26 protein-coding genes (2 of these 26 cut by a window edge) are annotated in these 57,671 nt (G+C 68.0%); 7 read left to right on the top strand and 19 right to left on the bottom strand.

The window, feature by feature from the left end:
* Positions 1-38,930 carry part of the coding region annotated (locus ON34_RS03965) for a protein phosphatase 2C domain-containing protein (RefSeq protein WP_157172163.1) on the bottom strand (this coding region is incomplete at its 3' end). The annotated region extends 3,233 nt beyond the left edge of the window, so 38,930 of the 42,163 annotated nt are shown.
* A gap of 8 nt (positions 38,931-38,938) precedes the next feature.
* Positions 38,939-39,691: a hypothetical protein gene (locus tag ON34_RS35770; RefSeq protein WP_157172162.1), complete on the bottom strand. Its 753-nt coding sequence runs from the start codon at positions 39,689-39,691 to the stop codon at positions 38,939-38,941.
* A gap of 400 nt (positions 39,692-40,091) precedes the next feature.
* Here ON34_RS35770 and ON34_RS35765 point away from each other — a divergent pair, with 400 nt between their 5' ends.
* A complete protein-coding gene (locus ON34_RS35765) occupies positions 40,092-40,784 on the top strand; it encodes a hypothetical protein (RefSeq protein WP_157172161.1) in 693 nt (230 codons plus the stop codon).
* Positions 40,785-40,922: 138 nt separating this feature from the next.
* On the opposite strand, the gene ON34_RS03960 is transcribed toward ON34_RS35765, so the two are convergent.
* The 4 genes from ON34_RS03960 to dtd form a co-directional block, all read right to left on the bottom strand.
* Complete coding sequence (locus ON34_RS03960; RefSeq protein ID WP_040774357.1) at positions 40,923-41,444, bottom strand: YbaB/EbfC family nucleoid-associated protein; 522 nt, start codon at positions 41,442-41,444, stop codon at positions 40,923-40,925.
* Between the two features lie 4 nt (positions 41,445-41,448).
* Positions 41,449-41,781 carry a hypothetical protein gene (locus tag ON34_RS03955; protein WP_040774354.1) on the bottom strand — a complete coding sequence of 111 codons (333 nt, stop codon included), beginning with the start codon at positions 41,779-41,781 and terminating at the stop codon, positions 41,449-41,451.
* A 38-nt stretch (positions 41,782-41,819) separates the two neighbouring features.
* Positions 41,820-43,340 (bottom strand): hypothetical protein, encoded by a 1,521-nt coding sequence (locus ON34_RS03950; protein WP_083889125.1) that lies wholly within the window; start codon positions 43,338-43,340, stop codon positions 41,820-41,822.
* 296 nt (positions 43,341-43,636) lie between these two features.
* Entirely contained in the window at positions 43,637-44,080 is a 444-nt protein-coding gene (gene dtd / locus ON34_RS03945) for a D-aminoacyl-tRNA deacylase (RefSeq protein ID WP_040774351.1), read from the bottom strand.
* A 175-nt stretch (positions 44,081-44,255) separates the two neighbouring features.
* On the opposite strand from dtd, the gene ON34_RS03940 reads away from it, so the two are divergent.
* The 3 genes from ON34_RS03940 to ON34_RS03930 all read left to right on the top strand — a co-directional run bounded on the left by ON34_RS03940 (position 44,256) and on the right by ON34_RS03930 (position 47,012).
* A complete protein-coding gene (locus ON34_RS03940; RefSeq protein ID WP_245547872.1) occupies positions 44,256-45,779 on the top strand; it encodes a hypothetical protein in 1,524 nt (507 codons plus the stop codon).
* A gap of 358 nt (positions 45,780-46,137) precedes the next feature.
* On the top strand, positions 46,138-46,587 hold the full coding sequence (locus tag ON34_RS03935) for a DNA-directed RNA polymerase subunit beta (protein WP_245547871.1): 450 nt from the start codon (positions 46,138-46,140) through the stop codon (positions 46,585-46,587).
* The gene (locus ON34_RS03930; RefSeq protein ID WP_040774345.1) at positions 46,584-47,012 is read left to right on the top strand and encodes a DUF4254 domain-containing protein; all 429 of its coding nucleotides are present in this window, start codon (positions 46,584-46,586) and stop codon (positions 47,010-47,012) included. The genes ON34_RS03935 and ON34_RS03930 overlap by 4 nt, the downstream gene beginning before the upstream one ends.
* 493 nt (positions 47,013-47,505) lie before the next feature.
* Here ON34_RS03930 and map read toward each other — a convergent pair whose 3' ends face one another.
* The 9 genes from map to rpsH all read right to left on the bottom strand — a co-directional run bounded on the left by map (position 47,506) and on the right by rpsH (position 53,053).
* Positions 47,506-48,303, bottom strand: coding sequence for a type I methionyl aminopeptidase (gene map, locus ON34_RS03925; RefSeq protein WP_040774344.1), 798 nt, complete (start codon positions 48,301-48,303; stop codon positions 47,506-47,508).
* A 29-nt stretch (positions 48,304-48,332) separates the two neighbouring features.
* Positions 48,333-48,878, bottom strand: coding sequence for an adenylate kinase (locus tag ON34_RS03920; RefSeq protein WP_040774342.1), 546 nt, complete (start codon positions 48,876-48,878; stop codon positions 48,333-48,335).
* Positions 48,875-50,197, bottom strand: a complete 1,323-nt coding sequence (gene secY, locus ON34_RS03915) for a preprotein translocase subunit SecY (RefSeq protein WP_040774439.1) — start codon at positions 50,195-50,197, stop codon at positions 48,875-48,877. The genes ON34_RS03920 and secY overlap by 4 nt, the downstream gene beginning before the upstream one ends.
* Before the next feature lie 178 nt (positions 50,198-50,375).
* On the bottom strand, positions 50,376-50,819 hold the full coding sequence (gene rplO, locus ON34_RS03910) for a 50S ribosomal protein L15 (protein WP_040774340.1): 444 nt from the start codon (positions 50,817-50,819) through the stop codon (positions 50,376-50,378).
* A gap of 1 nt (position 50,820) precedes the next feature.
* Positions 50,821-51,000 carry a 50S ribosomal protein L30 gene (rpmD, locus tag ON34_RS03905; protein WP_039795559.1) on the bottom strand — a complete coding sequence of 60 codons (180 nt, stop codon included), beginning with the start codon at positions 50,998-51,000 and terminating at the stop codon, positions 50,821-50,823.
* Positions 51,000-51,659, bottom strand: coding sequence for a 30S ribosomal protein S5 (rpsE, locus tag ON34_RS03900; protein ID WP_040774339.1), 660 nt, complete (start codon positions 51,657-51,659; stop codon positions 51,000-51,002). The genes rpmD and rpsE overlap by 1 nt, the downstream gene beginning before the upstream one ends.
* Positions 51,660-51,693: 34 nt before the next feature.
* A complete protein-coding gene (gene rplR, locus ON34_RS03895) occupies positions 51,694-52,101 on the bottom strand; it encodes a 50S ribosomal protein L18 (protein ID WP_040774338.1) in 408 nt (135 codons plus the stop codon).
* Between the two features lie 2 nt (positions 52,102-52,103).
* Positions 52,104-52,640, bottom strand: coding sequence for a 50S ribosomal protein L6 (rplF, locus tag ON34_RS03890; protein WP_040774335.1), 537 nt, complete (start codon positions 52,638-52,640; stop codon positions 52,104-52,106).
* Positions 52,641-52,654: 14 nt separating this feature from the next.
* Positions 52,655-53,053 carry a 30S ribosomal protein S8 gene (gene rpsH, locus ON34_RS03885; RefSeq protein WP_040774332.1) on the bottom strand — a complete coding sequence of 133 codons (399 nt, stop codon included), beginning with the start codon at positions 53,051-53,053 and terminating at the stop codon, positions 52,655-52,657.
* Positions 53,054-53,337: 284 nt separating this feature from the next.
* Here rpsH and ON34_RS03880 point away from each other — a divergent pair, with 284 nt between their 5' ends.
* Positions 53,338-53,991, top strand: a complete 654-nt coding sequence (locus ON34_RS03880; protein WP_051022123.1) for a Uma2 family endonuclease — start codon at positions 53,338-53,340, stop codon at positions 53,989-53,991.
* A gap of 16 nt (positions 53,992-54,007) precedes the next feature.
* Here the strand turns inward: ON34_RS03880 and ON34_RS03875 are convergent, their stop codons facing one another.
* Positions 54,008-54,589, bottom strand: a complete 582-nt coding sequence (locus ON34_RS03875) for a Uma2 family endonuclease (protein WP_051022122.1) — start codon at positions 54,587-54,589, stop codon at positions 54,008-54,010.
* 165 nt (positions 54,590-54,754) lie between these two features.
* Between ON34_RS03875 and ON34_RS35760 the strand changes: the two genes are divergently transcribed.
* Positions 54,755-54,907, top strand: a complete 153-nt coding sequence (locus ON34_RS35760) for a ribbon-helix-helix domain-containing protein (RefSeq protein WP_157172160.1) — start codon at positions 54,755-54,757, stop codon at positions 54,905-54,907.
* 295 nt (positions 54,908-55,202) lie between these two features.
* On the opposite strand, the gene ON34_RS03870 is transcribed toward ON34_RS35760, so the two are convergent.
* Positions 55,203-55,742, bottom strand: a complete 540-nt coding sequence (locus tag ON34_RS03870; RefSeq protein WP_040774324.1) for a hypothetical protein — start codon at positions 55,740-55,742, stop codon at positions 55,203-55,205.
* Entirely contained in the window at positions 55,739-55,870 is a 132-nt protein-coding gene (locus ON34_RS38005) for a hypothetical protein (RefSeq protein WP_281032433.1), read from the bottom strand. Before ON34_RS38005 ends, ON34_RS03870 begins: the two co-directional genes overlap by 4 nt.
* 248 nt (positions 55,871-56,118) lie before the next feature.
* Between ON34_RS38005 and ON34_RS03865 the strand changes: the two genes are divergently transcribed.
* Positions 56,119-57,327: a helix-turn-helix domain-containing protein gene (locus ON34_RS03865; protein WP_040774317.1), complete on the top strand. Its 1,209-nt coding sequence runs from the start codon at positions 56,119-56,121 to the stop codon at positions 57,325-57,327.
* A gap of 40 nt (positions 57,328-57,367) precedes the next feature.
* Here ON34_RS03865 and ON34_RS03860 read toward each other — a convergent pair whose 3' ends face one another.
* A protein-coding gene (locus ON34_RS03860; protein ID WP_040774314.1) for a hypothetical protein crosses the window boundary here: on the bottom strand, positions 57,368-57,671 show its 3' portion. The gene runs 56 nt beyond the window's last position; only the last 304 of its 360 coding nucleotides appear in the window; its start codon lies off the right edge, out of view; the stop codon is at positions 57,368-57,370.

Below are 57,671 nucleotides of genomic sequence, written 5' to 3'. Positions count from 1 at the left end.
CGGTGGACGCTGCTGATCGCCACCCCGGCTTCACCGGCAACTTCCGTCAGCGTTACCTTGTGCGGCGCGGACGGGCGGGACCTGATCTCCGGGGGAACCGCAATTCCGAGCATGTCGGCCGCCGCGAATACCCGTTGTCGCAGCTGAGCGGACACCTCGTAGTCCACGTCGGCGAAGATCCGGTTGACTGTCGTGTAGGACACCTCGGCCAAGGCCGCAACATCCCGCTTGGTGGCCTTTCGTTTCGACGGATGCGGCGCTGGCGGAATCTCATCCACGAGCTCGGGGGCGATCCGTCGTATCGCGCCGATCACGCGCGCACGGGTATCAGGATCCACCCAGAGCCCCCGGCGCACCCGCTGTACCGACGCTTTGGACAACCCGGCGGCACTCGCGATCCTCCGTATCGGCCACTCGACCGGCGGTCGCGCAATCGATTCCGGAAGCTCGAACCCGATCCGCGCAGCCGCCTCGGCGATCCGCCGCCATGTCGAGTAGTTGACCCGACCACCGTTGAGCAGATTGGCGATGGTGCCGCGCCACACACCGGCCTCGCGAGCCAACCGTGCCTGAGACGGCGTTACCGGAGGCGACACCACAATGGCTTCTGGAAGCTCGAGCCCGAGCCGAACAGCCGCTTCGGCGACGTTCCGTCGAGTCTCCTCGGACACCGGACGGCCGTCGAGCATGAACCGCAAAGTGTGCCTGTCCACTCCGGCTTGCTTGGCCAAAATGGTCCACTCGAACTTCGGAGCGGATTCGTGGATGGAGACTATTTCACCGTCTCGGAACTCGTATTCGAATTCCGTCATCGCGGCCATCACTCTTTCCCGAATGGAATCGGGAACCGACTCTCCCCTGGCCACCCGCAGCACAACGCGATACGACACTCTCGCGCGATGCGCAACGCGGTGCGGCGAGACCTGATCGGGCCGACGCTGCGGCCTGGCGACATCCTCCGCCAGGACGTATCCGATCCGATTCGCGGCCCGTACCACTTGGTCGTGCACCCGTGGGCTGACCGCTTTCTTGTTCAGCACAAGAATGACCGTTCGCAGCGGCAAGTCGGCCACAACGGCCAGATCCATTTCGGTGGGCGGCCTACCTGCATCGAGGAATGCTGCGACAGCCTTGTCCTGCTTTTCCTGGGGTGTCTCCGCCTCGGCAGCATCGATACCCGGGCTCGGCGCCTGATTTTGTTGCCCCTGGGCCTGTTCCGCCATCGACGCATCGGGGTGGGATGGGGCGAACAATTCGGCCAGGTGCGTCATCGCGGCGTGTCGATGGGAAGCCGCGGTGTTCCGAGTCACCATCATTGCCCGGCTCGCCTCGAGCAACGGCTGCCCTTGCAGGATTGTCAGGTAGGTGATGGCCTTCTGCTGTGCGGGGAGAGCGGCGACGGCACGCGCCAGTTTCGTGAGGTCCCCGGCAATCGCCTGCCCGAGTGTCGGAGACACCGCCGACAGCCGCTCTATCACATCCGCAACCAGTCGACTGTAGGCCGGGCCCGGTTCCGGAAGTCCGTTCAACCATCCTTCGATATCGACAACCGGCGGCTCCGGCACGTCGAGCAACGAAATCATCAAATAATCCGTCGCGACAGTCTCATACCAACTGGGAGTGGCCTCGACTCCCATGATTCGCAAGGCCCGCTCGGGAGGAAGCCCCCGCAGGAACCTGAGGTTGAAGTACTCACGCGAGCGGGCAGGAATCTCCTCCGCCGCGCGTCGCAGCTTCTCGAGGTCGCCTCCCAAGGCCGCCACGACCTCGGCAGGAAAGCGGGCGGCCACCAACCTGTTCAACAACTCGTATTGTGGAGTGCCTGGTGGCGGCAGCTCATGCAGCGAGATCCGGTACTCAGCGAAGACGGCGTCGGCCAGCGTGCGCGCCGCGGCTTTGTCCAAGATCTCCGCGGACGAGCCCGCACCCAGTCTCATAGCCCGGGACAGCGCGGCCTTCTCGGGAGCCTCGAGACCGTAGCGCTGTCGCAGCCACTCCCGGTGTGAGTCACGGAGACTGCTGTTCAAGGCATGTTCGATCGCGACCGGCGGCGCCGAGACCAAAACCTGGGCGCGCCATTCCGATGCGGCTGCCGCGTAGCTATCGTCCCCGCCCGCATCGGCACGCACCCGCTCCAGGGCAGCCGCGCGAACACGTTCCGCAATCCTGCGATCCACCGCTTTGCGCGCGATACCGAGCAGCCAGTCGCGGACATCCTGACCTTCAGGCGGGTTCCAGTTGTAGTGCGCCGCAGTGGCGAGCACGTCGTCGACGGCGCCGCGCGCCAACGACACGGCTTCCATGCTGCCGGTCATGGCCCGCACTTCCGGGAAGATCTGTCGACCGAAAACTTCTTGCAGGCGTCTCGACGCGCTCGACGCGGCAGAGCCACCCGCGCGCGCCGCGGCCAGCAACTGCGCCACCTCACCGCGCCCCGGCTGTTGCTGTCGGCCGATCAGGGTTCCCGGCTTGTCCCGGCCCGCAACTCCGGCTTCCGGCTGGTAGCGGACCTCCGGAGTGCCGTCGGCCTTCCGGATGATGGCGTAGGTCTTGCGTACCCCCTCTTTCCGTTGACCCTCGACGTGGTCGTGGGTTTCCTCCGTGGGTTCGGGACGCTGGATGTGGTTGCGCTCCAGCGCTTTGGCCCACGTCCAGTCGCGAACTTTCACGGTGCCGTCGGCGTCGACGAACATCTCGTAGGTGTGCGAGCCGACCGCGTTCGGGTTGTTCTCGTCGAACGATTGGTATTCATCGACCACCACGGCGGTCGCGCCGGGGCCGAGGGCACGCAGGTGATCGGCGATCTTGTCGTGGGCGGTCGCATCCTGGTCGGACTCGAAACCGTTCTCGTGCCAACCAGCTCGCAGCATGTCCTGGTATTCGTCCGCCGAGCGGCCGTCCAGCGTCTGCACGTCCAATGGCTCGGGGACCAGGTGGGGCCACCTGCGGTGCTGGGAGCGGGCCACGTTCGTGGTGCAGGTCGCCGGATGGCCCTCCAGCTCGTGTTCCAGCAACGGCAGGTCGTAGGAGGTGTCCGGCACCCGGTAGGCGGCCAGGTTGGCACGATCCACCGGTTCATGTGCGTCCCAGACGATATCGACATCTTCGAAGACGTACAGCGCCCGCGACAGGTTCATCGCGGCATCCGTCAAACCTGCCGCTTCCGGCAACGCGAAGACCTCGACATACGGCGCGGACATGCCGAGCGTTCGCCGAGGCTGCACGAGGCCGGGCAAGTCTTGGATCAGCTCCAACCCAGCGCTGTCGTCCGGCAGCTGGGCGGCGAAATACACCACCGACGCGTGCTTGCGGTAGGAATCGCTGCGGGCGTTCACGTCGAAGTCGTCGGCGGCATGGCCCAAGCCCTCCGGCAGCGACCCGCCGGTCACGCGGTCGACCACGGTCACGGTGACCCGGTTGGCGGTGTCGACATCGCCGAACGCGACCATCAACCGATCGGGTCGGCCGGATCCGCGCAGGCCGAGCGACAGCACGTGCACCGGCGGATGGCCGGGCAACGAGGCGGCGCGCTGTTCGGCGGCTTCCAGCTCTCGCACCCGCTGTCGCAGCAACGCAAGCCGGTCGCGTTCGGTTGGCGTGAGCGCGTCCTGCTGCTCCAGCGCTTCCAACGCCGAAATTTCCCGTCTCAGCAGCCTGCGGTTGGCGCGGTCACGCCACCGGGCCGGAACACCGGATTGGTCGGCGATCTTCTCCGGCGCGCCTTCCACCAGGATCCAACGCTCGTCCCAGCTCAACCGCTGCCATCGCGGGGCCATGTCGGCAGCGGTGTAGCTGCCGAAGTCGCCGAACTTCCGCTCCCACAGGTGCGCTGCCCGCGGGAACGCCTCGGGGTTGGGCGGGTCTTCCGGCAATACCTGCCGCTGCGATTGTCCGGCGTCCGGCTGTGGCGGTTGAGCCTGCTCCGCCCGGGGGGCGATATCGGTCCGGGTCCGGTGGCCGCCGCCCGGTGCGTCCGGCTCGAATCCGCCACGGTAGGAAGCGAATCGGTCGTCGTCGAACGCGTCGCGCACCAAGGCGGTGTCGGCGTCGTCGACGACCACGATGCGGATCTCCGGTTCGGGCGCGAGGCCGGGACGGCGTTCGGCACGCACACGGCGGTCTTCGATCAACCCGGCCAGGTCGCGGGCCAGCCGCTGCGGATCGGTACCCTGCCACACTGCTGCGGCGCGCGATCGGCGGCCGCCGCCGCGCTGCGGCAGGCCTTCCTGTTCGGCGAGGTGGTGGTTGGCCCGGCGCAGGCCCGCGCGCAGCGCCTCCGGGCTCGGCGTGCCCGCCGTGACGAACACCGTGATCTCGTCGGCGGTGGTCAGTTCATCGATCGACACGAACGAACGGTCGTCGATCAATTCGCCCAGCGGCAACGCGATCGGCCGGATCGACGCGGATCCGCTCAACTGGCCGGTCAACCGGTCGGCCCGGTTCAGCGCCGCCACAATGGCTTTCAGGCGCCGCACCTCGGCCCAGTCGAAGTTGTCGTGCCGTGCGCGCATCATCCAGGCGAGCCTGCGCAGCACCGCCGTCGTGCGGTGCGTGTCGACAATGCCATCGGTGTTGGCGATCAGGTCCGCGGCGTGCTCGGCAAGGGCACGCTTTTCCGGCTGGCTCAAGCTATTCCACAGTCCCGCGCCCGCAGCCGGTGTGAGGCCTTCCCGCTCGAACATCCGCCGCAACGGCGCGGCCGGATGGTTTTCGGCCTGGGGGTATTCGTACTCCGTCAGGTCGAACGCGGGCACTGCCCCATCCGCGCCCACCGCGACCGGCCGTTCTTCCACGACCGCTATCGGCACGTCGAGCTCTGTCACCAGCTGCTGGTGCGCCATCTGAATCACGTCGACGCCGTCGCCGTGGCCGACCAGCGTGATCCGCGGCGGCCCGTCGGGCCGGTCGGCGATCGCCGTCACCAAGTGGCGGGTCAGCGCGGCGGCATCGAGATCGTCGATGCCGACGTTGTGCGGCGCCCGATCGTTGACCGCATCATCGTCGTCGACCGGCAGCACGGCGATCAGCGCCGTGGATGGATCCCACAGCTGTTCGGCGGCAAAGACATCGACAATCGCTCCAGCGTTGTGGACGACCCCGGCGCGACTACGCGCGGTGTGCGCCACGTGCACCTGCAGGTTCTGTGCGGTGGCCGGGTTGCCGAACTGGAGCACGATTCGTCCCCGACCACCCTCGTCGGCCTCCTCATCGAAGGACAACAACAGCGCGGGTACGGTCCCAGCACGGGCGTGCACCTCATCGAGGGTGAGCTGCACCGCTTCCAGCTCGGTTTTGCGTTGCGCATCTGCCGGATCGAGCGGGCCGCGCACGGCGTCCAGCCGCTCCAGTTCCTGCCGCAATCGTTCTCGGTTGCGCGCGTCGATTTCCCCGGGCGACGCGTTGTCGTCCGGCGCCCTGGCGCCCAGATTGCCGTGGCCGCCGAAGTCGCGGGCCCGGACCGCGGTCGGCTTCCCATCGACCCGCTTCCCGTCGGCGCCGAGCGGGTGTTCCGCGGTACCGTCGGCGTTGAAGACGATGCCGTACACGCCCAAGATGTTGCGCGGCTGTGCCCACTTCGCGAACGTGGTGTGCACGACCCGCTCGCCCAGTTGCTCGCGCACCATGACCAGGCCGGTTTTCTTGTCTTTGTAGATGACGAAGACGTGGCCGCCGACCGCGCGGCGGGCGCGCCCGGTGAACTGCACCGCGCCGAATACCGCCCCGCCATGTTCGCGCACATGGTCGGCGATGGCGTCCACCGACTCGAACCCGTCCTCGTGCCAGTCGGCGTTGGCCGCGCGCGCGAACTCGGTCCAGCCCATGCCCGCGGCTTTGATCCGGGGATCGTCCGAGGCGGGCGGGTTCACGTTCAGGCCAAGGTCGTCGCGGCCGAACCGCAATGCCGCCGGGCCGCAGATCTTCGGGTGGGATCCGTCCAGATGTTCCAGCGCCGCATCGGGTTTCGGCTTCTCGAACCGGGCCACGTCGTCAACCGTCTGGTCGCCCTGCCGCTGCCGCGGCATCCCCCAACCCGCCGGCGGCCGCATCGGTGCCCGGGGCCGATCCTGTCCGGTCACCGTGGACGTCGGGAAGACGTGGATAACGCGGTGCTCCTGGTCGATCACGATCAGCTCGCGCAACTTGCGCATGCCACGGCGGCGCAACCAATCCCGGATCTGGTCGGCGGTGACCGTGGTGTTGGACAAGTTGACCACCAACCGGTCGGCCTGCTTTTCGTCGAGCTTCTCCCAGATCCGGTACATGACATTGCGCAGCGTCTCGGTGCGCGGCGCGTAGTGATCGAAGATCCGGCCTTCGATGCGGTAATCGGGGTTCTTGTCGCCCTTGACATCCGGGTTCTGCTCGATCCGGAAGCCCAGCTTCGCCAACAGCCCGGCAGCCTCGTTCTCGAGCCGCAGCTGCTCCAAGGTGGCCTCGCCGGCCTTCGCCGGGTACGGGGTCGGCTCTCCTTCCGGCATCGCCGTCGGGTCGGGCTTCCCGGACGGCAGGGTGTGCACCGGCCCGCCGGAGGCCGCGCCGTCGCCGACCGGCGAAACCTCCTGTTGTTCCTCCTGCGCCAGCCCGATGTTCGGCAGTCTCTCCCCGGCGCTGGTCGGGGCCTTGGCTGTGGCGGCGGTGTACCGCACTGCCGGTTCGCCATTGCCGTGGCGGAAGATGACGACAGTTTCCAGGACTTCTTCCCGGAGACGGGCCGCGACCTCCGGGGTGTAGAGCTCGTCGTTCTCGGTGACGGCGGAGGGCTCGAGGGCGGCGCTATCGGTCGAATCTTCTTGGCTCCAGGAGCGGACCCGCACATCGCCGTTCCGGCCCACGTACATCTCGTAGGCGTGTGCGCCGATCCTGTTCGGGTTGTCCGGGTCGAAGTGCGCCTTCCGGTCGACAACCACGGCAGTGGCGCCGGGGCCCATCGGGTCCAGCATGTCGGCGATCCGGTCGTGCGCGGTGCGACCGTCGATCACCTCGGGGCCGACGGGCTCCGGGTGATAGCCGGCCCGCAGCAGGGCAGCGAGCTGGGTATCCCGGCGGCCGTCGGCGCCGGCGTCGGCCGGCTCGGGCAGGTCCAAACCCATCCACGTTGCCCGCTGGGAGCGGGCCACGTGGGTGGTGCAGTTGGCCGAGATGCCCTCGAGTTCCAGTTCCAGCGAGGCCAGGTCGGCGGTTTCCGGCGACATGTACGCCGTCTCGCCTTCGCCGGGAACGACCGGAGCGGATCCCCATTCCACACCGAGGACGCTCCGCTCCAGGATCGATCTGTCGTTCAGCGCGTCATCGAAAATGTCCTGGCCTGCGGGCAGCGCGTCCACTTCGAGTCCGGCGATACTCCGCCCGAGCTCGACTTTCCGATACCGGCCCTGCACCGTCATCATCTCGACGAGGTTGTGGTTGAGCGCGCGGCCCGCTGACTCGCTCGATTCGACCACGCTCGGGTCGAACGAACTCAGATAGGCGACCGAGGCTTGGCCCGGAACGAAAAGCCTTCCGGCGTGGTCCAGGGTCGACAGCAGCTGGCCTGCGTTGTCCGGCTCGATTCGCCCGCCGACAGTCAGCTTGACCCGTTCGGCGATGTCGATGTCGCCGAACGTCACGACCGCTTCCCCGGTGCTGAAGTCCAGCTCTGTGTCGGGCCTCGCACCCAGCCCCAAACTCAACACGTGCACCGGCGGGTGACCGGGCAACTGCGCGGCCATCTGCTCGGCAGCCTCGAGTTCCATCACACGGTTGTGCAGCTGTGTCCACCGGGCGCGCAGGCCGGTATCTTCCTCGCCGCCGCTTTCCTGTTCTTGGGCGGCCAGATCCCATTCCAGGGCGAACAGTTCCTGCGCCAGGATCATCCGGTTGGCACGATTGCGCCACCGCGCCGGAATTCCGGGCTGTTCGGCGATCTTCCACGGCAAACCCCGTGCCAGCAGCCAACGGTCTTCGCGGCTCAGTGTCTCCCACTTGTCCGCCAGCTCGTCGGGACGGGCAGCGGCTGCGTCGCCGAACATGCTGCGCCACAACGCCTGAGCCCGGGCCACCACATCCGGGTCGAGCATCGGTTGCGGCAGGACCTGTTCGCGCGGCATCGCCGGGGTGGCGTCACGCGGCCAGGAAGGACCTTCCGGTTCCGGACTCCTGGCGGTGGCTTCGCTCTCGCCGATCTCGAATTGCTCCCGGAAGTCGTCGAGCCGCTCATCGGCCAGGGCGGCGCCGATCAACCCCGCGTCTGCGTCGGCATCCACGGCAGCGGCCAGGCGGATCGTCACCCCGGGATGGGCCAGCGCCAGCCGGGCCAGGTCCGCGGCAAGCCGGCCGGCATCGGTTCCGTGCCACAGCCCGGCCGCATGCGGCAAATCGAGCATCTGTGCAGTCGCCCGCTCCAGGGTTCCCCGCACCTCGCTTCGCAAGATCTCCGGAGTCGGTGGCGCATCGGCGACGAACACCGTGATCTCAGTCGGCGGGTCTTCGGGGTGGTCGGCCAGCAGGAAAGTCCGGCTGTTCGAATTTTCCCGCACCGGCAGCGCCAGTGGATGCAGCCGCAAGCCGAAACCGCTGGTGACCTCTGCGGCGATGTCCAGGCCCCGCCGGAAAGCGGCCAGCCGCGACGCGTCGACCGGACCGCGCGGATCCTGCAGCGCCGCCGCGAACCACTGCCGCAGCGCCTGCTCGCGCGCGGTTTCGGGGATACCGTCGAGCTCGGCGACGAATTCGGCTGCCCCCGCCAGGAGCAGATCTGGGCGACCGGTTTCCGCCCACAGCGCCATCACGTCAAGCGGTGTGAGGCCGCGCTGCTCGAATACCCGGCGCAGCTCATCGGCTGCGGACTGCGCCGCCGTGTCGAGCGTCTGGTGCGGCGGCAGCTGGAACTCGGCGGGCCGGAAGGCCGACGGGGCGAGCTCCACGGCTGGCAGCTCCCGGATGGCCGCAACCTCCTGCGCCCATGCCCCTTGCGCAGCATGCACGACCTCGACACCGTCGCCGTAGCCGACGAGTTCGAACCGAGGCGGCGTCTCCCCACGGAGCTGCCGCACCTGGTCCAGCTCCCGGACCAGTGCTTCCGCGTCGGATGCGGCCAGGTCGACGGTGTAGGGCGCGCGGCCCCGGACAGCAGTCGTGTCATCGTGGCGGAACACCACGACCAGGGCCACCGAACCAGGCCGTTCCGCATCCGTCAGCAGGTCGAGCATCATCTCGGCCTGGTCCCACAGCATGTACAGATCGGTCGAGGTGTCCAGCACGACGCCGAGCACCGTCTCAGCGGTAGCGGTGTCGCCGTATTCGAATACGATCCGGCCGCGATCCGCGTCCCGGTCGTCCTGGTTGAACTCCAGCAGCCGCGGTGGCTCGAGCCCTCGGTTATCGGCATAGCCGCCGATAACCTCCCAGAGCCGCTCGATACTGTGCAGCTCCCGGTGTCTTTCCCATAGCCTTTGCGCGGAAAGCGATTCGATCTGCTCGCGCAGCACCGCCCGGTTGCGGGAATCACGTTCTACATTCGGGTTCGGCGGGCCGCGGTCGTCGCGCGGCAGCCCGGCCAGCAGGACGTTCGGCCGGTCGTCGCCGACCGCCATCCGGTCGTCTTTCACGAACGGGATGGCGGCGTCGCCTTTTTCGTCGATAACGATGCCGTGCACCCGCAGGATGCCCAGTTCCTTGCGTTCTCGCACCCACCGCCACACGGCGCGATCGCCGCGGATGATCTCTTCTTCGCCGTCGACCCATTCGTGGACGACCAGCTGGTTGTCTTCGTATTCGATCTCGAAGGCGTGCCCGCCGGCGCGGCCGCCGTGGCGGAACATCATGGCACCGAGCGCGGCGCCACGGATACCCCGCACATGCTCGACGAGGTGGTCCAGCGAGGCGAATTCCTGCCAGTCGGCGTCGACCGCCTCGGCCGCATCCAGTTCCGGCACCCCGGCCAGACCCGGGTCGGTGATCCGGGGCAGCTCCGGCCAGTCGTCCGGCAGTTTGCCGCGCCGCTGCCGGAAGCCCACCAATCGGTTCGCCCCGACCGGAACGCAGTTGGGCGCACCGTCGTGCAACGGACGCTGCGGCTCATGTGTGGTGGGGACGACCGGTTCGAACCTGTCGGTGATCTCGGCCAGCACGGCGTGGATCTCGGTGTCGATGTCGGCGCGCGCAGCGACGGTGGTCGCGTCGTCGCGCCGCTGGACCAACGTGTACAACCGATCGGCCTGGTCCAACAGCAGCCGGTTGCGGCGTGCGGCCTGCAGGTGGCTGTCGATCACCGCGGTCAGGTTGCGCTGCTGCAGATACCGGCGGATCAGATCCGCTGCCGCGGCCTCCATCAAGCCGGGGCTGGTGAGCAGTCGTTCCTGCTCCTGGTGCAGGTAGCGCACGGTCAACTGCGACTGTGGCACACCCAGGGCCATGGCCACGTCTCGGTGCAGCTGCGCGCGCTGCCGTCGCGCCTCGCGCAGCGTGCTCGAATCCACCTGATCCGGCTGCAAATCGTGGTCGGCGAGATTCATCCGCTGCATCGCCAATTCCATTGGCATCGCGCGCAACTGCTCGAGCAGCGTGTCGACTCCGGGAACGTGCGCCCGGCGCGCGAAGTGCCGGACTTCGGCGTCCGCGATCACCAACTCCGGAATCATGCGCAGCAGCGCCTCGGCCCGGGCCTGGTGGCCTTCGTCGTTCGACTGCAACACCAGGGCGGTGAGCATCTCGACCGGGTCCGGCCTGCTTTCCTGTGCGGCCGCGCGCAGCTCGGTGTCCATGTGGTCCAGAGTCAACGGCAGATCCAGCGCCCGACGCAGTTCATCGCGCGTGTACGGGGTCGGGTCTTCTCGAGCCATCTCCTCGGCCAGCGACTCGATCAGCTCGATGGTCGACTGCCGCTGACGCAGCCTACGAACCTGCGCCGCAACCAATTCCATGGTCGCATCCGTATCGGACGCCACCCAGTGTCCGCGATCGCGGGCAGTGCCGAGATATTGCTTATAGCGGCGCTCTGCCGCGTCCGCGATCACCACCCGAAGCGCCAGGGGCAATAGGGCATTGCTGGTCCGGTCATCCAGATCGCCGGCGCGCAGCAGCACCTCGCGGACAGTGTCCATCACGCGATCGGGCGCCAGCTCGGCCTTGCCGACGCGATGGCCGGCTGCGCGCAACAGCCGGGCGATGTCATCGATGGAGCTCTGGCGCCGAATACGTGCGGCGTCGAGTTCGACCCGCAGCTGCCGCTCGGGGTTTCCGTACCAGGAGTTGTCGTCGTCGTCGGCGATCACCGTGTCGATGTCGTCGAACATCCGGTCCGGCCGTACCGAGGCGAGCGCAGCGACCGACATGCCCTCGGACCCGGTCACCGTGCTGTCGAGGTGGTTTTCCGGTCGGCGGCCGTACGGGTCCTGCCCACGGCGTACGGCGTTGCGCTCCGCGATCAGGCGTTCCAGCTGCTCCGCGGCAGCGGCGGCCCGGTCCTCGGCGGATGTGACCGGGTTGCGCCCATGGCCACGAACCAGTGCGACGAACGCGGTGTCGCCGTCGTCCAGGTTCTGGAATACCCGGACTGCCGAGCGCACTCCGGAGCTCAGCACGGCGTCGTCGAATACCGCCCAGTACACCTGCTTTGCGGTGTCCGGGTCCCCGAACGCCATGGTCACTTCCCGGGTGTCACCGTCCACCCGGTGCGAGAGTCCCTGCACCGGAACTCCGCTGCGCACCACGGCCGACAGCATCCCGTGGATGGCCTTGTGACCGGTAGCCCACTGTTCATCCTGGTCCGTCCGATCGGAAAAGCCTTCGGTGAACAGGACAACCTGTCCGGCCACGTCGCGAATCGCCACGGGTAGCCCGGGAGCCTCGGCCAAGATCTCCGGGTGCAGCTCCAACAGGATCCTGTGCACGTACGGCGGCCAGGTGCGCCAGGCTTCGTCGTTGGCCGCCGCCAAGCGGCGTAGCTCGGCCAGGTCCGCGTCGGGGGCGGGCAGCATGCCGCGGATACTGCCTATCCCGGCCCATTCCAGCGCGGTGAGCACCACCGCGGCGGGGTCCTTCTGTACCCCGCGCCACCCTTCCCCATCCTGCACCAGCAGCGAGCTGTGCGGATGCGGCGGCGGCACGAGTGTCTCGACCGCGAGCTCAGCACGGACGACCGAGACCGCGAGCGACTGCAGCCGACTGTCGAGTCCGGTCATCCGGATGGTCGCGAGGGCGAGAGCCCTGGTCTGTGTGCTGGCTGCCAACAGGTTGATACTGTCCGGCGGTTCGGCGGATTCGTCACGGGTCACGACGAGTTCGGTGAGCTGCCGGGCCAGGGTGACGTCATCGGTCGGGTAACTCAATACCGCCGCAAACGAGTCACCGGGATAGACCGGTGTCACCTCGTTCATCATCCGAGCCAGATCCGGATCCGTGACCGGGTAGTCGTCTTCGTCGGCAACCGGCGGCGGCGGAACCGTACCCTCGGCGACCTGCACGAACAGCTTCCGCGCCCGGCGCACCTCACCGACGGCGAGCATCGGGTGCCCCGGCTCGCCGGCCCGCGGGAACGCCAGCAACCGCACCGGCGGATGTCCGGGCAAATGCGCGGCCCAGCGTTCGGCCACTGTCAGCCGGTCGGCCCAGGCGTCCAGTTCCGCCAGCCGCGCGGTGTTCTCCGGGGTGGGGTCGGCAGCGCGCAGCAGGTCGCGTTCGCGGACCAGCCGCATCCGGTTCACCGCGTCGCGCAACGGATCCGGCAGGTCCTGGCCAACCAGCTCGTCGGCCATGGTGTGCAGGATCGCGTCCCGGTCGTCGGCGAAACTGTGTGCGTTCCACCGCTGTTCGATCTGCTGTAGGCGCAGCCTGCGGCGCGCGTGCGCCCGCTCGGCAGGCTCGAGCGCGTCGAACCGGCCTGCGGCATCGGCGGCGGCGACCGATTCGTCCGCCAGCCGCAGCAGATCGCGCCACGCGTCCTGCGCCGCGTTCAAGTGCTCGTCGGTGTAGCGAGGGTCGATGGTCGGCAATCCCGGGCGCGGCGGGACATACCCGGGTAGCTCGGCCGATCTGGCACCGATGCGGACGTTCTTGAAGTCCAGGCCCGCGACCGCCTGCGACTTGCCGTCCGGGCCGAGCGGCCGGGCCGGGGTCCCGTCGGCTTTCAGCGCCATGCCGGCCAGGCTGTCCACGCCGCGCTGGCGGGACGCCCAATCCCAGAACGAAGTCTCCTCGCCGTTGTCGATCACCATCACGGTGTCGCCATCCCGGTACACGGTCACCGCGTGCGAACCGACCTCGGTCGGGTTGTCGAAACCGCGGTAGCCGAGCACCGCGACCACCACGTCACCGGTGGACAGCACCCGGTCGTGCAGCGCACGGAAGGATCCGAAACCGTCCTTTTCCCAGTCCGATCCGACGATCTCCGGCGCCTGCCTGGCGTCCGTCCCTGGCAGGCGGGACCGGTACCGCAGCCGTTCCTCCGGCACCGGCCTGCCGAGTTTCGCGTAGGCGGCGTCGGTGGCCTGCAGCAGGCAGGTGTTCTGATCCGCGCCGCGCAGATGTTTCCGGGTGGCAGTATCCGGAGGCTCGTGGTCGAAGGCATCAGCCGGGCGTTCTTCGACGAGCAGGGCGGTCAGCTGTGCGCCGAACCCGTCGGCCAGCGCCGCGTCGATGCGAGCCAATTGCTCGGTGGCGGCATCGGCCGCGACCGACGTGGCGAGTGCGGTATCCAGTTGCCGGAACGATTCGATGTGCGCATCGAGCGCCGACTGCTCCCGCGGAGTGCGGCGGGTGATCGGCAAGGTCTCGACCTGCGCCACGGTGAGCTGCTCGGCCGACAGCCCGAGTTCGGCCAGCACTGATGCGCCGATTGTGTCGGCCAACGCGACCCGGGCCTGGTCGTGCGCCGCAAGCAGCTGTCCGGTTCGCCCGGACTGTATTTGCTGCCAGCGCATTTCCACACTCACCGGGTATTCGGCCAGCGCGTCGTTGGCCCGGTCGAGCTCTTCCTCCACCCGCAGCCGCTCTGCGGCCAACACTCCGAGCCGCTCGGCATGCTCCTGCAGCCGGCGCACCTGTGCGGCCAACCTGTCCCGCAGCTCGGCGTGGCGGATCAACTGCTGCAGGTCGTGCCTGATCTCCGCGACCGTTCCCGCCGCACCACTCTCGGGCCGGTAGGCCAGGACGTCCTGGTATACCGCGGTCAAGTGGGCGACCTCGAGCCGGTCGGGTAGAAGCTGGAACCAGTCGACGGAATAGCGCTGCTGGAGGTCGTCCCGGCGTCTGGCCAGGTGCTCCTCGGCCACCTCGGCACGCGCCTGTGCCTGGCGCAGGGCGGCGTGCATGTTGCGCAGGCCGTCCATCTGGTCGGCGATCGCGACGATCTGTTCCAGCTCCGCGATCTCGTTGTCTACCAACGCACACAAACGCGCCATCGCGATGCGCTCACCGAGTTCATGTTGGTCGTCGAACCGCTGGGCCAACTGCGAAACCCGGGCCGGGGTGAGCCGTGACACCGGAACTCCCGACACCGACGCCAACCGCTCGGCCCAGATGCCGCGCGAGAGGCGGACTTTCGCCAGTTCCGCGACCTTCCCGCTGACGGCTCCGAGGGTCACGCCCTCATTCCCGAGCAGCGTGCGCAGGTCGGTGCGCTGCCGCTCGAGCATCTGCCCCAACAACCACATCCCGCCGGTTGCCGAGGCCGGCGCTGCGGTGCGCTCGTCGAGCACACCCAACTCCCGCGCGGTCCGCAGCAGCCGGTCCAACCTGGTGTCGAAGTCGGCTATGAGCCGCCTCAGGGTGTCGAGTTCGCTGTCATCCCCGGTCCGCATCGACCTGCGGTGGTCGTCGATCGTCGCCGCCTGCTCACGCAACTCGGACAACCCGTCGAGCAGCAGCTCACACTGAGCGCCGGTCAACAGATTCAGCTCGAAGTGGGCCTGAGCCCGGAAAATCGCGGATTCGACGAGGTCGATCTTCGCCGCACGCGCGGGCGGCGCCACCGCGCGCAGCTCGTCCAGGTAGACACCCGACTGGGGTGCGACGGCAATCGTTTGCTCCGACCGGTCGCCACCGATCCTGCGGCCCATCGCGGCCACCGCATCGATGATCCGGCGGGTGCGCCGCTGGGCGCCGAACGGCACCGGCCGGGTGAAGGCGCTGCGGTGCTGGGCCGCCCGCTCATCGGCCAGCGCTGCCCGGACCAGGGCACGGTCGGATCGGTCGGCGTGCAGCCGGATCGCGCCCGCCCCGGTCCGCTCCGCGGCGAGGTTCGCGAGATCGGCGGCCAGCAGGGCCGGGTCGTCGGCCTGCAACACCACTACTGCCACTGATCGGTCGGGGTGTGTCCTGCGTTCTTCGGCGTATACCCCGGTCGCGTCCCGCAGGCCGATGCGCAGCGACAGTGCGCCCGGCTGCCCGTTCACCAACACCACCACCTGGTCGGCGGTGCGCGGGTCGCCGACGGTCGCGAATGTTGTTTGCCCAGTCGAGCGCAGGGCGAGCGCCGGGACACCGGGTAGCGCCCGCGTCCACTGCCGGGCCCGAGCCAGGACGTGTTCGGGGTCCATTCCTGCGTCCGGCAGGCGGTCCGCCACGGAATCCCACACCGCGACCCCGTCCTCGCGGCAGACGACTTCGACCGTCGGCGCCGGTTGCCGGGGCGCCCGGATTTCGTGCGTCACCTGGGTGAAAACGATCCGGTGCACCAGGTTCTCACCGACCGCGGTGACCGTATCCGCCGAAGCGCCCCTGTCGCCGTACCGCAGCACCGCGACCGTGGCCGTGACCCGGTCGGGCAGGTTCTCCACTTGTGCGAGGTCGGCGGCCTCGTTCACCCGCGCAATCAGCTCAGCGGGTCCGGCAGCATTGCGTGGCACGAACCAGACCTGGTGTTGCGCAACGGCTTTGCGGTCGCCGAATTCGATCTGCAGGACCCCGTCGCCGTAGGAGACCAGGTGCACAGGCAGGCCCAGCGCCTTGCCGCGGGCGTCGGCGACCTTCAACGCCTGCTGGATGTCCTGCAACTCCTCTAGCCGAGCATGCCCGTCGGCATCGAGCACACGGTGGCGTGCACGCTCACGCAGCACCTCGACTTCGTTCCAAAGCGCGGTCCGGTTGTGCCGGTTCTGCAACTGGCTCGGTACGACTTCGGTGGCGCCGAAAATCTCCGGGTGTTCGGCGGCGAAAACCTCACGGATATCGGTGTTCTGATGCGCGCTGGTTGTGTGATCCCAGAACTGGACCGCCCCCCGCGCCATAGCCCGCGTAGCGGCCGGGTCGACCCGGGCGCCCGCGGGATGGACGAGCTCCCCTACGTCCGACAGACCCGCCCGCGCCACAGCGGCGCGCACCGCTTCCCGGCGGGCGGCGGACTCCCCTTGCGGATCGGGGTCGCCTGCCACCGGCACCCCCGGCATGTCCCGCCCGGGCTCACCGGGGAGATCGCCTTCGCCCAGCGGCCGCTGCGGCGCCAGGCGCACGTCCGGACGGCGCTCCAGCACAATGCCGTGCAACTGCCCACTCGGCTTGTCCCACTCGGTGAACGGCTTGTCGATGACCTCGTGGCCCCTGCGCTCGTGCACCCATACCGCGCCGCCGGGGCCGCGGTACAACACGAACATATGGGCGCCGACCGCGCCATGGGTGACCGTGCCCAGCACGACCTCGCCGCGCGCGGCCCGCTTGCGCATCGATTCGAGATCGTCGAACCCGTTCGGATGCCATTGCGCACCAAGTATTTTCGCGATATCCGCGGGCATCATGCCATTGGCATGGATCGCGGTGTCGAACATCGACGGCGGAGTGATCTGCACGCCGAGGACTTCCTTGACGAACCACAGCGCGTCGACGGCGCAGATCTTCGGCACCCCGGCCAGGTGAATCTGCTGAGCCTCGCTCGACGGACCGACCCAGAGCGCGTCGCCGGCACCGTTCGGGGTGGGTGCGGCGGGCGGTGGCTGAGTGGGAATCCCCATTCCGTCGGTGGGCGCGGACGGCGGTTGCGTGCCGTAGCCCGGTGCTTCCTCGACGACCAGCGACGCGATCTCGTCCAAGCCGTCGTTCAGTTCCCGGTCGCGCCGGGCGATGGCGTCGATTCGGTCCGCGATCGCCACCACGGTGTCGACCAGCTTGTCCAATTGCAAGAACCGTTGCGCCGCAAGCCGGGCCTCGGTCTGGTCCGGTGCCAGATCCAGGAGCCACACTTGCTCGGCGGTCAGCTCCTCCGGTGTTGCCACCCGCTGCTCGTCCGGTAGCAGCGCCAGCAGCTGCCCGGCCTGATCCGTGCGCAACTGCCGAGCCGGTTCCGGTCGCGGCTCGACCGTGCCCAACTGGTCCCGGGTCCCGGTCTTGTCGAGCAGGTCCTCGAACTCGGCGATGTGCGCTACCAGGTCGGTGTCGGCTTCGCGCCGCTGCCGGGCCAGCTCGTTGACCTGACCGGCCCGGTCATCGAGCCGGTCGACCAGGTCCTGCCATCCGGCGTGGTCTTCGGCGGCCTTGATCAGCTGCCGCAGCAGCGCATCACGCGCGGCCCAGTCGGGGCCGACGCCGAACAAGTCGGCACGCGCATCGCGCAGCTGGTCGAGCACATCCGGCCCCCACCCGAGGCCGTCGATGCCGACGATGTCGTCGGGGTACAGATGCCCGAAGTCGCGTAGCCGACTCGAGAACCGCCGTTTGGCGGCCGCCCGCTGCCGATGCGCGTCGCGCAACGCCCGGGCCGCCGCGTCGATCTTCGTGATCTGATCGGCGGTCGCGCGGTGCGCCTCGGCGTTCACCCGGTCCCACATTCGCGCCAGCGCCGCTTCGTTGTCGCGGCGCAGGGCGATCAGGTCGTCACCGAGCCCGGGCCGAGGTGAACGCGGGCGCGGCTGCGCCGCTCGGGCGATATCGCCCAGTTCGTTGTCCAGCAGGCCACCGAGCAGGAACAAGGTGACGTCGTGCGCGTCGATCCCGGCAGCCAGCTTCAGCAGGTGACCGGTGTCCTCGAATTCCCGGACCAACCGGGCGCGGTCCTGTTCGCGGTCCTGTTCCAGGGTCGCGATCGCATCATCCGGCAGTGGGGCGGTGTCCAGCGGCGCCAGCTCGTCGGCACTCAGCGCCGCCGGATCGCCGCCGGTGTAGAAGCTCAGCAGCAGCCGGCTCGATTCGAACCGGTCGGACAATTGTTTCAGGGACGCGCTGGTCTGCCGTCGCCGTCCGGCGTCAAGGCCGTAGACGGTCGAGTCGACGTTTCGACCCCGGACCTGTCCGGGCCGCGGCACCGGCTCGTCCTGCTTCAGAAACAGCCGCCGTGCCAGTTCATCCAGATGCTGTGCGGCAGCAGCCAATCGCTGGGATTGCTCCTCGGCGTCGAGTCTTGCCTCCGGGTCGAGCCCATGATCGGCGTGATCCCGAGCAGCCCGCATCGCCCGCTCCAGGGTGACCAGGTGCGCGATTCTGGTGCCGGCACGTTCGATGTCCGTGATCATCCCCAGCGTCTGCTGCAGCCAGAGAAAGTCCTCTTCGATGGGGGTCGGATCCGGTTTGGCGGCCAGGTCGGCCACCGTCTGGGCAACCAGCACCTCGTCGGCCAGCACCGCGACAGGCACGCCGAGTTGCTCGGCGACCTGTTTCCGAACGAAGTGGTACTGCTCGCGCCATTTCGCGCGGAGCGCCGATTCCGGATTCAGCGCATCGGCCAACTTCCGCGGTGCGACCCGCTGCGCGAGGGCCGCCATCCGGCTCGCGCGGGATACCGCGTCTCGAATTGCCGAGGCCACCAGGGCGGTGCCGAGATCCGGGTCCGCCGTCCGCGGGCTGTCGTGGTCGTGCACCCGATAGGTGACCGCGGGCATCGGTTGCGCGTTTTCGATAGCGGCGAGCGCCCGCGACTCGAAGACACCGGCGAGGTGGTCGACCAGATTGCGGGTGTTCGGGCCGCGGCAGATCACTGTCGCCACCGACTTGCCCGGGTTGGCGTCGGCGAGCTGCTGATGCCGTGCCAGCGCTATTCGACCGATCTCCTCCAGCGACACCGGATTCTTGCTGCCCGCCGCCATGTGGACCTCGACGTGCTGCGCTTCCTGGACATCGCCGACCACGACGAAGTCCGCACCCGCACCTTGGTAGGCCGGCAAATCCAGCGACAGCACCGATATCTTCGGCGCACCGGGCAGGAAATGCGCCGAGCGAACCAGCCGGGTCAGGGTCCGGTGGGTGTCGGCGAGCGACTCCACCCGGTGTCCGCTTGCTTGCTGCTCGGCACGGCGCAATTCCTCGGCGAGCAGGATCATGGTGGCGGTATGACGCGCAGACAGCGGCGCGCCCGCGAGATTGCCCAGCTGCTCCGGTGCGACAGCCAGGAGGTCGTCGAGCATCCCGGCCTTGCCCGCCAACGTCCGCGCGACCTGCCACGCGCGCGGTTCGAATCCGGGTTCGAGCGCCAGCAACGCGACCAGCACCTCGTCGGCGTTGCGCTGTTGCTCGTCGGTGAACTCTGTGCGTTCCACGAGCAGGTCCCAGGGTCGCCGACTGACGGCTGGCTCGCCGTCGAACTCGGCGCGCATGCCGGGCACCAGGCTCGCGGCCGCAACCACGTCACCGCCGTCGAACTCGCCCGTGAGCAGGACGGTGTGCGCGCGTCCCGACCCACGGGCTTGTCTGGCCGCGTTCGCCGCCGCGACGTGTCGCACCAGCCTTGTGACGTCTGCGCGCCGCCGTGCGTCGAGGACATCGTGCCAGGATCCCTGGGGCGGGTTGCTGTCACGGAAGTCGTAGTCGACCAGCACGACCACCGCCACAGTGCCGGACGATTTCCGTTGCTGCGCGTGCAGATCCTCAACCGCACCGCTGACGATCGGCTGCACGTCCTCCGGGTCGGTCATGGCGCCGGGCTGGCAGTAGATCACGGTGTCCGCGGTGGCGGCGTCGCCGATCTCCAGCCGCATTTGGAACCGGCCACCGTGCGCGACCTGCTCGCCGTCCGAGCCGATATCCGGCAGGTGTTCGGCTGACCGTAGCCGCAGCGGCAGGCCGTGTTCGCCTGCCACCTCCTCCGCGATCTCGGTTACCTGGTCGACGAGAACCTGGTCGGCGAATTCCAGCTGCTCGGATTGCAGGCGCTGCGCGTCGTCCCAGTCGATCCCACGCACGCGGTGCCGGACAACGTCCTGCCGTAGCATCTCCTGGAGATGGGTGGGCAACGGCTCGGCGGACAGCTCGCCGACCGCGCCGAGCAGCTCGGGGTAGTGATCCAGCAGCTCGTCCTGCAAACCCATTCGGGTTGCCGTGTCCCAGATTTCGGTCACGACCCGGCCCCGCCGCTGCGCCAGTTCGACAACACTCTCGTCGCTGTCCCCGGGGAACAACACGGCCTGCAGGCTCGGCGCTCCCGCCCGGGTCAAGACCTCCCGCAGCATCGATCGGAGTTCGGGCGGCGCGGCGTCGATCCCGGCCGACTGCATGTCCGGCGGCAAGCCCGGAGCGGCCCCGACCCGGAAGTCCTCGTCGTTGTCACGCAGTCGCAGAACCCGGTCGCGGGCGTACACATGGTGCGGCGCGCCTTCGCTGTCCAGGAACAGGGCGAACACGCCGCGGCCCACTTCGTCCGGGGAGACAGTGAGATCGCCCTCGAACACCCCCATGCCAAGGTCTCGGCGCTGGATATGCGCGTCACCGTTGTCGTCGACCCACCGCAGCAGCCAGTAGGTGTGGCCCAGCTCCCCGTTGCCGCTCGTACCGGGCACGGTCGGAACGAACACCACCGCACCGACTTTGTTGCCGCTGCCCTCGCGAACAGCCTCGCGCTTGGCAGCCCACTCGCCTAACATCTCGTCCAGGTCGGCGACATCGGCCACCTGCTGTGCCTTGAGCGTTTGACGCTGTGGGGTCAGCTGCCCCAGTGCCTGCTCGACCCGACTGACGAATGTCCCCGCCATGTCGGGTTCGCCCAGCTTCGACAACAGCGTCTCGACGGGAATCCCGTACACCTCGGCGATGTCACCGAGCGTCGCCCGCGCACACTGGTTGAGCTCATGGGCGAGCAGCGAACCCACCGGGGTGACCCAGCTTCCGGTGTCCGGACGCTGATAGGACACCAACCCCGGCCCGGCACCCCGATCGACTGCGGCGAGCGCATCCTCGGTGGTCGCAACGGACAGCGCCTGGTCCAACTGGCCTTCGAGATCGTCGAGTTCCCGGTTGAGCCGGACGTATTCGTCGGCGAGGGGCACCAGGCTGGAGAGCTGGCCCGCTTGGGCCAGCGCTGCGTCCAGATGGATCTGCGAGCCCTGCTGAACCAACAGGTCCAGAGTTTCGGCGAGCGCCCGGTCACGCAGGCGACGCACCTGGTGCGGCCACAGTAACGGAGGTCCGAGCTCGGCCTCGGACATGCCGTTGGCCTTGGCCTGCTCGAGCACCCGCGCGTCGATGTAGCGGAATCTCTCCAGCGCGGCTACGCGCCGTCCGACGACATCATCGACCTGGCGCACCTGCACATCCAGACGCAGGGAGGTCAACGCCCAGCGGCGGTACTCTTCGGCGGATTTCTGCAGTTCGTCGAGCACCCGGCGGTGACGGGCCAATTCGGCAGCGGTCTTGCCGCTCCGCCCCATCGCCTGATCCAGGCGGGCCCGGCGCACGTACACATCCTGCTTCATGTCCTGCAGGCTCTTCGAATCCCGATAGCCTTCGGGATCCACCGGGATCCGCTCGGCGGCAGGGGCATCGGGGAACCACAGCCGATAGAGGCCGCGCGCGGCCGTGTACCGGTCGGCGGCGGCCTGCTGTCGCGCGTGCGCATGCCGCCGGGCCGCGGCCAGCGCGTCCAATCCCGTCGACCAGGTCGTCAGCCGACGCGCTCGGTTCCTGTGCTCGAGAAATTGCTGCAACAGCTGGTAGGTCTGGGCGGGCACCTCCGCGGACCCCGGTTGCGCCCGGTCGAGTATCTCCTGAACCAGGGCCGGGGTCACCGCGGCGGCCGGTATCCCTTCCGCTCGGGCGATTCTCGTCTTCGCACGATTCAACTCGGTCAACAATCGGACCTCGCTGAACTCGGACGGCTGTAGTCGCCCCCGGGACGCCTCGGCGAGCTCGTCGGCGGCAAAGGCAGCCAACTGCGCGGCGCGGTCGTGTTCCACGGTGATGTCCGCGGCGAACCGGTCGAGGTTCTCACCTGTTGTGACACCGGAATCCGTTTGCGGAGTCTGCGCCAATTCCAATGCCGCGTCGAATGTCTCGGTAGCCTCCTGGGCCTCGTGGATCGACTGCTCGACAGCGACGAGTGCATCGGTCAACGCGCGTAGTTCGGCGTACTCGAGCGCCGTTTTGCGCACCGAGTCCATCCGGTCCGACAACAGCTGCTCGAGCTCCGCATTGGTCGGCGCTGTGTCCCGGCCGAGCTGATCGAGCAACTGCTGCTCGACCACGTTCTGCCGCTGTTGCAACTCGGCGCGCTTGCGCTGTCCTACCACGGTCCGCAGATCATCGGCGGTCAAGCCGTAGAACTGCAGGTTGACCGGCTGTCCGGCAACGGTGGGCACGCCGACCGGCTCCGCCGCCAGCACGGCCCGAGCCAGGTCGTCCAAGCGCACCAGGTCGGCGGCTGTCGCGGTGTACTCCTGCTCGGAGATCTCCCCGAGTTCGCGGCGGGTGTAGGCAGCCTGCAACGCATTGTCCGCGGCCTCGATACGGCGTTCCCAGGCGCGGAAGCGCCGGGCGTCGTCGACGAACGTCATCGCACGGTACAGCGCGCTGAAGTTCTCTTCTGCCTCTGCCACCTCGGGTGGTTTCTCAGCCCACTCGGCCAAATTCGCCAGTGCGCGCAGCACCGACAGGGTGTCGTGCAGGTTCGGTGGCAGCAGGAAAGCCGCGCGCTGTTGCGCACTGAGCGGAACGACCTCGATCAGCGCGTTCAGCATCCGATGTGCTTCGTCGCGGGCGGCCAGCCAGCGATCCCGCTCGAAGGGCGGCTCCCCCTCCGGATCCTCCAGCAAGGCCGCAACATCCACGGGCTCCGCAAACAGCGACGGAAGCTGCTGTTGCATCATCCGGTGCTGGACACCGGCCAACCGTCGCAGCTCCGCAAGGCCGGCGCCCAACTTCGGCGGGGGATCCGCCGCGCCGTCGTCGTCGGGTTCCGGCGGGTCGTCGCCGGGAGGGAAGCGAGCGCCCAGGTTGCGGGCCGGGTGGTCCACGCCGGGGTTGTCCGCAGGTTGCTCGCCCGGTTGCAGCTTGTGCACGGGCCTGCGGTGCTCGTCGAAAACGATGCCGTACAGCGGGCCTTCGGGTTTGTCCCATTCGTCGAACCGCACGTCGTGCACCGCGTTCCCGACGAATTCGTGCACCCGCACGTGCCCGTCGGATCCTCGGTACACCACGAACAGGTGCGCGCCGGCATCCCCGAAGTCCACCGCTCCGAATACAGCCCCGCCACGTTCGGCGATCGCGTACATCTCGTCGAGCGAATCGAACCCGCCCGGCTGCCACTTCGCGCCGGCAGCCAGCGCCACCGCTTTCGGGCTCATGCCTGCCAGCTGCAGCTTCTTGTCCTGCAACGACGGCGGATGCACCGGCAGCCGCAGAACTTTCGCGCCGAACCATAATCCTTCGGCCGCGCACAGCTGCGGCGTATCCCCGAGCAGGTGCCGTACCTGCGGCATGGCCGGGCGTTGCGGCGGTGTCGAGCCGTCGGCAAAATCGGCGGCCGACAGATCGGCCGACAACCGGCCGGGCGGGCGGCGCCGCACCGTGTCCGTCGGGCCAGCGGGTAGGCGGCGCACCCCGTTGGTCGGGTCAGCGGGTGGGCGGGCGCCGCCGTTGGCGTCGGCGGGTCGCCACCGCTCGATGTCGTCACCAACGCGGACCAGGGTGTCCGTCAGCGCTGCGTCGAGTTCCGTTATCTGCGCGGACAATTCCCGGCGGCGAGCGGCCACGGTGACGTGATCACCAGCGTGCCGTTCGGCGAGCGAGGCGAGTTCCTCCTTGGCGCGCCGCAGTTTCCCGGCCGCGCTGTCGAGTTGTTGCGTGTGCCGGTCGAGGGTGCGCACCCGCCGCGCCCAGTCCGCTCGCGCATCGGCGGCATCGGCGAACTCGAGCAGAACGCGAGACAACCAGAGCCGCTGCGGATCCCGCTCGGACATGCCGAGTAGTGTTGCGGCCTCGCGCAGCTCCCTGCGCCACATCGGACTCTCCCAATCCGGCTTCAGACTGGTCAGCCCGGTCAGTCCGGCGAGTTCGATCGAGGCGTCGAAGGAAGCGGTCCGCGATAGATCACGGAATCGCACAGTCGCGCTGGCATGTTCGGCTCTGGCCTGACGCAGCGCCGCGGAGACCGCCTCGATCCGGCGGATCCGCTTACCAGCAGCCAGGAACTGCTCGAGTTCACCAACGGCGATGGCGTGGTCGCGCAGCGCCCGAAGCTGATGCAGCTCTTGCTCGGTCGGCCGCGCTTGCCCGTCCGGTCCGGGTTGCCGGTTCGCCGCGGCTTCGTGCACCTGCCGCAGCAAGGCACGGAATCCGCCATGCAGCTGCGCCTCGGTCGGGATATTCAGACCCAGGTCCCGCAGCAGTGCCTCGACCGGTGCGGCAAGCTGCGGACGTTGGGCGCGCAAGGCCGCCAAGTGCTTCTCGGCCACCTGGTCCAAGTCCTGGCCTGCGGCATCGGGACCCACCGAAGCAACGTCCTGGTCACCATTCTTCGCGATCTGGGTCTGCCGATACCACAAGCGGTCGGCGGCGGCGTCGCGGCGGGCGCGGACCAGTTCCGGACCCACCTCGCCGCGTCGCGCGACGGGGGTCCGCTCCTGGTCGCGCAGCGCCTCGGCCAAGCCGCTGTCGAGCAGGTCGTCGAGTACCCGGGCGGTGGTGGCGTGCCCGTCGAGTTCGCGGTCCCATTCGAGCTGGTCGCGCAGTTCCAGGAATTCCGTGGCCAACCGGGCACGCTCGACCACGACCTGCTCGGCGGGGTTCAGCACGTCACGACCGGCGAGCTCGGCCGGTACCTGGGCAAGGGCCATCAGCTCCGCGCGGGGCAGTCGCGCCGGCGGGGTGTCGGTGTCCAGTAATGCCCACAACAGCATGCCGGTGTTCTCGTAGGCACTGCCCAGCTCCGTCTGCATCCGGCGCTGCGCCGCTCGGCTCAGGTGCTCACCCCACGCCGTCGCCTCGACGTCCAACCGTCTCCGGTCAGCGGCGAGTTCCTCCAGCCGGGCTACTTGGGCGGCCAACCGGCGGTACGGTTCGGTGCCTGCGCCTGCCCGGACCTGGGCTTCAGTCGCACGCAGTCGCCGCTGGAGTTCCGCGATCCGGCTGGACCGCGCCTGGATTCGGTCGATCCGATGCAGCAGTCGCGTGGTCTCGTGCCGCCAGCGGAATTCCCACGACGCCGCCGCGAGTTCCGGGGACTTGTCGGTCCGGTCGCGCAGATCCGCCAGTTCCTGGGTGACCAACACGTCGTCGGCCAACACCGTTGGCGACACCCCGAGCAGCTCGGCCAACCGCCCGCGCACCGCGACAAGCTGGGCATCCCAGGTGACCCGCGCCGAGGAATCCGGCCACAGCACCAGACGCGGGTCCACCCATTCCCCACGCGCGGTGAGGTCCGCACGGCGCGACTCCAGTTGCAGGCGAACAGCGGCAGCCAAACCCGGTACCCGGTTTTCGGCCTCGTTCAGCAGCCGGGCCAGCCCCGGCCCCGGACCGGCGTCGCCGCGCTCCAGCAGGGCATTGGGACCGCGGGGCATCCGCGCGCCCATATTCGCGATTGCGAACGCCTTACCCATCACCCCCCGGGTGCGGCCGTCCACGCCGAGCGACACCGCCGCGGCCCCGTCGGCATTGAAGACTATGCCGTGCAACCCGACCACACCGGACAGGCCCTGGCGCCACGACTCGAAATCGACCGCAGGCCGGTTCCCATCGCGCACCATGATCCGACCGTTCTCCCGGTAGATCGCCACCGCATGCGCACCGACCACACCTTCGCGTTGGAAACCGTCGAACGCCACCGCCGCGATCATCACCTCACCCTCGTGCACCGCATCGGCCAGCTCGTCGAAGTCCGCGAACCCCTGCGGATTCCAGTCCGCGCCCACCAAGAAAGCGCCGAGCTCGCCGGTCACCCCGTTCCGCGGCGCGGACATCGACTCGAGCATCTCGATCCGCCTACGCAGATCGGCGACCACCGGGTCGGTATCGGGGTGCACACCCGTAACCCGCAATCGGGCCGCCAGCGCCCGGTTCAGCGCGAATCGAGCCGCTTCCGGGAAGCAGTTGTTCGCAACGCCTTCCACCCGATGCGAGGGCAGCCACGCCGCGATGCCCTGGTCCTGGTGCTCGGCGACGACCCGGTCGCGATGGTCCGCCAGTGCCTCGTCGGAGCGGGCGTGGAACACCAGGTCCGGGTCCGCGGCGCGGGTCGGCATCCGAGGATCGGCAGAGACGGTGTCGTGGTGGCCGACCAGTCGCACGGTCTGCGCGGGCAGTCCGGCTTCGGCCCGGGTGGCCCGCATATCGGCCACCGCCCGCGCCAAGGCTGCGCCGTCCGGTCCGATCCAGACCACCGCAGCAGTCGGCCGCTCGGATGCCGCGACATCACCGACCGCGGCGGCGGTGGCCCGCTGCAACGTATCGTCCGGCGAGGAGGAATTCCAGTCCACCGCATGGAAGCTCACGACTTCCGCCGCGTCCAAGTCGCCGATCACCAGCAGCGTGCCGGTGGTGCCGATCATCTGCACCGCCGGATGTCCCGGCACCTGCGCGGCCCATCGTTCGGCGGCGGCCAACAGGTCCACCCGGGAGTTCACCAGTGTCGACTGTTGCTGCTGCTCAGGGGTGCGGGAGCCCGGCGCCGCCAGTTCCCCCCGGCCGCGGCGCAACATCAGCCGCATCGCCTCGTCGCGCGCCGCGCGCGGGAAACCTTCGGTGCTGGCCACTGTTTCGGGCGTCGCCTGGATCAGCGCCCGCCGTGTGTCCGGGTCGGTCCATTCCCACGCGACCGCGTAATCGTGCGCCGATTGCGCCCACCTCCGGATGCCGCGCATCCGATCCAGCGCCCGGTTGTACTGCCGCTGGGTGTACCCCGGGTCCTCGGGCAGCGCCGGGCGCGGCTGGCCGCGTACGGAATCCACCCCGCCCCGCTGCGCTTCGATGCGCTGTTCCAAGGCCCGTACCCGATCGACGGCCAGGTGATATCGGCGCACGGCGCTGACCAACCACTGCACCCGGTTGATGCGCTCCCGGTCCGCGGCGGGCAGTTCCTGACCCGGTGCCAGGGCCGCCGCCAACTGGCTCTTATCCGCCAGGAATCGCCTCAGCCTGCCCAGGGCTTCGTGGTAGTTGGCACCCGCCAGCTCCGCGTCATGAACCGACAGCTGCTCGATGGTGTCAGCGGGCAGCAGCCCGATCGCGTCCATCAATGCCCGCGCCGCGCTGCGCCGGTCGGCGACCAGCGCGCGGTACCCGGTGCGCAACCCAGGCGGGATCTCCCTGCCCCTTTCAGAGGACACGCTGGCGGTGAGCTGCCACTGCGCCGACCGGAGATCGTCCGCGGCCGCCTCGAGACGGCGTTGCGCAGCCGTCACCTCCGGATGATCCGCGCGCAGCAGGTGAGCCGACTCGGCTTCCCGCAGCTGCCGCAAGGAGAAAGACCATTCAGACAGCGCGGCAACATAATCGGTGTCGGCGTCGGTCCACGCCGAGACCGGCTGGGCGCGTACCTTGTCGAACCATGTCCGGAACTCGCGGATTCGTTCGCTGAACTGCTGGAAACTGCGGGTCGCCAGCTCCAGCCGCATCGGCACATCCGCGCGTGCCGACCGCAGGCGGGTCAAGAACCGCAGCTCGTCCTGGTACCGGTCCGGCGACGCCAAATGGTCCGGGCTCGCCGGCGGCATCTGCGCGGCGAGTTCCCGAAGCTCCGACCAAGCGTGGTCGTAGTCGTCGACCAGCATTTGGTATAGACCGCGTGCTTCGGTGGGAATCGCCCCTGTTGGGCTGGGCAGCCTGTGGGGCGGCGGCTCGGACGGGGCGCACGACAGCACTGCCACGGTGATGTTGTCGTGGCCACCGTTGACCAGCGAGCGGTCCCGCAAGCGGTCGCGTATCGTCGGCAGGTCGCCGACGCGCCCACCTTCGAGCACCTGGACCATCCTGTCCGGCCGGCCGGTACCCCATAGCCCGTCGGAGTGGGCAACTACGACGTCGGTCTCCGACAATGTGCCGGAACGGACATACGTCCCCTGCCCGTTCGGGGCATCCGGCGGCGGCGGGCCCTGACCGCGGCCGAGGGCGTAAGCAATGGCATACGGATTCCGGCCCTCCCGACGTAGCCGATCTACCGCCTGCTCCTCGGTCCACCCAGCCAGCAGGTACAGATTCAGCACGTTGTGGTCGGTGGTGACGGTCTCCGCCGTGCCATCGGTCCGCAGCACCTGGACCTGGCTGTCTCCGACCCATCCGGTGACATAGTGGCCCGGCAGCCCATTCCGACCCGGCTGCAGCATGACCGCCGCGATCGTGGTCATCGGCGGGTTGTCGTGGTCGGGGTACTCGCGATCGGACATCGTGACCACCGCAGCCTGCGCGGCGGCGATCGCACCCTGCATCGCTTGATCCGCGTTGGCGGTGGACAGCCGCTGCTCGGTGCCGAGCCGTTTCGCGAACTCCGCCAGGTGATCCCGAGCCGCCTTCGCGGCGACCTCGGCAGCACGATGGGCGTCCGTCGACGAGGACACACCGTCGCACACCACCGCGATGCGGACCGGCCCCTCAGGGGTCTCGATCACCGCCGCGGCCATGCTGTCTTCGTTGCGCTCCTTAGCCGCGCCCCGGTCGCTGACCCCCACGACCGAGCCCAGGTCGATGTCGACCTGGTCGAGCGGGTCGGTATCCGCGACGACATCGGGGGTTGGGGCTGCAGCCCGCAACCCCCAACTCAACCGCGGGTCGGGATTCGCGCTATCGGCAGGTAGGTCGGCGGTCGAGCCGGGTTGGGCGCCGAACCCCGTGGGCGTCTCACGACTTTGCTGAAGTCCTCGACTCCACCTGCTGTCGAACTCGGCGACCGGACGCAACACGGGATCGGCGGCCAACCGCTGCGCGGCCAGCTGAATCTGCTGCGTGGCCTCGGCATAGCGCTGCGCGACATCCGGTGCAGCGGTCAACCGCAGCTCCGCGCGCGCCTGCCTCCAGTCCGCAACCACGGCGGCGAAGCGAAGCAACTCGTGCCGCTGTCGCGGTGACAGACCTTCCGGCACCTGGGCGCCCAACAAGTCGACGAATGCGTCGACGCCAACCCTCAGTTCGCGAACACGGCGAACTGCCGACCATGCGAACGGGCGAGCCACCTTTTCCTGCGGCCCCGGCCTGTCGTCCACGGGGTATCCCTGGTCGCGGTCCGCCCTGCGTGCACCCCGCACCTGCGCGGCCGCGTTCGCCACGGCCTGCTGCGCGTGGTGGTACTCGACCAGATCCGAGAGTCCCCTGCCTACAACGTCCCTAGGGACCACCGGCTGCCGCCCGTGGGCTCCGGGTTCGGTCGGCGCGCACAGCACCGCGACACCGGTGATGTTGTCGGTTTCGCCCTGGTCCAATTCCAGGTCGGCCAGTGCGCCCAGCGCGGCGGTCAGGTCGCCGTCGTGCTCGGCAAAGGCCTGGGCGAAAGACGGTGCCTGCCGGTTCTTGCCGCCGATACCGTCGGTGTGCACGAACAGGATGTCGGTCTCTGAGACATCGCCGTCGCTGAGATATCGGTAGTGGCGCTGCGCGCCTTGCACCGGCGGGCCCCCGCGCGCGCCATAGCCTTCCGCGTTCTGCATGCCGAAGCCGAGCGCGTTCATCAACGGGCCGCTGCTCGCCGCCGCTTCGCCGACCACATGACCGACATCCTCGATATCGGCACCGGTCGCGACGGCCGCGTCGAAGAGCATGCCCATCCCGACGGCCGAATGGTCGAAGGTCACCGTCCGCGACTTGCCCGGGTCGGTCGGGTCGAGCACGTCGACCCGGCTGTCACCGACCCACCCCGCCGTGTACCGACCCGGTTTTCCGTCTTGCCCGGGGTCCACCAGCACCAACGCGATGGTGGCCTGCGGCGGCCTCGTGATTTTGTCCGAGGGTGCATTCTCCGCGATATCTGCCTGAGCCTTCGCGAGAACGTCGGCGTACTCGCGCTCGGTCAGCGCCATGACCGCGGCCTGTGCCGCGTCGATAGCCTTGGCCACCATGTCCCTGCGCTGCCCGTCGGTGATCGGGGCGGCAGGGTCGTGCGCTGCCAGTGCGGCGCGCAGGCTTTCGCGGGCCGCCGCGACCGCCGCGGACGCGGCGCGGTGGCCGTCCACCGACCGCGACACCCCGTCGGAGACGATCGCAAACCGCATCGGACGACCGCCGACGACGATCACGTCGGCAGCCATCGCGTCCTGGTTCCCGTTCTTGTCCGGGCCGCGATCGCTCACCCCGACAACGGATCCCAGGTCCATGGTTTCCCGGGCGAGTTGCGCCCACGTCGCCTGCAGCGGGTCGATCGCGGCGCTCACCCGGCGGATGAGCGCGCGTCCTTCGGCCTCGCCAACCGGGTTCAGGTGCGCGTCGCGCACGGCGTGCACCGCAGTGGACCATTCCGGCAGTGCGGCGGCAAATCGTCCGGCCGCGGCGAGCCACTCCGGTGCATGCTGTTGCCGCTCCCGCACCTCGGCGAGAAGCACGGCGACCTGGTCGGCCATACCGGCCAGCTCGTGGTAATGGTTCGTGTGCGCGGCCAACTCGACCCATCCGGGCGGCGGGCTGTGCGTCGGGTTGAACAACGGATTGTCCAGCACGCTGTTCGGCGGGTCAGCCGGCAGTTCGGGCGAGGGGCCCAGCAGACGGTTGAGTTCGGTGACGAACTTCTTCGAACGCAGCGTGACCCGCGAAGCATCGTCCAGGTTCAACGCATTCGCCGCGTCTTCCATCGCGCCGCGCGCGACCTCCCGTTGCACGGTCAGGTCGGCCAACGCTTGCCGTAGCAGGCGCTGTGTCCGCTCCGGCGTCGGCGGGGGCTCGGCACGCGGAACACCCAGGCGCGCAGCCGCTCCGAAGCCCGCAGCATCCGGCCGTGCACCGATGTTCGCGACCGGGAACGCGGCACCCGCCATCCCCTGCGTCCGGCCGCTGTCGTCGAGCTGATGCGCGGGTGACCCGTCGGCGTTGATGACGATGCCGTGCAACCCGACCACACCGGACAGACCCTGCCGCCACAACTGGAAATCGACCGCAGGCCGATTCCCATCGCGCACCATGATCCGACCGTTCTCCCGGTAGATCGCCACCGCATGCGCACCAACCACACCCTGGTGCTGGAAACCGTCGAACGCCACCGCCGCGACCATCACCCCACCCTCGGGCACCGCGGCCGCCAGCTCATCGAAGTCCGCGAACCCCCGCGGATCCCAGTCCGCGCCCATCAGCTGCGCACCGAGATCGCCCCGCACCCCGTGCTCCGGCACCCCGAACAGCTCCACCATCGCCAACCGGTTGCGCAGATCGGCGATCAGCGCGGGATCGGCGTCAGGATCCCGCTCCAGCGCCGCCAGCACTCGCGCCAACCCGAACCGGGCCGCTTCCGGGAAGCAGTTGTTGGCAACGCCTTCCACCCGATGCGACGGTTCCCAGCGCGAGACCCCCGGGTCCGGCGCGTCGATGTCGACACGGTCCCGATGCGCCGCCAGCGCCTCGTCATCCCACGCGCGCAGTACCAGGTCCGGGTCGACCTGCGGGATTCCATCGAACCGCTGATCCGGCGGGGTCAGGTCATCGTGGCCGACCAACACCACATCCGGCAGCGAAAGACCGCTATCGGCACGGTCTTTCAACATTCCGGCCACGTCCTGGGCCAGGGCGGGACCGTCCGGCCCGACCCACACCACCGCCGCGGTCGGCCGCTCGGCCACCGCGACGCCGTCGATCGCGGCCGCCGTAGCCTGCATCAAGGTCGATACCGGGTCCTGGGTGTTGTGGTCCACCGCGTGGAAGCGGATTTCTTCCGCGGCGTCCAGATCACCGATCACCATCATCGATCCGGTCTGGCCGATGAGGTGCACCGCCGGATGCCCCGGCACTTGCGCCGCCCACCGCTCGGCCGCGGTCACCAGGTCCACCCGGAAATTCACCATCGCCAGCTGACGCGGATCCGCATCGGTCTGCTGCCGCAACCTTTCCCGGCCGCGGTGCAACACCAACCGCATCGCCTCGTTACGCACCTCGTGCGGGAGACCTTCGATGTGGGCGATCGCTTCGGGCATCGCCTGGATCAGTGCCCGCCGGGTCACGTGGTCGGTCCACGCCCACATGACCCTGACATCGGCGGGCGACTGCGCGAACGCCTGAATGGTCCGCCACCGTCGCATCGCCCGCTCACGCTGCTCATCGGTGAACCCGTGATCCGGATCCAGCGTCGGCCGCGGCTGCGCGTCCAGCGTGTCCGCCCCGTCGCCGTGCGTACGGATGCGCTGCTCCAGGGCCCGCACCCGGCCGTCTGCCCGGTGGTATCGCTGCGTGGTGTGGATCAGCCAGTCGAGCCTGCGTTCCAGTTCCGCGCTCTTCGACAGGTCGGTCGCAAGCTGCCGCAGCGTCTCCTGGGTGTCGGACAACTCCGTCGTCAGCTGCCCCAGCGCGTCCTCGCCGTCGGACACCTCGGCCGTCAGCTGCCGCACCGCGTCCTGGTCGTCGGACCCCTCGGTCATCTGCTGCCGCAGCACACGTAGGTGGTCAGCCGCTTCGGCGATCTGCTGCCGCAGCGCATCCTGGTGGTCGGACACCTCGGCCATCAGCTGCCGCAGCACGTCCTGGTCACTCGACGCCTCGGCCACCATTTGGCGCAGCGCGTCGACTGCGCCGTGGTGGTCCTCGCCCACCAGGTCCTCGACGGTGACCGGCAGTGAGCCGATCAACCCCTGCAACGCGTCCCGCGCGCTGTCCCGCTCGGCGAGCAACATCCGGTACCCGCGCCGCAACCCGGGCGGGATCTCCAGACTCCCGTCGAGCGACCGGGTGTCGCCGAGTTGCCGCACACTCTGGCGGACATCGCGCCACGCCTCCGTATGGCGGCGCACCGCCTCCGCCACGTCAGGGTTGCTCAGGGTCGGATCGTCGTCACCGACCGGGCGGGGCAGCTCCAGCAGCAGCGCCAACTCATCGTAGCGCTGCTCGGCCAATGCCTCGTCGACGCCGGACAGCGTCACCGTCCGCAACTCTCCCAGCGAAGCCGACCAATTCGACAGCGCGGCAAGGTAATCCGCGTCGTCATCGGTCCACTGCGCCGGCGGCCGGTCGCCGACCGTGTCGAGCCACCGCCAGAACCCGCGCAGCTGCCCGGCGAGCGCATGGAAATGACGCGCCGCGACTTCCAACCGGAATTCCACGTCCTCGGCGAGGTCGTCGCCCAGCCGCTGCATCTCGGCGACGAACCGGTCCGGCGCCGCCATGTTTTCCGGGTTCGCCCCCGCCTGCGCGGCCAGCCGCCACAGGTCGGCCCTGCCACGCTCGTATTCGTCGGCCAAGACGCGGTAGGCCCGCCGGAACCCGACCGGAATCCCCAGGGGCGGCGGCGGCAGCCTGCGCGGGGCGGACGGAGCACAAGACACCAGCGCCAGGGTGATGTTGTCGTCCCCGCCGTTGAGCAGTGCCCGGTTCAGCAGCCGGGTGCCCATGTTCCGCAGGTCGCTGTTGCGGCCGCCGTCCAGGACGATGTCCATCTCGTCGGGCTCCGGGTTGGTGCCCCACAGCCCGTCGGTGCTGACCAGCACGATGTCTTTCTCCGACACCTCACCGGAGGTGACGTAGTTCGCGTGCATGGTGTCGTCCGGCGGCGGTGGGCCGGCGTCTGGGCCGAGCGCGTACGCGATACCGTGCGCGTACGGGTCTTGCAGCACCTGACGCTGGGTCATCCCCTCGGCCTGCACGTAGTACGGCAACGCCGAATGGTCCTGGGACACCGCCTCGGACGCACCGTCGGCACGCAGCACTTGGACCCGGGTGTCGCCGACCCAACCGGCCGTGTATTGCCCGGGCCTGCCGTCACGTCCCGGCTTGACGATCACCGCCGCGATCGTGGTCTTGGGCGGCTTCGGGTCGTCGGCGTAGTCGTCGTCGGTCAGCTTCACCACCGCGGCTTGCGCGGCGTCGATTGCCTCCCGCATCGCCTGATCCGCCTGCGCGGTGGTGAAATCCCCCTGCCTCTGGAACGCGAAAAAGGCCAGGTGGGCACGGGCGGCGCGCGCGGCAACCCGAGCGGCGCGATGGGCGTCGGTCGTCGATCCCACGCCGTCACACACCACCGAAATCCGGATCGGCCCCGCCGGGGTGTCGACCACCTCCGAGTCCATCCAGTCCTGGTTCTGCTGCTTGTTCGCGTTCGCGCCCTTGTCGCTGACCCCGAAGATCGACCCCAGGTCGGTGTCGAAATGGTCGACTGGATCGGTGGAATCGCTGGTAACCGTGGTGTTCTCGGGAAGGGCGACCGGGCCCCACCCGTCGTCCAACTCGGCGAGCGGGCGCAGCGCGGAATCGGCTGCCAGCCGCTGTGCGGCGGTGTGGACCTGTCGGGTGGCTTCGTCGTAGCGTCGCGTCGTCGCCTCGTCCACCTCGGTGTCCGGGTCCGCGGCCGACATCTCATCGTTCGCGGCGTGCCACTGCGCAACCGCGGCGCCGAAGTCCAGCAACCGCTGCCGCTGATGCGCCGAAAGCCCGTCTCGCGTATCCGCACCCAGCAGATCGAACAATGCGCCGACTCGCCGCTCCGCTTCCCGATAGCGGGCAACCGCCGACCGGGCCGCCCCCCGCACCCGCCGCTCCTCCGGGCCCGGCCCGTCGTCTTCGGGGCGTTCCGCGAGCCCGTCCTCGTAGCTCTCCTCGTCCAGCTGACGCGCCGCACGCACCTGGCCGGCCGCGTCCGTCATGGTCTGGCGCGCAGCGTGATAGCCGACCAGGTCGGCCAGCCCCACCTGCACCCGGGCCGCATCGAGAACCCGCGTCGGCCGCGGCGGCGCGGGTTCCGGCTCGGTCTCCGGTTCCGGCCCGGTCTCCGGTTCCGGCTCGGCCGGCGGGTCGGGCTCGGTCGTGGCGCACAGCACCGCGACACCGGTGATGCTGCCCGCCGCCCCGGCGGCCCGGGCGCCATCGGCCAGGTCGGCCAGCGCGGCGGGCAGGTTGCCCGGGTTGTCGGCGAAAGCCTGGGCGAGCGTGGGCGCTTCACGGTTGGCATCCCCCAGACCGGCAGTGCGCGCCAGCAGTACCTGAGTGTCGGAGACCTCACCGGTGGTGATGTAGCGGCCCGCCTCCGCCGGCGGACCGCCACGTGTGCCGTCGCCCTGCTCGTTCTGCGCGCCGAAGCCGAGTGCATGCTCGAGCTTCCGGCCGTCGCGGCCGAGTTGCACGTTCGCGTCCGCTTCGCTGCCTGCGACAACATGCCCGGCCGCACCCGCGGCATCGGCCATGAAGTTCCCGACCGGCGAGTGGTCGAAGGTCACCGTCCGCGCGGCGTCGGGGTCGGCCGGGTCGAGCACGTCGACCCGGCTATTGCCGACCCAGCCTGCGGTGTAATTCCCGGGCTCGCCGTCGCGGCCCGGGTCGACCAACACCACCGCGATGGAAGCCTGCGGCGGCGTGACGACTATCGGGGCGCCCTCGTCGATCGCCCGTTGCGCCCGGTCCCGGTCATCGGCGTACTCCCGCTCGGTCAGCTCCAGCACCGCCGTCTGCGCCGCGTCGATGGCCTTGCGCACCATGCGGGCCCGGTCTTCTTCAGTGAGCTGGGCACCAGGCTCGTGTTGCTGCAAGGCCGTTCGCAGGCTCGCCCGGGCCGCCGCGGCCGCCACTTCGGCAGCGCGGTGGCCGTCGATGGAATCCGGCACCCCACCGGCGGCGATGGCCATGCGGATCGGGCGCCCGTCCACGACGATGACGTCGGCGGCCATCGCATCCTGGTTGGCATCCTGCTGCGGCCCCCGATCACTCACTCCGGCAACCGAACCGCGGTCCAGCGTCGCCCGGCCGAGTCGTGCCCAGTTGGCCTGCAGCGAATCGGCCCAGTCGAACACGTCGCTGATGACCTGGGCAAGTTCGGAGTCGGACACTCGGGCCAGCGTCGCGTCGCGTGCCTCGCGCATCGCCGTCAGCCACGTCGTGGCCAAGGTGGCATGCCACGCGGCCGCGGCCAGCCACCGCGGCGAATGCTGGTCGCTGTCGCGCACCTGGGCGAGCAGGACGGTGCACTGGTCGACCAGGGCGGCCAGTTCATGGTAGAAGTGCACGTTCGCCGACAGCACCTGCCATTCGTGCGACGAGTCCTGCAGCCGGGTCAGTTCCGTGTCGAATTCCGGCGTCGACAACGCCAGGCGGGTGTCGTCATCGACGTCCAACGCCGCGGCGGCGGCTTCCATCTCCTGACGCGCGGTGTCCAGCTGGGTGGTCAGCTGGGTCACCGTCGCGGTCAACTGCTGCTGCGCCTTCGCGCGCTGCTGCGCGGCCTCTCGGTCCCGCGCGGACTGCGTGCTCGGGTCGGGGATCCGGGACAGCCGCTCCTGCGCCGCCGCCATCCGCTCGGTCATCAACTGGTGCCGCCCGACCGCGGCTTCCAGCTGCCGCAGCTGCGCAGCGGGCACACCCTCGGCACGCAGCCGGGTCAGTTCTGCGTCGAGATCCGCATCCGCCGACAGCAGCTGGTGCAGCTGTGCCTGCGGGATCCGCCCGACGAAAGTATCCAGCTGGTTCAGCGACGACGCCCACGCCAGCACTGCGGTGGTGTGCGCGTGCAGCAGCATCTGCCGCTGCGGCGAGACGCCCTGCTGCTGCAACGAGCCGAGTGTCTCGAATGCGCGGTTGAGTTCGTGATAGTGCGGCACCACCGTACGCAACCGGTCCCTGGCGTCGATGATCCGCACCATCTCGTCCACGGACGCGTCGTCGTCGACCGTCACTCCGCCCAGGTTGTCCAGCGTGTCGGCGAACCTGGCCGGGTCCCGCAGCGCGTCGAGTTGCTCCGGGGTCAGTCGAGCCGCCTGCGCCGCGGCAGCGAAATCGTCGACGGCACGGCTGTGTTCGGCACGCAGCGCGGCCAGCCCGCGTTCCAACGCCGCTTGGACGTCACGCTGCTGCTGGCCCTGGAGGAAGCGCACCCCGCGCTTCCGCTCATCCTCGTCGTCGTCTTCTTCCGCACCCGACGCGGCGGCCAGCGGATCCACCATGGAACCGTCGGGACGAATCTTCAGAACCCATCTGTTCTTCTTGTTACGCAGGCGCGCGGGGGGATTGGCGGGATCAAATATTTCCGGCCCGTCCTTGGCCGGGTCATCGACCATCACCACGCCGTTTTCCAAGTACAGCAGGACTCCGTGGCCGATCACCCCGTGCTCGTCCGCTTCGGCGAAGGCGTAGACCGTGATCATCGTGCCGCCTTCGCCCAGCTCCTCGAGCTGTTCGATGAAATGCTCGTCGGGCGAGACCTGCTTCCACTCCGACTTGTCCTGCTGCCTGCGTCTGGCGGCCAACGCGTGCAACCGATCCCGCTCCGATTCCGCCTGGGTCGTCAGCTGCTGCGCCTGTGCGGTGGCGGCCTGCTGCTGCGCCTGCAGCCGCTCGCCCACCTTGTTCAACCGGTCGAATCGTCCCTGCAGCTTCTGCCGCCGCCCGAGGCATTGCTGCTGCGCACTCTCCAGTTCCTCGATGCGCTGCTGCAGCTCCGCCATACGCTGTTCGGCTTCTCGCTGCACTCGCTGCTGTCGCCGATCCAGCTCGCGCTGTGCTTCCACCAGCGCCGCCGCATCCACGTCCACCTGTGCCAACGCCGCCGCCAACGCCGCCGGATCGTTTTCCGGCGTCGGTTGCCTGCCCGGTTGCTGCAATGCGGCGTCCGGGTCGAGCCGCAGCGACTGTTGCTGCGCCTCCAAAAGCCTGCGCCGCCCCTCGAGCACTAGCTGCTGCCGCTGGAGGCCCGTACGCCGATGGTCCAACAGCTCCTGCTGCCGCTGAAGTTGTACCTGCGCCTGCCGTTGCCTGCCTCGCAGCTCCGCTATCGCCGCGTCGCGGTCCTGTATTTCCTGGTCCAGCTGGCGCTGCTGCTCGCGAAGCTGCTGCTGGGTCTTGTTCGCCCGCCTGGTGCCCCTTTTGAGGCGCCTGCGAGCCCGGCCCAGAATCCCGTGGCCCATGCTGGTCAGCCGCTCATGCTCCTTGTCGGCCTCCAGCCGCAACCGCATCGACTCCTGCCGCGGCGTGACCCCCCGGTTGGTGCCGGATGCCACCAGATGCGCGCCCATGTGGTTCTCGAGGTCCTGAGTGGACGTGCCACCCAGGCCCACATGCCCCATCGGTTTGATATCCGCACCCGGGTGCCGGGCTTGGGCCTTGGCCACCAGCTGCGGAGCACACTGGTTGGTCATATCCGATTCGCCGAGGTCGCCGTCCGGTTCCCCTTCCGGGTCCGGGGTTCCGGGCTCGTCATCGGCGTCCGGGTCGGCAGAGTCGCTGTCGTCGCTATCCGGGTCCTGTTGCGCATCGTCGTCCGGCGCCGGTCGGTTCGCGTCGTCATCCGGCGCGGGTCGGTTCGCGCCGTCGTCCGAATGAGTTTGTGGCGCAGGAGTTACCGGCTCATCCACGTCAGGGCGTGCCGTGGTGTCGCTGTCCGAGTCGTCCCGGGTGCCGCGGACATCGTCGTCGGAGTCGGTCCGGGTCTCCTCATCCGGAGTCGTCTGGTTCTGGTCCGGGTCAGCGGAATCCGGCTGCTGCGTTGCCGGGTCTGGGTCATCCGACGCCGTGTCGGGAACGTTGTTCTCGTCTCGCGCCGTGGATTCCGGCGTCTGCTGCGGCTGTGCGGGATCGGTGGTATCCGCCTGCGGCGAAACCAGCTGCTGGGCGGCGTCACCTTCGTCCGGCGGCACAGTGACCTGTTGCGTATCGGCATCGCCGTGCGAGTTCGGGATCTCCGCCCGCTGCGCCTCGGTGTCCGCGTGCCCGGCGACGACACCGCCACCCAATCCGGTGCTTACACCCGGCCCGGCTGCCGGTGCAGCCCCAGCTGTCTGGTCGCCCGTGGCGGTACCGGCCTGGTCAGCAGTCGGTGTCGAACTCGGCCGCCTGCCCACTCGCGGCATGGGCGTGCGTGCGGCACTCTCCATCCGGGATCTCGCGCGGCGCGCGTCGTCGCTCGACGCGTCGGTCTGCCTGTCCGATCGGGCTCTCGTGCTCGCGTCACCGGTACCAGAGTTCTGCGTACCGTGGGAAACCGTGCTTGCCGCAGTGGAATTCGCGCTTCCAGGGGCGCTCGCGTGCGTGGCGGTAGTCGCGTTCGTGGGAGCAGTCGCGTTCGTGGGAGCAGTCGCGTTCGGATCCGCAGCACCACCGCCAACCCCATCCCCAGCACCGCGGCCAACCCCATCCGCATCCCGAGCGCCACGCCCATCCCCAGCACTGCGGCCATCCCCATCCCCAGCGCCACGCCCATCCCCAGCGGCGCGGCCATCCCCATCCCCTGCGCCACGCCCATCCGTAGCGGCGCGGCCATCCCCATCCCCTGCGCCACGCCCATCCGTAGCGCCGCGGCCATCCGTAGCGCCGCGGCCATCCGTAGCGCCGCGGCCATCCGTAGCGCCGCGGCCATCCGTAGCGCCGCGGCCATCCGCCGCCCCCTCCCCAGCGTCACGCCCAGCCCCAGCGTCACGCCCAGCCCCAGCGGCGCGGCCATCCACAGCTCCATGCCCAACCCCAGCACCGTCGCCAGCCGCAGCAGCACGCCCATCCGCAGCACCGTTGGTTGCCGTGCCTGCCGCCGTCCCAGCGTTCGCGCCCGAAGCGGACGGGTCCGCGCTGGCGGGTGTGGTGCGCGGATTCGGCGTGGTGCCGTCGCCGGTGACGCCCGGGCCGGGGCCTTGCCTGCCGATCAGGAAGTAATCGCGTTGGGTCATCGGCGCACCGGAGTAGTCCGAGCCGCCGTGCCAGCCGTAGTACATGCTCGGCCCGATACCACCGAGCACGCCACCGGTGATCGAGCGCGGGTCCAACTCCCAGTTCCCCGTGCCCCATCCGGTCGCCACGTACGCCGCGAATGCGCCCGCCAAGCCAGCGCCTGCGCCGACGATCGCTCCGCGGCCGAGCCCACCCCATCGGTTCGGTCGCCACGGCAGCCCGCGCACCGCGTAATGCAGTCCGAACCCGGCGCCACCACCCGCCGCACCGGCGACGGCGGAGATCCACGCGTTCTGCCAGAGCTGCTGCAGGTTCCAACCGTCCTGGTAGTCCATCCCCTGCAGCGCCGCCTGCACCGCGGCTTCCTGGCTGGTGCCCTGGAAGATTTCGACGAGACCTTCCTGGATCATCTCGTAGACGACCTTGGCGCTGATATTGGCCACCACGGTGTTGGTGATCACCCGGCCGAGCAGCGATTCGATCGCCGATGTCAACCGGCTGCCGATGAGGCGGAACTGCATCTGCGCGTAGGAAATCGCGGCGATTTCGATGCTGGGACCGACCGGCCCCATCACCACGGCCCAAGCCAATTCCCCCGCCAGCCAGGCCAAACTGATGATTCCATTCAGTTTGGCGCCGACAACTTGGCCTCCGAAGTTGTGGATACCGTCCGCCAGGCTGCCGTAGCCCTTGGCCATCTCCTCGGCCTGCGCCCGAAGATCTTCCAACCCGGCGACAATCGCCGCACCACCGTCGTCCGTCGGGAGGGCAGCCTTGATGATGCGGATGGCATCGTCGATCTTCGGCAGCTCTTGTTCCAAGATCTGCTTCTGCAGATCTTGGAATCCCGTCTTCATGACATCGGCGAAATCTTCATTGCCGATCGGAATCTCCGAACCGGCCACATAGCCGAGCAACCAGGCTAGATCGGCGGGAGGAAACGGAATAGCCATTTCAGCTCATAGCCGTTTCGGTATCGCAGGTATCGCACCGCGCAGGGGTCGTCGAACCCGGATTCACCCTGCTCGACGACCGTTCAGCGGTCATGTAACGCCATCGCAAGGTCACCAACTGGATTCGGAAACCCCCGGGCCTCGGCCGGAGGTACCCCGACGGAGGTCGACATGCTCGACGTCGGTGAACGTCATCGTCGATTCTTCCGCCTCCATGTCGAAAGCCGCGCGCTCGGCCGAACCCGGTGCGGCAGTGGACACTTCCGGCTCCGCTGGCATCTGGAATTCGGGTAAGCCCTCGAGCACATCCGACAGTTTCGGTCGGTTCGCGCGCTCGGCCATCAGCGGCTTCGCCAAATCGTATGCTCGGCGGGTGACTTCTTCGGCCGCTTTCTGTGCGGCTTCGGTCACCGCCGCGGCGATCTCGTCATAGCTCAATTCGTCTATATCGTCAGCGAATACGGTCTCGATGACCACGCTGTTGGCGTTGACGGTGACGGTGACCTTCTTGTCTCGCACCGATGCGGTCGCGGTCAGCCGGGCGCGCTGCTGTTGCAGCTGCGCGACCAGTCGCATCTGCCGCTGGTAACTCTCCATCGCCGACGCGGCGGCGTCGGAATATGGTGCAGACATGGAGTCAGACCGTTCGCCGGATGTTCTCGCCGGACGTGTGATCGGTCCCGCTGAACAATGTCTTGGCGCCCTTCTTGCCGCCGACCCCTTCGGTGTACCGGCGGAACGACTCGGATACGGCCTCAGAGGCATGGGCAGATGATTCGCAGTTGTTCTTGAACCCCTTTTCACCGTCGGTGAATTGGTGGCCGTAGTGATCGTTGCCGCATGCCACGGTCATATGCCCCATGACGTCCTTCGTGCTAGCCGCGATTTCCTCGAAATCGCGGCGCAGCTCGTCGAGCACACTGGCTGCGAGCTCCAGGCCGTCGTAATCGGCCTCAACCTTCTTCGGCATAGCGGTACCTCATCTTCCTAGCGCGTCAAGCGATGTCATCATGCCTGGGCACCCTGACGCTCCTGGAAGCGCTGCTCGAAGCCCTTCACGAACGTCGTCGGGGCGATCGACGAGGACGAGTGCTCCAACACGCCGTCGTCGGCGATGTAGAAGATGGCGCGGCCGATCGCGATCTCGCCCTGCGGTACCGGCACATACACCATCCAGCCGCAGCTGAACCGGTCGGCGACCAGTTGGTCCAACGGGTACCCGGTGGTGTCCAGACCACGGCCCTCGATGTAGCTGCGCACTCGGAAGATGGCTTCTTCCTCGGGCATCTGCTGCGGCAGCGACGCGACCACACCAGCCAATGTCAGCTGGTACATCGCACCGTCGATGTCGAACCGGCTTTCGTCACCGAACACATTCACCACGGTCTCCCGGGTGACCACACCGACCTCAGCAGCCGACACCAGAGCCGCTGCGGCGGAACGATGTTCGGCGCTCGGTGGCTGCGCGGCCAGACCTGCGACGATGCCGACCACGGCACTCGCGGTCCACACCCCGGGCACGGCAGTGGCGCATTGCTCCGCCGGCGGGGACTCACCCCGGTACCAGCGGCCACCCTCCCACCAGTAGACGAACGACATCAATCCAGTCGCCGCACGCGGGTTCAGCACCGGGTTGGCAACCCATTCCGGCGCGCCCGCATAGAACTTCGGCATCGGGGCACCGTCGTTGTAGGTGGCGTCCAAATTCGGAGCCTCCCACACCCCACCGGACAGCACCGCCCGGCCGTTCGGCAGCGCATACAGCGTGGAACCGCCGCGGCGCGAACTCTCGAACCAACCCATCGACGGCAACACCCGCGGACCCCAATCGGATCGCGCGGCCACGAACGCCGCGGCGATGCACGCCCACCGTGCCCACATCTCCGGGAAGTCCGGGAACTCGTTCTCCGCCAGCACCGGCCACACCTTCGCGGCCTTGTCCGCCCTGGCCGCGACCGCGGCGTCCTGCGGCGTGCGCGTCTGACGGTCACCGTGACCGATGTACGCTGCCAGCCACACCGGCAGCGTGTCACGCGGATACTCCGCCAAGTCGGCGCGATAGGCCTCCGGGTCGAACAACTGCCCGTCCGGGAAAGGCTCGTCACCGAAGTCGTAGTCGACCTCGAACTCGCCGTCGGAACTCAACCGCACCAGCAGCCGCCACCACGGCTCCCCGTCCAACTCCGCGACCAGCGCCCGGTGTTCGCGCACCTGCTCCAACACCGGCGCGGGCGGCTCGGCCCGCATCGAACGCTCGCGGTCGGTGTAGACGACTTCGGCGACTCCAGTGGTTGTGGTCAGCACGAAAACCGCGTCCAACTGCTGCCACCCGGACGGACCAGATTCGCCCAGCGCGTCGGCGATCTGCCGCGCCAACACCCGATCCCGGCTGTCGGCGGTGTCCTCCTCGCCCGGCTCGGCCGCACCGCCCGGCTCAGCGGTACCGTCCGGTGTCAGGCTGAAACCGACGTCCGGCGCCTCGTTGTCCTCTCCGGGGCCGCCTGGGTTTTCCTTGTTCTGATCGCTCACTGTTCGCTTCCGCCAGTCGTCCTCATCCGGCCTACGCCCTTCCCTGCCTCCCGCATTCTTACACGACCTCCGCAAACGTCTCGACCACAGATTCTCACGAGCGGGAAGCCTCACCGGCGCGGCAAGTTGGAGCTCTTCGGGATAGCATGCAGCGGGGCTCCCCGGCCTCGGCAACTGTGGACGGTCAGGGTTATTGCACGGCTACCGATCGACTACGGGCGTGCCGGGCTTACCAGCGCTGGTCGTGGTCGCCTGAAGTTCCTGAGTGATAGCGGTCCGAAGCACCGCCGATCGGCTCAATTCTCCAGCAGCAGGGTGACCGGACCGTCGTTCACCAGCTCGATGCGCATATGCGCGCCGAACCGGCCGGTGGCGACCGTGGCGCCCAATGCGCGCAGCGCCTGCGCGAAGGCATCGACCAGTGGTTGCGCGGTGACGCCGGGAGCGGCCGCCGACCACGAGGGGCGCCGGCCCTTGGTGGTGTCCGCATACAACGTGAATTGACTGACCACCAGAATCGGTGCGCGCAGATCCGCGGCCGAGCGCTCGTCCGCGAGTATCCGCAGCCGCCAGACCTTATCGGCCAAGGTCCTCGCGGTCGCCTCGGTGTCGGAGTGCGTCACGCCGACCAGCACGAGCAATCCGTGCGGGATGCCGTGGGCGGCCGCGTCGATGCGGCCGACGACCTGGTCGTCGACGGTCACCTGCGCCGAAACGACGCGCTGCACGAGGGCTCGCACGACTCTCGATCATGCCTTGCCACCTGGCGCGAACTTCCGTGCGGGTGTCTGCGCGTCGCCCCGCACGTGCGTACCTGCCGACCTACCACGACGGATACAGGTGCGCACGGGCGGCAACCATGACAAACTCGGTGCGCAGAAGTATGGGTGCGCGGCGGCGCGGTGGCGGAGGATCATGCTGGAAACGAGGAGCGCGATGGATCTGGACGCGTTGGAGCGCCAGATCGCGGCGGATCGGTATGCGGCACTCGACCGTTCGGTCGAATCCGAGCTGCGACTGGCCACCTCTCTCGGCGAACTCGCCAAGGGTTTGATCGCCACCAAGACCAACGGGTCGGTGCGCGACCGGACCAGGGAAGCGCTGGCGCCCGCCGAGGAAGCGGTGGCGATCCGCCTGCGCCTGCTGTCCCGGGGCCAGGTGCTGACCGCGCGCCTGGCCGGGGAGCTGAACGACGCGCTGCGCTCCTTCGAGCAGGCGGCGCGGCACAGTGGCCGCCGGGAACTGGCGACCACGACGATCCGCCGCGCCTGCGACGTCTACCGGCAAGTGGCGCGGGCACATCCGGAGGTCGCGGGTCCGTGCGCGGACGGATTGTCCAAGTGCGGCGTTTGGCTGGGCCGGCTGGACCAGGACGCAGCGGTGGCGGCCACCGAGGAGGCGGCCCGCATTCGCGCCGGTCTCGCCGCGGCGAACCCCGACCTGTCCGGCAAGTACCTGGCCAGCCTGAGCACGCTGCTGCGCACGCTGATGATCGGTCGTTCGCGCAAGCAGGCCATCGCCATGTATCGGGAACGGTATGCCGCGCTCACCTCGACCAGCATGTCGATCCGATTGCGCGCGTGCGGCATCCAGGACCTCGATCTCACCCCCAAGTCGCACCGGGCGCTGGTCGAGCTGAACTGCCGCACCCTGGAGCAGGCCGGGAGGCTGACCCAGCAGCAGATCATGTTCAAGTCCTCCGGCGATCTGTCCACCGTCGAAGAGATCAACTGGAAGCTGGCCCTGGTCGGGCTGCGACCGCTCGCACCCGGCGCGGAGCAAGACCAGCCGTCGATGCCGGTGCACATCGGCGCCACCTTCGGCGCGCTGAGCGTCTACTGCCCGGAACGGGATGCCATCTCCCAGGTGCGCGCCGCGATCATCGCGGCATACGCCATCGATGACGCCTACCCCCTCGACCGCGAGAGCTATCTCGGTAAGCACGAGTCGAAGTTGACGACCGGCGAGCCCGAGCTGAACACCTCGGCCACCCTCGGCGACGACATCGTGCTGATCGATCAGCCCTACGGCGGCTGGGTGACGGTCCTGAGCCTGAACTGGGAGCTCACGCCGGTGGCGAAACACCCACTGGCACTGCGGCTGTCGCAGGACTGGCCGGTGGCGGCCATCACCGTCACCGAGAACGTGGCCTATGAGCTGTGCTGGTACGAGCACGGCGCGGCCACCCAGTACGCCGCGCTCGGTCGTCCAGCCGGACAGGCCCCCCTCGACAAGCCGCTCGCGCCACTGGACTTCGAGACGCTGGCCCTCTACAACCCCGATCGGGCGACCGAGAGCAAACTGCGCGCGGCCTTCGGCAACACGAAGGCGTTCGCCAACCTGACCTATCTGCCCGACAGCGGGCTGCGCCAAATCAGTGTCCACACGCCGCTGTCCGAGCACGGCGACCGTGTGCTGTTCTTCCGCACGACTCCCTGACCTCAGGAAGCTCCCGGTGCGGCCGATTCGCTCAAACGGCGCGCCGGTCGGGTCGGCGTGAACAAAACTGCCGGAGGTCCGGACTCCTCTTCCGCACAGGTCATTTGACCAGGTAGTACGTAGTCCGACGTAGATATGGCACTTCGCGACCCCCCGCGTACCAATTACCGAAACTAATGGTAACCGGTATGTGTACAAATCTCGCGAACTAATTGAACGGAACGTTTATCTTCCACCATGGAGTGCTCTACTGAGACAGCGCCCAAAGGTGAGTCGGATCACAGCACTGATGCCACATCACCGGCCGGGCGGCTCAGAAACAGTCAGACGAAGTTACCCGAGGGCCCCCATGGACCAGATGGCGTTGGCGGATACCCCGACCGCCCGATGCGCCTACTATCGACACACTTGCGACCTGCCCGCCGGAGTCCATCCGGAGATCGGCCGAATCACCGTCCGCGCCGGATTCGTCGGCGCGATCACGATGCCGGCCACGCTCGGCCGAAGGGTTCGCGATGATCTCGCCGACCGCCGAATCGCACTCGGTCCGATCATCTGCCACGAACGGTCCGAACGATGGACCTTCCTGATCCGTCCCGACCTATCCGACGACGTTCGGCTGTTCGCTGAACTGTTCCGCCACAACGTCTCGATCGTGCCCTCAGGCGGCGAGATCGCACTGCCATCGCCCGACGATGCCAACGCGCGGTATCGGCACTGGATCGTTGCACCGCGCAACGGTTTCCGCCCCTCCGGCTCGTCCATCGTCGAGGCCATCCGGTCCTGCGCGAAAGCGGGGAAGCGATGACCACCGGCGCACTGCCCGCGAAGCATCAGGTGCTGCAAGCATGCCGAGGTGAACTCCACGAAGGCAACCCGTTGCTGCGCTGTGCGCACGAGCTCACCACGTTGCACGAGCGCAGGCTCAGCGCGGGATGCGAGTCGTTGAACGAGATCGACGCGCTGCGCGCGAGGCTGGTTCGCGATATCGACCGCTGGATCACGGTGCAGCTGCCGCCAGCGCACGGCGCGGCGCACGTGCACACCGAAACCATGGGCGCGGTGATCGACCGCCTGGCCCAGCTCACCGCGCACGCCTACGCGGCGCTGACCAGCTCCTCGGAATGGGATCTGTGGGACGCCTGGCAGCGCTTGGCCGAACTCGCCGTCGGCTACGACGACCTGGCCGCCGAGGTCTGCGCGGGCGTCCGGCGACTACCGGGCGCCTCCTAGGGCTCCGCGGCGGCGTCCCATCCACAGGGTGGGACGCCGTCCGCATGTCATGGGCCGACTCGCTACCTACGCATACGAAATACGCACTCCACAGCGGTTTCCGCCGCTGCCAACGGCCCGGCGCACCGGCCGCACCGACTCGAACCGCGTGGTGCGCCAAGCCGATTCGAGTAGCGATCTACTCACGTGCCCCTGGCCGGACCGGCCATACGCTGACGGCATCGTTCAGGACAGGTTCGGCACGAAGGAGGAACACATCCCGCACCGGCACCGCCGCGGGCATACCGCTTCGGTCGGACGCACAGGACGCGGGTGCAAGGAACGACGTCACCGATCCAGCGCGAGCTGGGTATCGTCCGGTGATCCGCGGTCGGCGCATGGTGCCGAGACCGCGCACGCGGCGAGATCGACCAGGATGCCTGGCGTCGGTGCGGCTCGGATCCTCGCCGCGCAGCGTCACCGCATCGGGACGTCCGACCGGCTTCGCCGGGAGCTACTCGGGACGCGGAGTCAGGATCCGCGGCCCGTCCTCGGTGACGGCGACAGTGTGCTCCCAATGTGCCGCACGACTGCCGTCCACGGTGACCACGGTCCAGTCGTCGTCGAGCACCTTGGTCTGGGTGGTGCCGAGCGTCAGCATCGGCTCGATCGCGAGAACCGATCCGACGACCAGCTTCGGGCCCTTGCCGGGCTCGCCTTCGTTGGCGAGGAAGGGATCGAGGTGCATTTCCCGGCCGATGGCGTGCCCACCGTAACCGTCGACGATGCCGTAGGCCCGCCCGTGTTCCTTCTCGGCCGCGCGGGTGCCCAGTTCGATGGCGTGCGAGACGTCGGTCAGCCGGTTACCGGGCAGCATCGCCGCGATACCGGCCTCCATCGACAGTCTGGTCGCCTCGCTGAGCAACCGGTCGGCCTCGATGATCGTGCCGACGCCGAAGGTCCAGGCCGAATCACCGTGCCAGCCGTCGAGGATCGCCCCGCAGTCGATGGACACCAGGTCGCCTTCGGCGAGAATCTCCTCGCCCGTCGGAATCCCGTGCACCACGCGGTCGTTCACCGACGCGCAGATGGACGCGGGAAAACCGTGGTAGCCCTTGAACGAGGGCACCGCGCCCGCGTCCCGGATCACCTGCTCGGCGACCTCGTCCAGTTCCAGGGTGGACACCCCGGGCTTGGCGGCAGCGCGCACGGCGACTAGGGCCTGACCGACGATCGCGCCGGCGGCCGCCATGGCATCCAGTTCACCAGCCGTCCGGAACGGCACGACCTTCTTCTTGCGGTGGAAGACCATGCGGCCTCAGTACTCCATCGTGAGCGGCATCAGTGGCCGAGCGCACGCAGTGCGCGCGTGTTGACGTCGTCGACCTCGCCGACGCCGTCCACCGAGACGACCAGGCCGTCGTAGTGCTGCAGCAGCGGCTCGGTCTCCTCGCGGTACACCCGGAGCCGGTTGCGGATCACGTCTTCGTTGTCGTCGGCGCGGCCGCGGGCGAGCATCCGCTCCACCACCGTGTCCTCCGGTACGACGAAGCACAGCACCGCGTCGAGCTTGGTGTCCATGTCCTTGAGGATCTTCTCCAGCGCGTCGGCCTGGTCCACCGTGCGGGGGTAGCCGTCGAGCACGAAACCGTTGGCGGCGTCGGGCTCGTTGACCCGCGCCTCGACCATCCGGTTGGTCACGTCGCTGGGCACCAGATCGCCCGCGTCCATGTACTTCTGTGCTTCCCGACCCAGCGGCGTCTGCTGGCTGATATTCGCGCGGAACAGGTCCCCGGTGGAGATGTGCGGAACGCCCAGCTTCTCCGACAGCAGGACAGCCTGGGTGCCTTTACCGGCGCCCGGCGGACCGAGCAGTACAACTCTCACTTGAGGAACCCTTCGTAATTTCGATTCATCAGCTGGCTCTCGATCTGCTTCACGGTGTCCAAACCGACGCTCACCATGATCAGCACCGCGGTACCGCCGAACGGGAGGTTCTGGACGCCACCGGAAGCACCGATATCGAGGAACACGTTCGGCAGCACAGCCACCAGACCGAGATAGATCGAGCCGGGGAGCGTGATACGGCTCAGGACGAAGTTGAGATAGTCGGCCGTCGGCTTGCCGGGGCGATAGCCCGGGATGAAGCCGCCGAACTTCTTCATCTCGTCGGCGCGCTCCTCCGGGTTGAAGGTGATCGCGACGTAGAAGTAGGTGAAGAACACGATCAGACTGAAGTAGATCGCGATATAGACCGGGTTGCCCGGATTCACCAGGTATTTCTGGATGATCTCCTGCCACCAGCTCGGATTCGGGTCGTTCTGCGACGAGGTCAGCTGCGCCACCAGGTTGGGCAGATACAGCAGCGACGACGCGAAGATGACCGGGATGACGCCCGCCTGGTTCACCTTCAACGGCAGGTAGGTCGAGGAGCCGCCGTACATCTTCCGGCCGACCACGCGCTTGGCGTACTGGACCGGGATCCTGCGCTGGCCCTGCTCGACGAAGATCACGGCGGTGACGATCGCCAGCGCGGCGACACACACCAGGCCGAACACCAGGCCGCCCCGGCTGTCCAGGATGGCCTTGCCCTCGGTCGGGATGCGGGCGGCGATACCCGCGAAGATCAGCAGCGACATACCGTTGCCGATGCCGCGCTCGGTGATCTGCTCGCCGAACCACATCACCAGCGCCGCACCCGCGGTCATCACGAGCACGATGATGATCATGCCGAAGATGCTGGTGTCGGCGAGGATGTCCTTTTGGCAGCCTTGCAGCAGCTGCCCGCGGGCCGCCAGCGCGACCAGACCCGTTGCCTGCAGGATCGCCAGCGCGATCGACAGGTACCGGGTGTACTGCGTCATCTTGTTCTGGCCTGCCTGGCCTTCCTTGCGCAGTTCCTCGAACCGCGGGATGACGACGGTGAGCAGCTGGATGATGATGCTCGCGGTGATGTAGGGCATGATGCCGATCGCGAAGACCGACAGCTGCAGCAGCGCACCACCGGAGAAGAGGTTGATCAGCTGGTAGATGCCGGCGGATTCACCACCGGAGACCAGGTCGATGCACTCCTGGACCGCCTTGTAGTCGACGCCGGGGGAGGGCAGCGACGCACCGGCGCGGTACAACGCGACCAACCCCAGCGTGAAGAGAATCTTCCGCCGTAAGTCCGGAGTCCGGAAGGCCGATACGAAGGCGGAAAGCACTGATCCTCCTGGCGCGAACGACATGGTCATGACATGGGTTGTTCAGCTATATCAGTCCCTGCTGGTCATAGGAGGGACGCCGAAAAACCATGACGAGGCTTGGCAGACAACAATTGAACTCTAACAGTGGCACCGGACGAGCCTTCACTCGTCCGGTGCCACTACTTGCAGAGTACCGTCAGCCCAGCTCGGTGACGGTGCCACCGGCGGCGGTGATCTTCTCCTTCGCCGAGCCGGTGACCTTGTCCACGGTGACCTGGACCGCGACGCCGATCTCACCGTCGCCGAGGACCTTGACCAGCCGGTTCTTCCGAACCGCGCCGGCGGCAACGAGCTCGGCCTTGCCGACCTCGCCGCCCTCGGGGAACAGCTTGGCGATGGCGCCGACGTTCACGACCTGGTATTCCGTGCGGAACGGGTTCGTGAAGCCCTTGAGCTTGGGCAGCCGCATGTGAATCGGCATCTGCCCACCCTCGAAGGCGGCAGGCACGTTCTTGCGCGCCTTGGTGCCCTTGGTACCACGGCCCGCGGTCTTGCCCTTGGAGCCCTCACCGCGACCCACTCGGATCTTCTCGGTCTTGGCGCCGGGAGCCGGACGCAGGTGATGCAACTTGATGGTCATGTCAGACCTCCTCAACGGTCACGAGGTGGCGCACGACGTTGATCAGCCCACGGTTCTGGGCGTTGTCCTCGCGGACGACGGTCTTGCGAATACCACGCAGACCGAGCGTCCGCAGACTGTCCCGCTGATTCTTCTTGGCGCCGATCGAACTCTTGATCTGGGTCACCTTGAGATCTGCCATTACTTGACACCTCCGGCAGCCTGAGCGCGCGCACGCAGCATGCCGGCAGGAGCGACGTCCTCGAGCGGCAGGCCACGGCGAGCCGCGACCTCTTCCGGACGCTGCAGCTGCTTGAGGGCAGTGACAGTCGCGTGCACGACGTTGATGGCGTTGTCGCTGCCGAGCGACTTCGCCAGAATGTCATGGATACCGGCGCATTCCAGCACGGCACGAGCCGCGCCACCGGCGATCACACCGGTACCCGGCGAGGCCGGACGCAGCATGACCACACCGGCGGCCGCCTCACCCTGAACCGGGTGGGTGATGGTGGAGCCGATCATCGGGACGCGGAAGAAGTTCTTGCGAGCCTCCTCGACACCCTTCTGGATGGCCGCGGGAACTTCCTTGGCCTTGCCGTAGCCGACGCCGACCAGACCGTTGCCGTCACCGACGATCACCAGGGCGGTGAAGCTGAAGCGCCGACCACCCTTCACGACCTTGGAGACGCGGTTGATCGCGACGACCCGCTCGAGCTGGTTCTTCTCGGCGGCACTCTCGCGGCGGTCACCGCCACCACGACGGTCGCCGCCACCGCGACGATCGCCGCGGCCGCCCTCGGGGGCACTGCCATTCTGTCCGGCGGGTCCGCTTCCGCCGTCACGCCTCTGACGTCCCGGCATCAGACGTTCCTTCCGTTCTTGTTGGTCACGATCATCAGAATTTCAACCCACCTTCGCGAGCGGCGTCGGCCAGTGCGGCGATCCGGCCGTGGTAGTCGTGGCCACCACGGTCGAACACGACGGCCTCGACACCGGCGGCCTTGGCACGCTCGGCGAGCAGCTCGCCGACCCGCTTGCTCTTGGCCGACTTGTCGCCGTCCACCGCGCGCACATCGGGCTCGATGGTGGAGGCGGCGGCGATGGTCTTGCCGACCGAGTCGTCCACCAGCTGTGCGTGCAGGTGCCGCGAGGAGCGGTTGACCACCAGGCGCGGACGCTCGGGGGTGCCCACGACCTTCTTGCGCAGGCGGAAGTGACGGCGCGCCCTGGACAGGCGGCGCTGGGTCGACACGTCCTTGCCGAGGGGGACGCGCTTGGCCTTCTGGTTTGCGGTTTGCGCCATGATCACTTACCCGTCTTTCCGACCTTGCGGCGAACGACCTCGCCGGCGTAGCGGATGCCCTTGCCCTTGTACGGGTCGGGCTTGCGCAGGCCGTGGATGACCGCCGAAATCTGGCCGACCTTCTGCTTGTCGATTCCGGACACCGAGAACTTGGTGGGCGATTCCACCGCGAACGTGATGCCCTCGGGCGCCTCGATCGGCACCGGGTGGCTGTAGCCGAGGGCGAACTCGAGGTTCTGGCCCTTCAGCGCGACACGGTAACCGACGCCGAAGATTTCCATCTTCTTCTCGTAGCCCTGGGTCACACCGACGATCATGTTCGACACGAGGGTGCGGGTCAGGCCGTGCAGCGCGCGGCTGCGGCGCTCGTCGTCCGGACGGGCGACCTGGAGCTGGCCGTCTTCCTTGGCGATGGTGATCGGCTCGGCGACGGTCAGCGACAGGGTGCCCTTGGGCCCCTTCACCGACACGTCTTGGCCGTCGATGGTGACATCGACACCGGCCGGGATGGCGATGGGCTTCTTACCAATACGCGACATAGTCCTGACCTCCCTTACCAGACGTAAGCGAGGACTTCGCCGCCCACGCCCTGCTGAGCCGCCTGCTTGTCGGTCAGCAGGCCGGAGGACGTGGAGATGATCGCCACGCCGAGGCCGCCGAGCACCTTGGGCAGGTTGGTGGATTTCGCGTACACGCGCAGACCGGGCTTGGAGACACGGCGCACGCCGGCGAGGCTGCGCTCGCGGCTGGGGCCGTACTTGAGGTCGACGACGAGGGTCTTGCCCACGGCCGCGTCCTCGGTCCGGTAGTCGGCGATGTAGCCCTCGCGCTTGAGGATCTCGGCGATGTTCGCCTTGAGCTTCGAGTGCGGAGCCTTCACCTGATCGTGGTACGCCGAGTTGGCGTTGCGCAGACGTGTCAGAAAGTCTGCGATCGGATCAGTCATGGTCATGGTTCGACCTAGACACCTTTCTCGCCGCGGTTCCCATACAGCGCCGACATGCGTTTGGGCAGGTCAGCGGTGGGCCTACGACAATTCGGATGGTCCGGCCTGCACTTGCCGACCGGATAAGGTATGTATCGCCCGAGCGCACGCATGCAGGCATGGAGGTGCCCAGGCAACCGCTCTAGTGTAGGCAAGGGCGTCATCAGGACAAAATCGGGGTCCAGCGGGGACGTCTTCGCGCCTGGCTGATGACCAGCAGAAACAGCCCGCCGCCCGGCTAGCATGGGACCATGTCGAGTCCAGGCATCGAACGACCCGACCTCCCCGAGTACATGACCTGGGAGGAGCTCGAGCAGCTGCCCGAGGAGATCGCGGGGCAGATCGAACTGTGGGAGGGGCGCGTTGTCTGGCTACGACGCGGGCCTGCCGAACATCAAGAGTTCACCAACCTCCTCTGGAGCGGACTCCGCCGATGCGCGCGCGAGGAGATGGCCGCGGACCCGAAGCAGTGCTGGCGCGTCCACACCGAGACAAACATATTCTTCGGATCATCCGGAAAGTCCGATTTCGTGACACCGGGCTTCCTGGTACACCGCTGCCTTCCGAAGCCGTACCAAGATGTTCGTGCAGCTGATGTACTTCTGGTCGGCGAGGTTCTTTCCCCGTCGAACACTCAGACCGACATGTACGACAAGCAGGCACGCTACGCCAAGGCGGGCATCCCCTGGTACTGGGAGGTGACGCTAGAGCGCGCGGCGAGCGCCATCGCGGTGGTCCGCGCTTTCGCACTGGAGACCACCCACGGCAAGCTTCCTTCCGGCGTGCACCCACTGCGCCCGGCCAACTACCTGATGACCGGCGAGTGGTCCCCGAAGGATTCCGACGCCATCACCATCGACTTCCCGTTCCCGATCCACATCCCCTGGTCGGACCTCGAATTCTGAGTGATCGAGCCGACGGCTAGCGGACCAAGTCGGCGAAACTGATATCCCCGAGCACCACATGCTCCAAACGGACGAACCCGTCGCGGTGCAGCCGGTGCAGGCGGTATTCGGCGGCGTGGGCGTCGAGCCGGAATTCCCGCACCTCTTCGATATCGAACTTGGTGTCGAGAACGACAACCAGGTAGAGCGGAATACCTGCGCGGGCGTACTGAGCCTTTTTGTCCAGCAGATCTTCGGCGGCAGTGGACGGCGAAGACACCTCCACGACGATCAGCGCATCACTAGCCTCCGGCTTCGCTCCGCGCTCAGGCAAGCAGCGATACACAGTCACATCCGGTCTCCGAAAGGTGAACTTCGGTACCCGCCAGAGCACCACGTCTATATCGGTCTCGACTCGGATGCACGGTTCAGTGCTCGGCAACTCCTCGATCGAGCCAGCCAAGCGGCGTGCCACGCGATTATGCTCGGGCACCGGCGATTCGCAGACGATCACGTGCCCGTGCACGACCTCGATCTCGCGCGCGACACCCTCGGGCAGCTGACGGTACTGCTCCTCGGTCATCTCATGCGGCAGGTGGTCCGGCGCCTGGATCGTCATGATCAGAGCCTAGCTGGCACGAGCACTGGATGCTTCGCTGAACATCGCGATCGACGCCGACGACGCCCGCGTCAGTTTCACACCACACAGCAGCGCGGCATAGCACTGGCGCGTCGACTTCGAGATTCGTTCTCGGACGGACGGCCCATATGCCACAGTGCTCACATGCCTGTCGTGCGCACCTTCGTCTACGCCGATGCCGACGACTTGGCCGTCATCAAGGACGCAGCAGCGCGCAGCGCTGTAAGCGAGGCGGAGATCATCCGCCACGCAATACACTTGGCCGCGCTGCGGGTGCGCCGTCGTTCGAAGCCGTGACGTCTGAGGCGTTTCGCGAGCGGTGATCCCAAGCTTGCCGAACGCGTCGACGACCTTCTCAGCGACGATTCGACCGGCCGATACACACGTCACGGTTCCACATACAGCCGTTCGCACGGCAATCTCGCCAATCCAATTGCACTGCCGGGAATTACGGCAATATCGGCGGCGGCGCGAACAGCGCACCACTCCCGCACGAACCGCATGGCCGCCGTGTGGCAAGCGGCGAAGTCCAGGCTGATGCCGCCGAGCAGGACGCGTATGTGAACGTCTGGCTCGTGTGGGCACGGGCTGGTCACGGTTCCAGATCGTTCGTGCCCCGCTCCGAATGCGTATGCCGCGCGATGCCGCGCGGAATCCGTAACCGTACGCGCCGAGCCGCCACCGCTTCCACCATGGCGTTGAACCCGTCCCAGTGCCGCACGTGATGGAGCACCTGGTCTTCGGTGATTCCGCCGGATTGCCGCTCCTCACGTCGGCATCGCACGAAGTCCGCGGTAAGCAGACTCACCATCTCCCCGTACGAATAGTGCAGCTCATGCGCATCCGGGCCCGGCTGGTAGCCGTGCAGGAGTGCCGCCGCAACCATGTCCTCGACGTGCCGGTCGATAGCCCAGATATGCAGATCCATCAGATCCGCCAGCCGACGGCTCATCGGTCGCCCCGGCCTCCCGTTCTCGTAGTGCCGAACCCACACTCCGAGCAGCCCCACGGCCGCCACCATCATCGCGTCCGTAGGCTCGGTACGAGCGTTGAAGAGGTCGAAGAAGGTGCGAGTACCGGGCAGACGCAGCTCAGCCTGCGGTATTGCGACCCAGCCATGCGGCCCTGTCATCGCTGCTCGTCTTCGATCCGCTGAATGATCTCGCTGGCCGGTACCGACTCATCCGGATCGCCGCCGAGGTCGATCACCCACGGCAACACCCAAAAGAGCAATATCAATACCCCGGCGACCGCAGCCATGACGACCAGGACAACCGCAAGTTCGGACATTCGCTGAACCCCCTGACGCTATGTGTGTTGTTGGGTAGCGCCCGGCGCCCGAGAGTTCGAGGACTCGACCGGGCGCCGGGGCTGTACATGAGGTTGGCTCAGGCGAAGCGACCGCATAGGCACAGACCGTGTCCCTGTTCGAAACCCGGAGTTGCCGTTGTCCGAGTAGCCTGAGCAGCGAAACCTTCATTTGGCCAACGGCTTAGGGAGAGCCCGCCATGGTTCATCACGAGTTCGGTCAGCGATTGCGGCGGCTGCGCGAGCAGGCCGGGATGACCCGTGCGGTTCTGGGTGAACTCGCTGGGCGTTCCGCGAGCTGGGTGAAGGCGGTCGAGAACGGGCGACTTCAGCAACCACGTCTTCCGATGCTGATCCGGCTGGCGGACATCCTCGATATCAACGACCTGAGGGAGTTGACGGGCGAGCAAGCGCTCTCGCGGGCAAGCTACGGCAAGACTGTGCATCCCGCTCTTGCGAAGGTGACCGAGGCGTTGGCGTCCTATCCAGTCGCGACGAGCAGCGACGATCCCGACCTATCTCCCGCAGCGCTGACGGCTCGCACTCGACAGGCGTGGACACTGTGGCACGGAGCGGCCTACCAGCGCTCGGCCGTGGCGACGGTCCTGCCGGACCTCCTGCGAGATGCCCGGATCGCCGTGCGCCAACACGACGGGAACGAGCGGCGGAAGGCGCTCTCCACGCTGGCGCAGGTCTACCACCTCACTCAGCTCTATCTGTCGTTTCAGCCGCCTGCGTCCCTGATATTGATGTCCGGTGACCGCGCGATGACCGCCGCGCAGGATGCCGACGACCCGTACGCCATGGCCGCAGCGGCCTGGTACGTCAATCACGTCTACCGAGACGCTGGCGAACAGCACGATGCCCGTGTCGCGCTCGCACATGAGGTTTCCGGTCTACTCAGCCCCGAGAAGGCTGGCAACGACCTGGCGCTGTGGGGTTTGCTCAGGCTCGCGATGGCACTGTCGTACGCGAAAGTCGGCCGAGAAGGCGATGCGCTGCGATACTGGGATGAGGCCGACAGGGCGGCACGTGCCCTCGGTGACGAGTACAACCACCCATGGTTGATCTTCGGCCGCTCCATGGTCGACGCGTACATGATCACCATCCAGGCCGATTTGATGCATCCCGGTTACGCGATCCAGCAAGCCAGCAAAGTCGATTTGACCACGATGCCTTCCGCGACCAGGCGCAGCTTCCACACCGCCGAAATCGCACGCGCACACCACATGCGGGACGAATCTTTAGCCGCCGTCTCACTACTTACCAAGGCGCACAAGGAATCCCCCGACACGTTCGGCTTCTCCCTCTTCGCTCGATCGGCTGTACCCGATCTGGTAGAGCACGGCGGCGCGACCGTGCGACCAGACGCCGAAAAACTCGCCTCCGTCCTGCGCCTGACCACATAGGCACTAACCCGCGGAGCGCCCGCTGCTACAAGCGCTGTCGTCACCACACGGGCAGTGACACAAGGATCGAAACGCCCAGGCCGAGCCAGGAGATCGCGACGCCTGTTCCGAACTGCCGAGCCCTGCCCTTCAACAGCAGCAGGACGACGACTATCACTACCTCGGCAGCCAAGACGAAGGCGTATAGGAAGAGCAGGTAGTACGCCGTGGCGATCAGGGGAACCGCGTTGACCAGCATGGCCACCGAGCATCCGGCGAAGAACGCTCGGCCGAATCCGGAGGTCGAACTTTCGTCCTCGTCAGCGGAAGCGACCGCGATCCAGATCGCAACCAGGGGCAGTTCC

This window comes from Nocardia pneumoniae NBRC 100136 (assembly GCF_000308755.1).
Classification (GTDB): Bacteria; Actinomycetota; Actinomycetes; order Mycobacteriales; family Mycobacteriaceae; genus Nocardia; species Nocardia pneumoniae.
This window is presented reverse-complemented; position numbering and strand designations above follow the sequence as displayed.

Excerpts from the sequence above, each read along its gene's own strand:
- rpmD (WP_039795559.1), bottom strand. The coding sequence starts at position 51,000 with ATGGCAGATCTCAAGGTGACCCAGATCAAGAGTTCGATCGGCGCCAAG.
- ON34_RS35760 (WP_157172160.1), top strand. The coding sequence starts at position 54,755 with ATGCCTGTCGTGCGCACCTTCGTCTACGCCGATGCCGACGACTTGGCC.
- rplO (WP_040774340.1), bottom strand. The coding sequence starts at position 50,819 with ATGACCATCAAGTTGCATCACCTGCGTCCGGCTCCCGGCGCCAAGACC.
- ON34_RS03935 (WP_245547871.1), top strand. The coding sequence starts at position 46,138 with ATGGCGTTGGCGGATACCCCGACCGCCCGATGCGCCTACTATCGACAC.
- rplF (WP_040774335.1), bottom strand. The coding sequence starts at position 52,640 with ATGTCGCGTATTGGTAAGAAGCCCATCGCCATCCCGGCCGGTGTCGAT.
- rpsH (WP_040774332.1), bottom strand. The coding sequence starts at position 53,053 with ATGACCATGACTGATCCGATCGCAGACTTTCTGACACGTCTGCGCAAC.
- ON34_RS03880 (WP_051022123.1), top strand. The coding sequence starts at position 53,338 with ATGTCGAGTCCAGGCATCGAACGACCCGACCTCCCCGAGTACATGACC.
- rpsE (WP_040774339.1), bottom strand. The coding sequence starts at position 51,659 with ATGCCGGGACGTCAGAGGCGTGACGGCGGAAGCGGACCCGCCGGACAG.
- ON34_RS03955 (WP_040774354.1), bottom strand. The coding sequence starts at position 41,781 with ATGCCGAAGAAGGTTGAGGCCGATTACGACGGCCTGGAGCTCGCAGCC.
- rplR (WP_040774338.1), bottom strand. The coding sequence starts at position 52,101 with ATGGCGCAAACCGCAAACCAGAAGGCCAAGCGCGTCCCCCTCGGCAAG.
- ON34_RS03875 (WP_051022122.1), bottom strand. The coding sequence starts at position 54,589 with ATGACGATCCAGGCGCCGGACCACCTGCCGCATGAGATGACCGAGGAG.
- ON34_RS03865 (WP_040774317.1), top strand. The coding sequence starts at position 56,119 with ATGGTTCATCACGAGTTCGGTCAGCGATTGCGGCGGCTGCGCGAGCAG.
- ON34_RS03930 (WP_040774345.1), top strand. The coding sequence starts at position 46,584 with ATGACCACCGGCGCACTGCCCGCGAAGCATCAGGTGCTGCAAGCATGC.
- map (WP_040774344.1), bottom strand. The coding sequence starts at position 48,303 with ATGGTCTTCCACCGCAAGAAGAAGGTCGTGCCGTTCCGGACGGCTGGT.
- ON34_RS38005 (WP_281032433.1), bottom strand. The coding sequence starts at position 55,870 with ATGGCTGCGGTCGCCGGGGTATTGATATTGCTCTTTTGGGTGTTGCCG.
- ON34_RS03870 (WP_040774324.1), bottom strand. The coding sequence starts at position 55,742 with ATGACAGGGCCGCATGGCTGGGTCGCAATACCGCAGGCTGAGCTGCGT.
- ON34_RS35765 (WP_157172161.1), top strand. The coding sequence starts at position 40,092 with ATGCAGTCCGAACCCGGCGCCACCACCCGCCGCACCGGCGACGGCGGA.
- ON34_RS35770 (WP_157172162.1), bottom strand. The coding sequence starts at position 39,691 with ATGGGCGTGCTGCTGCGGCTGGCGACGGTGCTGGGGTTGGGCATGGAG.
- ON34_RS03960 (WP_040774357.1), bottom strand. The coding sequence starts at position 41,444 with ATGTCTGCACCATATTCCGACGCCGCCGCGTCGGCGATGGAGAGTTAC.
- ON34_RS03940 (WP_245547872.1), top strand. The coding sequence starts at position 44,256 with ATGCTGGAAACGAGGAGCGCGATGGATCTGGACGCGTTGGAGCGCCAG.